Raw genomic sequence first — 56,773 nt, 5'->3', positions numbered from 1 at the left:
CTCCGTTCCGCCGCCAGGATCAGCTCTTCGCGGAGTTTTTCACGTCTTTCCAAGGCTTTAGACATTGTTTCCATTTTTCTTGAGCAATGCTCAAATTTCTCTTGAGCAACGCTCAAGTCCCTGCTATATCCAATCCGTGAGCGATGCTCATAACAGGGAGTTGCAAATGTTCAAAACGGTTTTGACGCTTTTCCGGGGCAGCGTGGCTGTCGCGGGAGAAGAACTGGAGGGCCGCAATGCCCTTCTCATTCTCGACCAGCAGATGCGCGATGCGGCCTCCGCCGTCGACCGCGCCAAGCGGACGCTGGCGCTGGCGATCGCCCAGGACCAGCAGGAGGGCCGGCGGCTCGACGCCACCAATGCCCGGATCGCCGATCTGGAAGTCCGTGCCACCGCGGCGCTCGATGGTGGCCGGGAAGATCTCGCAAGGGAAGCCGCCGAAGCGATTGCCGGCCTCGAGGCCGACCGCGACGCCGCGATGACCGCGCGGGCGCTGTTCGCCTCGGAGATCACGCGGCTGAAGCGCCACGTCGCCAACGCCGAGATGCGCATCACCGAACTCGATCGCGGCCGCCGTATCGCCCGCGCCTCGGAAGCGGTTCGCAATTTGCGCCGCGGCGGCATCGAAGCCGCGCGTCCCTACGAATCCACGCTGCCGGAAGCCGAGCAGACGCTGAAGCGCCTGCGCGAACGTCAGCTGGAAGCAGCCGCCGCCGATCAGGCCCTGATTGAAATCGACGCCGCCAACGGTCCGCTGGCGACCGCCGAAAAACTCGCCGAACAGGGTTTTGGGCCGCGGATGAAATCCACCGCCGATGACGTGCTGGCGCGGCTCCATGCCAAGCGCACGCAATCTGCCTGAACCCTGAGACTCTTCGAACCGAAAACCCGATCAATTTAAAACCCGTATCAACAGGAGATTATCATGAACCAGAATGTCCAGCCCCACAGTTCCGCCTGGGTTACCTTCACCTACGCCTCGTTCTGCGCGTCCTTCTTCATGGTCGCGGTCGGCGTGTTCTTCCTGCCGCTCGATCTGTGGATCAAGGGCTATCTCGCGATGGGCATCGTCATGCTGGTGCAGTCCTGCGTCACCCTGACCAAGACCGTGCGCGACATGCACGAGAGCGGCAAGCTGGTGAACCGCATCGAGGACGCCAAGGCCGAACGCATCCTGATGGATTTCAACAAGGCGGCGTAACGACGCGCGACCGATGCGCGCCCTTCACCCTCCCCTGGAGGGGGAGGGTCGACACGAATGCAATGAGCGGCGGGGTGGGGTGACGGTCTCTCGTTTCCAACAGTGTTCGGGTTGAGAGATCATCCCACCCCGTCCCGCAACCAACTGCCGCCCGTCACCGGCGCAGAACTGCCGCGACGGGTTTCACGCAAGATATGATGAAGGGATGACTTCAATGATGAGAGCGCTCGTGTTCGGCTTGGTGGGCCCCGTCCTCGGAGTCCTCATCGCCTTTTATCTTGTGGGCGAGGGACATCGCGACCCTTACGGTGTCCCGATAGTTCTTTTCTTCAGCCTGTTTGTATGTCCGATCGCCGGAACCGTTGATGGTGTTCTGGCTTATGTTGTGCCTATTTATCTGCGGGTGCCGTTGACCGCTACCGTCGGGGCGGCCAGTGCTGCCGGGCTCAGCGTCTTTCTGTTCGGGGGCAACTTGCTGCACACGCAGTTGCCGGTCGCAATCGTCGGCGCACTTTGCATGGCGATCTGTTCGCTGCTCTCGCATGATTACAACGTTCACCGCAGGACGACGGATCGGACCTGAACGCAGGTCCTGAATCAACACGACACAACGCACGACGCCGATGGAGCCGCAGCCAACAACTGGATCAGGGCAATGAAATCAACTTTCAAGCTATGGGCGATCGTGGGGGTAACCGTAGCTGCCTTGGCCGGCCTCGTTGCCGTTGTCGTGGTCTATCGGATGGAAATTATTCTTGGCGCGGCGTGCATGTTGGGCAACTGCATCTGACATCAATTCCCCTGCAGGGGCCCGTCTCCGGCGAATTTGCACCCGCCAATTCAAACATCCTTTACCCTTCTGCATCTCCGTCTCCCTGCGTCCGAGACTTCTTAAGGTTGTCATGCATAATTCCGCTACCGGGAAGGCGGCATGCGTCTTTTCCGAAGCGGCCAATCGATCCACCGATCGCAACATTCATTGCAGGAGACTCCCATGAACCAGACCGCCCAGCCCCACAGTTCCGCGTGGGTTACCTTCACCTACGCTTCGTTCGCCGGTGCGGCCTTCCTGGTCGCGGTCGGCGTCTATTTCCTGCCGGTCGATCTCTGGATCAAGGGCTATCTCGCGATGGGCATCATCATGCTGGTGCAATCCTGCGTTACCCTGACCAAGACCGTGCGCGACATGCACGAGAGCAGCAAGCTGGTGAACCGCATCGAGGACGCCAAGGCCGAACGCATCCTGATGGATTTCAACAAGGCCGCGTAACGGCACGCGAAGCGAACGCCGCCTTATACCTCCTCGCCGCTGCGCGGGGGGAGGGATAAGACCGCCCCTTCAAACATCCTTTACCCTGCCGCAACCCCGTGTCACCGCGCTCAAACCTCCTTAAGATGCGCCATGCACAACTCTTCCCGGATTACGGGCAGGCAGCATGGCGTCTTGGTGGAGCAACGGGGGACAAGTACGATCGGCGGTCGCGCAGCTGCGCGGCCATGCCGGCTTCTGGTGGCAGGCGCTGTCGCAACCCCAAATCGATATCACCTTGCGCACCCATGCCGGGCTCATCACCCGGATCGTCGAAAGTCCGGGACTGTCGCTCCCGGAAGCCGAACTCGAATCGCTCGTCGCGCAGCTGCGCATCGTCGCCGCCAGGACGCTGCCGGCGGAGAGCCTCACCTACGGCATCTTCTCCGGCGAGCGCGAAAAACTGTCGTGCGCCGTCGTCACCCTGATCTCGGAAGAAGCCACGGGACGCCCGGTCGCATTCAATGCCTTGTCGGTCATGCCCGTCGAACTCGACGGCGAGCCGGCGGAGGTGACCCATCTCGGCCTCGTCATGGTCGATCCCGACCAGCGCGGGCAGGGCCTGTCCTGGGTGCTGTACGGCCTGACCGCACTGGTGCTGTTCGTGCGCGACGGGCTGCGGCCGAAATGGATTTCCAACGTCACCCAGGTGCCCGCGGTGGTCGGCATGGTCTGCGAGACATTTTCGGATGTGTTTCCGTCGCCGCATCCGGGCGCGCGGCAGAGCTTTGCGCATCTGCAGCTGGCGCGCGGCATCATGCGCCGCCACCGCGCCGTGTTCGGCGTCGGCGACGAGGCCGGTTTCGACGAGGCCCGCTTTGTCATTGCCGATGCCTATACGGGCGGATCGGACGCGCTGAAGAAGACTTTCGAAAGCGCGCCCAAACATCGCGACCCGCAATACGAGGCGTTCTGCGCGCGCGAGCTCGATTACCCCAGAGGCGACGACATCCTGCAGATCGGCCGCATCGATCTCGCCGTCGCCCGCCGCTATCTGCTGCGCGAAGTGCCGCCCGGTTCGCTGCCGGCGTTGCTCGCCGCCGGCGCGGTGTTGTCGCTGCAGCGTCTGTTGCTCCCCGTTTTCTACTGGCTCGACGATAGCCGCGCCTTCGGCAGCTTGCGGCCGCGGCTGGGCGAAACCGATGGGCGGCAGCGATGACACCGGGCGTCATCGCCGGCTCCATCGTCAATCTGTGTGGCGCGATCGGTCTCGGCGTCGCCATGATGATGCTGCACCGGCGCGATCCCAGGAGTCCACTGACCAGGCGTCTGCTGGTCGCGCTCGGGTTCATCGCGACGCTGTTCCTGGTGCGTGGGGCGGCGTGGTGGACGGGAAGTGTCTGGCTCGACCGTCTCTCCATGATTCCGGCCGCGCTGGTGCCGCTCGGCGCGTTGCTCGTCACCGAAGGTATTTTGCGGCGGCACGCGCCCCGGCTCCTCAAGATCGCCGCCGTGGCCGGCGGTGTCGGGCTCGGTTTCGCCGGCGTCCTCGGCATGGAAAGTTTTACGGCCTATTACGTGTTGCTGGCGCTGTTCCAGCTGGCCGGCTTCGCCGCCTGCGGCTGGCTGTTGGAATTCAGGGACCGCGGCACGCTGCTGGCGTCGGAGAACCGCAGCATCGGCCGTCTTGCCGTCGGCGCCATTCTCGTCATCCCCTTCATCGTCACCGACTTCCAGGTGTTCGCGCCCGATATTCCCGTCAGACTCGGTGCCCTCGGTGCGCTGCTCGTTGTCACCGCGATCCTGATCGCGGGTGGCGGCGCGGAGACGCGCCGTCAGGCCCTTGCGATGACCGCATTGCGGCTTTCGAGCGCGGCGCTGCTCGGCGCGGCAGCGGCCTTCGTCTCACCCGACGTCGATGCCGCGCAGATCATGCGGTTCGCCACCATCGCGATGTCGGGCGTCCTGACCATCGGCCTGATGGTCGATGCGCTGCGAGCGCATTTCGAATCGCAGGTGCCGGGGGTGCTGAATTCGGTCGCGGCGTCGCCGGCGCGGACACGCGATGCGTTGATAGCGGAACTCGAGCGTCACCCGATCTTCGAGAGCGCAAGGCGCTGTCGCGAAAGCGATCTTGCGGCTTACGATCCGCCTCTGCTGCGCGACTTCCTGTCGACGCAACGGGTGCTGCGCCGCACCGAGGCGCCGTGGGGCCTCGCACCCACCGATCCGGCCGTCGAGCGCGCGGTGTCGCTGATGGCGGCCCATAGCGCTACCCACCTGATCATCCTGAACCACGATCCGGTCGACCTCATCGTGCTCGCGGTTCCCGTGATATCGGCCGATCCGGCCACGGAAACCGCGCTGGCGCTGGTGCGGCGCCTGCTGGCGCTGACGCCGGAAGAGGTTTGAGACCTGCAGAATTTTTCGCGACCACTGTCGAAAATGCCGATGCGGGTGTTATAAGGCCCGCCTCGGCATTCTCACGACAGGTGGAAGCGGATGGATAAGCGGGCGATGCGTGAAGAGGCCGAGCGCCTGATACGCGAAACCATGGAACGCAAGGCGCTGGTCGTGAAGCAGGGCAATACCCGCATCGAGACCACCTGCGGCAAATGTGGCGCGCCGAACCGCATCTCGGCGGAAAAGGGCGCGACCCGTGTCAAGTTCGCCTGCAAGCAATGCGGACACAAGCAAGAGACGCTGTGATCGGGACGCTCCTCCGAGACCCGTAGCCCGGATGGAGCCCTTGCGTAATCCGGGGCCGCCACATCATCCGCCCCCGATTGCGCCATTGGATCGGCGCTTTTATCCCGTCGGGCAAATCACTTCGGTTTATCGGAATCGATGTCAAGCCCTTTCGGCAAAAATATTTCTGTTTTTCGGAATTGAAAATCAGGCTATATGTTTCGCCATCCCGTCCCATTCAGAGGGGCGTTGCGCAAGGTCACCAATGCGGGACGGGGATGCGGTGGACGCGGATGGCGCTCTTGACCCGAGCGCTGGAAGTGGACGGCGAAATCGTATGGTCCTGACACCCCAGATGCTGGTGTCAAGTTCGCAGCTTAAGGCAGCGCGGGCGACGGTGGCAAAAGTGCATGGCTCACCGGGGAGACCACGTATAAGCCGTAAACCATTGCGCAGGGAAAGCCGGATGCCTCCGCTGAACCTGTATGCTCGTGTGCGTTTTTCTCGTGCATTATTGCACACGAGACCGCGGGTGCAGCGTGCACCCGGCTTTCCCTGCGCCCTCTGATTTCGAGGGTGGGGCGATTCGATAGCAAACCTCGGGCGAATCCAGCCGCGAGATCGCGAGGGTGTGTTTGCCGTGGTGTTCGAAAAACCCTCTCGCGTCGTCCCTGCGAACGCAGGGACCCATGACCCCGGTCGTCTGACGCAATGGCGCAGTGGTTCAACAAAGCCCGTTCACACCATACACAATCTCGACGGCACGGCGTATGGGTCCCTGCGTTCGCAGGGACGACGCTGAGAGATGTCACTCCCCCTTCACAAACCGCGCAAACGCCTCGGCGTAGTCCGGATGCCAGCGCGACAGCGCCGGGCGATTTTCGATGATGTCGCCGGCGGCCCACAGCATGCGGCGTTCGTCGAGGCTGCGCGGCACGTCGTTGTCGGGGCAGAGGATGTAGAAATCGCCCGCCGTCACGCGCTCGATCATGAAGTCGACGGTCTGCTCCGGCGTCCAGGCGCCGGCGGGTTTCTCGGTACGGCCGCGGGCGGTGAGGGCGGTGAAGACGTGGCCGGGAATGAAGAGATGCGCGCTGACCTTGCTGCCCGCGGTGTTGCGCAGCTCATGTTGCAGCGCCTCCGTAAAGGCCTTCACGCCGGCCTTGGAGACATTGTAGGCGGGATCGCCGGGCGGCGTGGTGATGCCTTGCTTCGAGCCGGTATTTATGATCAGGCCGGCCCGCCCGCGCTCGATCATGCGGGGCGCAAAGGCCTGCGAGCCATGGATGATGCCCCACAGATTGACGCCGAGAATACGCTGCCAGTTCTCCAGCGGGCCGAACAAGGTGCTGCCGGGCTGAATCCCGGCGTTGTTCATCAGGAGGTCGGCGCAGCCGAACCGCCTGCGCACCGCGTTCTCCAGTTCCGACACCTCTTCCATGCGGCTGACGTCGACCGCCATCGCCATGATATCGGCGGACGCGCCTCGCGCCACGGACGCCAGCTTCGCTTCGGCCTCCTTGAGCCGGTCGCCGCCGAGATCGGCGATGCAGACCTTCATGCCGAGACCGGCAAAGCGCATCGCGGCGGCAAGCCCGATGCCGGAAGCCCCGCCGGTGATGACGGCGACATGGTTGGGGGCGATGGCTGGATGGGACACGCGTTCCTCCCTGGTTCTAGGCACGGCATCGCGGACGATGGCGATGCAGCAGCCCTACCATGCACGAAACCGCATGGGAGGTCTTCATAACAGGCGATCTCGCCCAGCCAGCCTTTTGTGGGCGGCGGGAACCGGCTACACAGCCATTTCAAGAACAATCAACCGGGGCGGACATGAAATTGACGTCGTTGTTTTCACCACTCACCATCGGACCGTATCAGCTCCAGCATCGCGTCGTGATGGCGCCACTGACGCGGATGCGGGCGGAAAAGCCTTCACTCGCGCCCCGGCCGCTCAATGTGGAATATTATGCGCAGCGCGCCACGGCGGGCGGCCTGATCATCGCCGAAGCTTCGCCGGTGTCGGCGACCGCGTTCGGAAGCCCAGGCGTCCCCGGCATCTATACGGACGCGCAGATCAAGGGCTGGCGCGACGTCGTCGATGCCGTTCACGCCAGGGGCGGCGTGATCTTCCTGCAGCTCTGGCATGTCGGCCGCGTCTCGCATTCCTCGTTCCAGCCCGGCGGCGTGCTGCCGGTGGCGCCTTCGGCGGTGCCGATTCCGGCCGAGTTGAAGACGGCAACGGCGGATGGCAAGTCGACGAGTTATGAGACGCCGCGCGCGCTGGAGACTGCAGAGGTCGCCGGCGTCGTCGAGGCCTTCCGGCAGGCCGCCGCCAACGCCAGGGCGGCCGGTTTCGATGGCGTCGAAATCCACGGCGCCAACGGCTATCTCATCGAGCAGTTCCTGCAGTCGCACACCAATTTGCGCACCGACCAGTATGGCGGTTCGATCGAGAACCGCACGCGCTTCCTGATGGAAATCACGCAGGCCGTGATCGGCGTCTGGGGCGCCAACCGCGTCGGCGTGCGGCTGTCGCCCTATGGCGTCGCCAATGGCAGCGGCGAGCCCGATCCGATGCCGCTCTACAGCCACGTCATTGGGGCGCTCGATCCGCTCGGCCTCGCCTATCTGCATTTCGTCGAGCCGCGCTCCAGCGGCTCCGGCCGCGCCGAGGTCAACTGGCAGAACGTGCCATCGGCAATGGTGCTGTTCCGGCCGATGTGGAGCGGGGTGCTGATTTCGGCCGGTGGATTCACAGGCGAGACCGCGGATGCGGCGATCAGGGACGGCTACGCCGACGCCATCGCGTTCGGACGAATTTTCATTTCCAATCCCGATTTGCCACGCCGGCTGCAGCACGGTTTCCCGCTGACGCCGTACAACCGCGCGACCTTCTATGGCGGCGATGTCGCGGGGTATACGGATTACCCTGTTCATGATGAGCTGGTGAAGGCGTGAGAACGCAGCGCGGAAGCTTCGAAGTGTAATTCGGCACCAATGCATCAACGTCATTGCGAGCGCAGCGAAGCAATCCATAGCCCAGCAAAGGAAGAATGGATTGCTTCGTCGCAAGCGCTCCTCGCAATGACGTGGAGGGAGCGAGCAAAATGGCAAAGGCAGCGACAGCGGTTGGAATAGCCAGCGGCCAATGCCTCTGCGGCAAGGTCGCCTTCGAGATCGATACCCCCGCGCGCTGGGCCTGGCACGATCATTCGGCGGCATCGCGGTGCGCCCATGGCGCGGCCTATGCGACCTATGTCGGCAGCTGGCGCAAGCGGTTTCGGGTGACGAAAGGCAAGGCCGCCATCACCCGATTCGAGGACAAGGCGACCAGGACGGTACGCAGCTTCTGTACGCATTGCGGCACGCCGCTGGTCTATGAGCGCCCGCGCTCACCGCACATGGTCAACATCCCGCGTGCGCTGTTTGCGGGCCGCACCGGCCGGCAGCCGCTCTATCACATCGCGATCGAGCAGCTGCAGGAGTGGACCTGGTCCGGCGAGCCGCTGGTGCCGCTGAAAGGTTTTCCCGGCGTGGTGTGGCAGCGCTCGAAAAGGAAGAAGCGCGTCGAGCACGAGGGGATGTTCTGAAACGTGGTGGGCGCGATCAGCCGGGCCGCGGGATCGCGATCAGGCGCAGAAAACTCATCAGGCTGCCGATCGCGGCGACGCCCGCGGCCAGTGCGAGCGCCACCACGGCGCCATCGCGGCCGACGAAGCTGAAACAGGATGCGGCCAGCGCCGCACCGATGGTTTGTCCGGTGAGACGGGCGGTCGCCACGATACTGCTGGCGCTGCCGCTGCGGCCTGCCGGGGCGCTCGACATCAGCGCCTTGAGATTGGGAGCCTGGAAGAAGCCAAATCCGCATCCGCACAGCGCCATGCGCCAGACGATATCGGCGGTCGCGGGCGCCGCCGGCAGTGTGGCCAGCAGTCCCATTCCGAGGCAGAGCAGCGCCAGGCCGATGCCGCCGAGGATCCCGGCCGGATAGCGGTCCGACAGGCGGCCCGCGATCGGCGCCATGATCGCGACCACCAGCGGCCAGGGCGTCATGAACAGGCCGGTCTCGACTGCGGTGCGGTGCAATGTTTCCTGGAAGTAGAAGGGCAGCGCCACGAACGCCAGCCCCTGCACCACGAACGAGCAGACGGCGGTGGCCGCCGACAGCGCGAAGATCGGCAGTCGAAACAGGTCGACGGGAAGCATCGGCGCGGGATGACTGGCGTGCCGGCGGATCAGAAGCCAGCCGAGCGCGATCCCGACTACCAATGCGACCCCGACCAGCCCGACGGCGGCATGATGCGCCGCGCCGCTGATCCCGATGATGATGAGGCCGAGAGCGCCCGCTGCCATCATGGCGCCGACGAAGTCGAACGGGTGAACCGCCCGCGGCGGTCGCGGCAGCGTCTTCAATCCGATCGCGATCGCGATCAGGCCGATGGGAATGTTGACGGCGAACAGCCACGGCCACGGCCCCAGCGCCAAAATGCCGGCCGCGACCGTCGGCCCGAGCGTCGTCGCGGTCGCAACGGTCAGCGCGTTGTAGCCGAACGCGCGGCCGAGCAGGCGGCTCGGATAGACGAAGCGCACCAGCGCGGTGTTCACGCTCATCAGGCCGCTGGCGCCCAGCCCCTGCAGCGTGCGTGCCACCAGCAGGCTCTCCAGCGACCACGCGCAGGCGCTGGCGAGCGACGCCACTGTGAACAGCAGCAATCCGCCCAGATAGATTCGCTCGTGACCGACGATTTCGCCGAGCGCGCCGAGCGGCAGCAAGGTCGCCACCAGCGCGATCTGATAGACGTTGACGACCCAGATGACATCGGCGGGGCTGACATGCAGGTCGGCGGCGATGGCGGGAAGCGCGATGTTGGCGATCGCGGTATCGAGCGATGCCACGGCGACCGCGATGAAGATCGCCGCCACCGCCCAGCGCCGGCGCTCGGCCGGCAGACCATCATGCGGGGATGGTCCCTTCGCCGAACCAGCTGCTTCCGACATCGCGGGGAGTGCTCCAGACCTGATAATACGGCCTTCGGCCATGTGGTTTTCAAAGCCACTATGAATCAACCGACCGCCAATACAATAGCGGAAGCGCGCGTGCCGGCGCAGGGCTGCCATGACCGCGCTTCCTTGCAACGGATGGTGCGGATCAGCCATGATGGCAACACCCGCAGGTCAACGAGCCCCGGGGAGGAGGAGACATTTGATGAATCGTATTACCGGGCGCTCGGCGTTCCTGGCACTGCTCAAGGACGAGGGCATCACCCATCTGTTCGGCAATCCCGGCACCACCGAATTGCCGATCATGCACGCCCTGAAGGAACATCCCGATCTCACCTATGTGATGGCGATGCAGGAGAGCCTGGTGGTCGCCATCGCCGACGGCTACAGCCGCGCCTCGGGCAAGCTCGTCGCCTGCAACGTCCATGTCGCGCCCGGGCTCGGCAATGCGATGGGTTCGCTGTTCAATGCCAGCTTTACCGGTACGCCGATGATCCTCACGGCCGGCCAGCAGGAGCAGGGCCACGGCCTGATGGAGCCGGTGCTGTACGGGCCGCTGGTGCAGATGGCCGAGCCACTGGTGAAATGGGCGGTCGAAGTGACGCGGCTGGAAGACCTGCCGCGGATCGTGCGCCGCGCCGCCAAGATCGCGATGACGCCGCCGACCGGGCCGGTGTTCATCTCGCTGCCCGGCGATATCCTCAATGCCGAGGCCGGCATCGAACTGGGCAGTTCGACCCGCGTCGATACGAGGGTCAGGCCGTCGGACGAGTCGCTGCAGGCGCTGGCGCAGCGGATCCTGAAGGCGCAAAATCCCGTCATCATCACCGGCGACGAAATCGTCAAGAGCGACGCGCTGCGGGAAGCAGCCGATCTGGCGGAAGCGCTGGGCGCGCCCGCCTATCAATGCTCGACGCCCTACGGCGCGCATTTCCTGTCGGAGAGCCCGTGCTTCATGGGCGCGCTGTCGCGGCTGCAGAAGCAGGTGCGCGAGGTGCTGTCGCCCTACGATCTCGTGATCGTGCTCGGCGCCGATCCCCTGCGGATGTCGGTCTACAGCGAAATCGATCCGCTGCCCGAGGGCATGCCGATCGTGCAGATCGGGCTGGTCGACTGGGACCTCGCCAAGAATTACAGCGCCGAGATCGCGCTGAAGGCCGATGTGAAGGAAACCCTGCGCGTGCTGGTCCCGGCGTTGAAAATCGCCGGTGGCGCTGCGCTTGAGACGCGGGCGAAGCAGGGGCTGGCGGCGCTGGCATCGAAGAACTGGACCGCCAAACGCAAGATGCTGGTCGAACAGATTTCAAAGGCAAGAGATCGTTCGCCGATCGATCCGGACTGGCTGGCGCTGCAGGTGGTGGAGGCGATGCCGGAAAATGCCATCCTGGTCGACGAGGGACTGACATCGTCGCGCCAGATTCTGGCGCTGCGTCCGCATCGCGACCGCTACGGCTATCACGCGCTGGCTTCCGGCGGCATCGGCTGGGGACTGCCGGCCTCGGTCGGCGTCAGCCTGGCCAATCCCGACCGTCCCGTGGTGTGTTTCTCCGGCGACGGCAGCGCGATGTATTCGATCCAGGCGCTGTGGACCGCGGCGCATCACAAGCTGCCGCTGACCGTGGTGATCGTCAACAATGGCGGCTACCGCATCATCAAGCAGCGGCTGCTGGCATTTCACGGCGACGATCACTACGTCGGCATGGATTTCGCCGATCCCAAGGTGGATTTCACGGCACTGGCAAAATCACTCGGGCTCGAAGCGATGCAGATCACCGAGGCGAAGGATGTCGCGGCGGCGCTGAAGTCGGCGTTCTCAAGGCCCGGTGCCAAGCTGATCGAGGTGGTGGTGGACGGTACCGTCTAACAACGTCATTGCGAGCGAAGCGAAGCAATCCATCTTTCTTTGTGTGGCGACATGGATTGCTTCGTCGCAAGTGCTCCTCGCAATGACGATGAGAGCTGTTTACTCCGCCGCCTTCGCCCGCACGTTCGGCCGGTGCTGCACCGCCGGATGCGGGGCGCCGAGGCGCGCACGCCCCGCGCCGAACAGTTTTTCGCGCAGCGTGCCTTCGGCGTAGGCCTGCTTGTAACGGCCGCGCCGGGTCAGCTCCGGCACCAGCATGTCGGCAATATCCTCGAAATCGCCCGGCGACACCGCGAACGGCATGTTGAGGCCGTCGACGTCGGTCTGCTCGAACCAGGTTTCGATCGCGTCGGCGACCGTTTCCGGTGTGCCGACCGCGACCGGCCCGGCGCCGCCGATACCGACATGCTGGGCGACCTCGCGCACGGTCCAGACCCGGTCGGGATCGGCGCGGGTGATGTTGTCCATCGCGCTGCGGCCGGCGTCGTTCTCGACATGGCGGACCTGCTGGTCGAGGTCATAGGTCGAGAAGTCGACGCCGGTCCAGCCGGACATCAGCGTGAGCGCGCCCTCGGGATTGATGTGGCTGCGATAATCGGCGTACTTGGCCTTCGCCTCGGCTTCGGTTCGCCCGAGAATGACGGTGAACATGCTGAACATCAGGATCTCGGCCGGGTTGCGCCCGCCCTTCGCCGCGAGTTCGCGAATCGCTGCCACGCGCGGTGCGATGATCTTTGCCGATGGCCCCGACATGAACACGCATTCGGCATGCTCGGCGGCGAACTGTCGCCCGCGCGGCGAGGTGCCGGCCTGGTACAGCACGGGGGTGCGCTGCGGCGAGGGTTCGCAGAGGTGAATGGCATCGACGCGGTAGTTTTTTCCTGCGTGAACGACGCGATGCACCTTGGCGGGATCGGTGAAGATACCGCGAGCTCGGTCGCGCAGCACCGCATCGTCCTCCCAGCTGCCTTCCCAGAGCTTGTAGACCACCTCCATATATTCGTCGGCGACGTCGTAGCGGTCGTCATGCCCGGTCTGCTTGTCCTTGCCGGCGGCCTTGGCTGCGCTGTCGAGATAGCCGGTCACCACGTTCCAGCCGACCCGCCCCTCGGTCAGATGATCGAGCGTCGACATCCGCCGCGCGAACGTGTAGGGCGGCTCGTAGGACAGGTTCGAGGTCACGCCAAAACCGAGGTTCTCGGTGACGGCCGCCATCGCCGGGATCAGCAGCATGGGATCGTTGGCCGGCACCTGCGCGGCGTTGCGCAAGGCAGCGTCCGGGCTGCCGCCGAACACGTCGTAGACGCCGAGCACGTCGGCGAGAAACAGCCCGTCGAACCGCCCGCGCTCCAGCGTTTTCGCCAGATCGATCCAGTACGGCAGCCGGTTATATTCGCTGGTGCGGTCGCGCGGATGGGTCCACAGCCCCGGCGACTGATGCGCGACGCAGTTCATGGCGAAAGCGTTGAGCCGGATCTGCTTTTTCATGATCGACGAACCTCGAGGCGCCCCGCGGGGGTCCACCCTGTCATTCGCCCGATCTGAACGCCGGGCTGCGAACAAAATTGTTGCATTCCGGCTGTGCTTAGCAAAGCAAATTGTCCGCGTCGCGCCCACTTCCGGTCGGCGCCGGTTATCGCTACGTTGAGCCAAGGCCGAAAGGTCATGACCAAAAAATCAGCTGCAAAAGAGAAGACATGACCAGAGCCGATGCCATCGCCGGAGCGCGCCAACAGCTTCATTCCGGCGAATTCCTCGCCGAACTCGACCGCAGGGTCGCTTATCGGACCGAAAGCCAGAAGCCTGGCAGCGGCGATGCCTTGCGCGCCTATCTGGAGCACGGCCTGAAGCCGGCATTTGCGCAGCTCGATTTCTCCTCGCGGTTGATCGAATCGCCGACCGGAAAGGGTCCTTATCTGGTCGCGGCGTATCAGGAGAACGCGTCGGCGCCGACCGTCCTGATGTACGGGCATGGCGATGTCGTCGACGGCATGGAAGGCGAATGGCGCGACAATCTCGATCCGTGGCGGACCACCGTGTCGGGCAATCGGGTTTACGGCCGCGGTACCGCCGACAACAAGGGCCAGCACAGCATCAATATGGCGGCGCTGTCGGCCGTGCGCGCGGCGCGCGGCGGCAAGCTCGGCTTCAATGCCAAATTCATCATCGAGACCGGCGAGGAGATCGGCTCGCCTGACTTGCGCGTTGTATGCGAGGCGTTGCGCGAGGAGTTGAAGGCTGATCTGTTTCTGGCATCCGACGGGCCGCGGCTGTCGGCCGATCGGCCGACCATCTTCCTCGGCTGCCGCGGCGGCTTGCGGATTCATCTCGACGTCAAGCTGCGCGACGGCGCGCATCATTCCGGCAATTGGGGCGGCGTGCTCGCCAATGCCGCGACCATCCTGGCGGGCGCGATCGCCTGCCTGGTCGACCACAAGGGACGCATGCAACTGGATCAGTTGAAGCCGCCGCGCATTTCCAACGCGATTCGCGCGGTGCTGGCCGATGTGAAGGTCGAGCCGACAGCCGATGAACCGGCCCTGTCGGAGAATTGGGGCGAGGAGGGGCTGTCGGCGGCCGAACGGCTTTATGCGTGGAATACGCTGGAAGTGCTGGCAATGTCGTCAGGCAACATTGCAAGCCCCGCCAATGCAATCCCCGGTGAGGCGCATGCGGTGCTGCAGCTGCGCTTCGTCGTCGGCACCCGGATCGACCAGGTCGTCGACGCAGTGCGGGCGCATCTGCACAATAACGGGTTTGCGATGGTCGAGGTGAGCGCGGCCCAGAGCTTTGCCGCGTCACGCACCGATTTCGACAGCCCCTGGGTCGGCTGGGCGGCGGAATCGATCCGACAGACCACCGGAAAGGCGCCGGCGATCCTGCCGAATTTCGGCGGATCGCTGCCCAATGACGTGTTCTCCGAAGGGCTGGGTCTGCCCACGATCTGGGTGCCGCATTCCTATCCCGGCTGCTCGCAGCATGCGCCGGATGAGCACATTCTGCTTAACGTGACCGAAGAGGCGCTGGGCATCATGGCCGGCCTGTTCTGGGATCTGGGCGAGAGGCCACGCGGTCGGCCATGAGTTCCGTTGACTATGCCGGTGCCGCTGAACAACGGTAATGCGATGAACAAGGCATCAGACTCCCAAACACGGCTGAAGGCGACGTTCCGGGTCAAGTTGAACGGCAAGACCGTTGCGATCGAGACCGTCGGCCAGGCTTACGGCTTCATCAGCAGCCTCAACTCGGTCGAGTGGATGGAATTCAAGTCGCTGCACAGCGATGCGAAGGCCGCGCTCGAGGCCGCAGCCGAAGATGGCATGCTGATCGTGCAGGCAACCAACGCGCTGCGCGCCCTGTTCGCGCGCGCCAAACTGCTCTGAAAACTCAAAGGCCGCTCTGAAGCCTGGACTAACCTAGGCGCCTTCCTCCAGCGCCACCAGTTCGCGCTTCTTGCGGAACGAGGGCAGCAGCGGGCCGACCAGCAGCACCACCGCAATCGCCAGGCATACCGCCGAGATCGGACGCTCGACGAAGGTCCAGAGATCGCCCTGCGACAGGATCAGCGATTTGCGCAGGTTGTTTTCCAGCATCGGTCCCAGCACGAAGGCCAGCACCAATGGGGCGGGTTCGTAGCCGATCTTGCGCATGAAATAGCCGATCACGCCGAAGGCGATCATGACATAGACGTCGAACACGTTGTTGCTGGAGCAATAGACGCCGATGATGGTGAACAGGATGATCAGCGGGAACAGGATGTTGTACGGCAGCTTCAGGAGCTGAACCCACATCCCGATCAGCGGCAGATTGAGCACCAGCAGCATGACGTTGCCGATATACATGCTGGCGACGATGCCCCAGAACAGGCCGGGGTTCTGCGTGATCATCAGCGGGCCGGGCTGCACCCCGTGGACGACGAAGGCGCCGAGCAGCAGCGCCATCACCACGTTTGGCGGAATGCCGAGCGTCATCAGCGGAATGAAGGCGCCGCCGGCGGCGGCGTTGTTGGCGGCTTCCGGCCCCGCGACGCCCTCGATCGCGCCGTTGCCGAACCGTTCCGGCGTCTTCGACAGCCGCTTCTCCAGCGCGTAGGACGCAAACGAGGAGATCACCGAGCCGCCGCCCGGCAGAATCCCCAGGAAGAACCCGAGGATGGTGCCACGCCCGATCGGGCCCGCGCTGGCCTTCCAGTCCGCCTTGTTCGGCAGCAGCTGCGTGATTTTGGCGTTGATGACGTCGCGCTTGATCAGTTGCTCGGTATTGATCAATACCTCGGCAATGCCGAACAGGCCCATCACCACGGGCACCAGACCGATGCCGTCGATCAGTTCCAGGCGGCCGAAGGTCAGGCGAGGTTGTGCCGTGATGCTGTCGAGCCCGATCAGGCCGAGCACGATGCCGATGCAGGCCATCAAGAGTGCCTTCGCCATCGAGCCCTGGGTCAGGAAGGTCAGAACCACCAGTCCCAGAACCATCAGGCTGAAATACTCCGCCGGTCCGAATGCAATCGCGACGCTGGCGAGCGACGGCGCCACCAGCATCAGTGCAATCAGCGCGAAAGTGCCGGCGATGAACGAGCCTAGCGCCGAGATGCCGAGCGCCGGCCCGGCGCGGCCCTGCTTGGCCATCTGATGGCCGTCGATGCAGGTCACCACCGAGGCGGCTTCGCCGGGGATGTTGACCAGGATCGAGGTGGTGGAGCCGCCATACATCGAGCCGTAATAGATGCCGGCCATCATGATGATGCCGGACTCCGGCGTTCCCGACAGCGTGATCGGCAACAGCAGCGACATCGCCGAAATCGGACCGATGCCGGGTAGCACGCCCACCAGCGTGCCGACGAACACCCCGATGAAGCAGTAGAGCAGGTTGATCGGTAAAAGCGCGATGCCGAAGCCGTGCCCGACATTGAGAAGAGTTTCCATATTCTCAGTCCAGTCAGCCAATTTCCAGGATGCCCGAAGGCAACTGGATCAGGAGCAGGCGCTTCAGGACCCACCACACCCCGAGCGGCGCGAGCAGGGCGATCGGAATGGCCAGCGACCAGCGCACCGGATCGATCAGGCGCAGCAGCAGCAACATCAGCGGTATCGTGGAGAGCAGGAATCCGAGTGGATTGAGCGCAAAGGAAAACGCGATGAGCGATGCGATGACCAGTAGCGGCTTGGTCCAGCGCGCGTCCTTCCAGCGTGAGCCAAAGGTCGGACCGCCCTCGGTCGCCGCCGCGACGATGATGGTAACGGCGAACACGCACATCAGCAGGCCGGTGTAGAACAGCACGAAGCCGGAGCCGGGATCGTTGATGGTCCCCAGCCTGAGCTTGAGGCCCGACCAGACGACGAAGGCGCCGAGCGCGAGGCCAATCAGCCCGCCCCACAGCTCGGAGTTGTTGAGGCGGAGTTTGACGTTGGTTTGATCGGTCATCGATTTTTTCTCAGGCGTTCCCCGGACGCAGCGCAGCGCCTTCGGTGCGCTGCAGAGCCGGGGTCCATAACGCGGGTGTAGGTCCCGGCTCTGCGGTGCAGCGCCGAAGAAGCGCTGCACCGTGTCCGGGACATGATAGCGGTCAATTCTTCTTCTTCGCCAGGCCAAGCGTCTCGATCACCTTGAGTTCGGAATTGGTGACCTCGGTGACGAACTTCTTGTAGTCCTCGGTATTCTTGTAGTTCGGAACCATGTCGAATTTGGCCAGCGTTGCGATCACGGCGGGATCGTCGAGCGCCTTCTTGAAGGCGTCGTGCAGCTTGGCGACGATCTTGGGATCCATGCCTTTCGGCCCGGCGATACCGAACGGTGAATCATAGACCATGGGATAACCGAGTTCCTTGAGCGTCGGCACGTTGGGGAAATTAGGCGACCGCGCCGAGGTCCACACCATCAGGAGCCGAAGCTTGCCGGCGTCGACCAGCGGACGCCAGCCGGTGGAATCGGCCTGCAACATGGTGTGCTGGCCAAGCACCGCGGCATTGGTTTCCGCGCCGCCCTTGAACGGCACCTGTGTAAGCTTGATTCCCGCCAGCGTGGCGATCTGTTCCATGCCGATGTGCAGCGACGTTCCGGCGCCGGGCGTTGCGTAAGTCACCTTGCCGGGATTGGCCTTGGCAAAATCGACCACGTCCTTCCAGGTCTTGAACTGCGACTCGGCGCTGGTGGTGACGCCGAAGGTGTAGCCGGTAAGATGAACGATGTAGCTGAAGTCCTTGGCCGGATCCCACGATACCTCCTGCATTAGCGGCAGGCGGAAGACGGTAATCGGGATTTGCGCGATGGTGTAGCCATCGGGCTTGCCGGCTGCCACCATGGTCGCCGGACCGACCGTGCCGCTGCCGCCAGCCTTGTTGTCGATCGTGACCGGCTGGCCGAGGATCTTGGATGCGCTCTCGGCGATCGCCCGCATCGAGATGTCGGTCGAGCCGCCCGCGGGCCAGGGCACGATCAGGGTGATCGGCTTGGTGGGATACTCCTGCGCACCGGCGCTGGCGGACATCAGCATGCCGACCGCTGCAAAAGCGATCATCAAACGATTTCGTCGGAACATTCTGCTTCTCCCTGCGGCCCGCTCACGACGAGACCGGCATTGTTCTGTTTATGGTTTCAATCTTCCCCGAAAACGGTTGGGAAGAAAAGCACCTAATCGCTGTGCCAGGGGCATTCCGCCCGGAATCGGGCACATCCGGCGGTTGGCCTGCCGTGCCACGGAAAACGCCGGCCGGCCGGCGCGACCCTGGCGCATCGCGGGAGTCCTCCAAACGGCCCATTGCGATGGCCTTACGTTCGGGTCATAGATATGGGGACCGGAAGCGCCTGTTCCGTTCATATTGCCAATGTCGGCATTGCAGGAAAACGCCTGCTTGAAGCCTATGACGCCATCCCCCGATGCCTCCGACGCCGCCGTGATCAAGGCGTTTGTCGGAATTCCCGGGCTGCTCGAGCAGGCGCCTGCATTGATGGCGCGCGGCCGTGCGCAGGCGTCGGTCCTGATACGGTCCTGGCGTTTCTCCTGTCGCGCGACGTCGGCGGCCTGGTGGGAGCCGCGCCGCAAGGCGAACCGCGGCCGCGATCGGCGGCGCCAGCGTCACCATCATGGAACAACTCGGTCATTTTCCGATGAGCGAGAACCCCGGGCAATTTCGCCGCTATATTGCGCCGGTCCTGAGCGAGATCTTCCAGCAGTCGACGATATCAACCAAGCAAGGAGCACACGTATGAAACGCAATGCTATGATCGGCTACACGCTCGCCGCCGCGCTCTGCGCGGGACCGGCGATGGCGCAGGAACTCACCGGGACGCTGAAAAACATCAAGCAAACCGGCGCCATCACCCTTGGCTTCCGCGACTCGTCGATTCCTTTTTCCTACCTCGACGACAACCAGAAGCCGATCGGCTACGCCATGGACATCTGCTACAAGATCGTCGATGCCGTGAAGAAGGAGCTCAAGCTCGACAAGCTCGAGGTCAAGCTCAATCCGGTGACGTCATCGACGCGGATTCCGCTGCTGGCCAACGGCACGATCGATCTCGAATGCGGTTCGACCACCAACAATGCCGAGCGACAGAAGCAGGTCGCCTACACCAACACCCACTTCCTGACCGCGAGCCGCTACGTCACGAAGAAATCCAGCAAGATCAACTCGATCGACGACCTCAAGGGCAAGCCGGTGGTTTCGACATCGGGCACCACCAACATCAAGCAACTGACCGAGGCCAGCGCCGAACGCAAGCTTGGCATCAACATCATTCCGGCCAAGGATCACGCCGAAGCCTTCCTGATGGTCGAGACCGACCGCGCCGTGGCCTTCGTGATGGATGATATCCTGCTGGCGAGCCTGGTTGCCGGCTCGAAGGCGCCGGGCGATTACGTCATCTCGAAGGACGCGTTCTCCAAGCCGGAGCCTTACGGCATCATGCTGCGCAAGGACGACCCGGCCTTCAAGAAGGTGGTCGATGCGGCAACGGCCGCGCTCTATATGGGCGGCGAGGGCCAGAAGATCTACGATAAATGGTTTACCCAGAAGATTCCGCCCAAGGGCCTGAACCTCAACGTGCCGATCGACGCAAAGCTGAAGAACGAGTTCGCCAAACCGTCGGATTCGGCGGATCCGGATTCCTACAAGTAGGCAAACGGGTGCTTCCGCCCATGCAATGGCCCGGCCATTGCATGGGCGCGTTTCGGTGGCATAACGGACGGTAGGTCCTCGTGAGTTACAACTGGAACTGGAGCATCTTCTTCGAGCCGGCCCCGGGCGGGACCGGCACCTATTTCGATATGCTGCTCAGGGGGCTGTGGCTGACCATCCAGACCGGGGTGTGCGCCTGGATCATCGCGCTGGCGTTCGGCTCCGTGATCGGCGTGCTGCGAACTCTGCCGTCGAAAACCGCCTACTGGATCGGGTTCGCTTACGTCGAATTCTTCCGCAACATGCCGCTGCTGGTGCAGCTGTTCCTCTGGTTCTTCGTGCTGCCGGAATTGCTGCCGCGGAGCTGGGGGCTCTGGCTGAAGCAGATTCCCGATGCGCCGTTCTATACCGCGGCGATCGGGATCGGGCTGTTCATGTCGGCGCGCGTCGCCGTGCAACTGGCTGCCGGCATCGCCTCGCTGCCGCGCGGGCAGAAGCAGGCCGCGACCGCGCTCGGGCTGACCACGTTTCAGGCCTATCGCTACATTCTGTTGCCGATTGCGTTTCGCATCATCATGCCGCCGTTGACCTCCGAGTTCCTCAACACCATCAAGAACACCGCGGTCGCGATCACCATCGGCCTGATCGAACTGACCGGCCAGGCGCGGTCGATGCAGGAATTCTCGTTCCAGGTGTTCGAGGCTTTCACCGCCGCGACCGTGATGTATCTGCTGATCAACATCGTCGTCGTCGTCGGCATGCGCTTCCTCGAACGCAGCCTGGCGATCCCCGGCTACATCACGGGGAAATAGCGCCATGTTCGTCAATTTCGATTTCGACGTCATCCGCCGCTCGCTCGGCTACCTGTTCCTCGACGGCATGACGTTCACGCTGACCCTGACCGCGCTGTCCGCGCTCGGCGGCATCGTCTTCGGCACGCTGATCGCGCTGATGCGACTGTCCGGGTTCAAGCTGCTCGGCCGCATCGCCGGGCTCTATGTCGACTTCATGCGGTCATTGCCGCTGGTGCTGGTGATCTTCTGGTTCTATTTCCTGGTGCCCTATATCGGGCAGTGGGTGACCGGCGCCTCGCGCCCGGTCAACGTCGGCGCCTTTACCTCCGCGCTCGTCACCTTCATCATGTTCGAGGCGGCGTATTTTTCCGAGATCATGCGCGCCGGCATCCAGTCGATCTCGAAGGGGCAGCCGGCCGCCGCCAATGCGCTGGGCCTGACCTACGCCCAGACCATGCGCTACGTCGTGCTGCCGCAGGCGTTCCGCAACATGCTGCCGGTGCTGCTGACGCAAACCATCGTCCTGTTCCAGGACACCTCGCTGGTCTATGTGCTGTCGATGCCGGATTTCCTCGGCGCCGCGAGCAAGGTGGCGCAGCGTGACGGCCGGCTGGTCGAAATGTACCTGTTCGCGGCGGTGGTCTATTTCACGATTTCCTGCGCCGCCTCCTTCGCCGTCCGGCGCCTGCAGGCGCGTATCAGTATCGTCCGTTAGGGAAGCGCGCATGATCGAGATCAGTCACGTCGACAAATGGTACGGGCCTACTTTCCAGGCGCTGAAGGATTGCACCACCAGCGTCGCCAAAGGCGAGGTGGTAGTGGTGTGCGGCCCCTCCGGCTCGGGAAAATCGACGCTGATCAAATGCGTCAATGCGCTGGAGCCGTTCCAGGGCGGCGATATCATTCTCGATGGCATCAAGGTCAACGATCCCAGGACCGACTTGCCGAAACTGCGCGCCCGAGTCGGCATGGTGTTCCAGCATTTCGAACTGTTTCCGCATCTGAAGATCATCGAGAATCTGTGCCTGGCGCAGGAAAAGGTGCTGGGACGGTCGCATGACGAGGCCGTCGCCAAGGCGGAGAAGCTGCTCGATCGGGTCGGGTTGAAGGAGCATGCCCGCAAATATCCCGCCGAATTGTCCGGCGGTCAGCAGCAGCGCGTCGCCATCGCGCGAGCGCTGGCGATGGACCCGATCGCCATGCTGTTCGATGAGCCGACCTCGGCGCTCGATCCCGAAATGATCTCCGAAGTGCTCGACGTCATGGTCGATCTCGCCCGCGAGGGCATGACCATGATGGTGGTCACCCATGAAATGGGCTTTGCCAGGAAAGTCGCGCACCGTGTCATCTTCATGGACCGGGGCGAAATCGTCGAGGATGCCCTGAAGGAGGATTTCTTCGGCAGCCCGCGCAGCGACCGCGCGCAGAAGTTTTTGTCGAAGATTCTGGCGCATTAGTGGGGGCTGGTTCAGGCCTATCCACGTCATTGCGAGCGAAGCGAAGCAATCCAGCTTGATCGCAGCAAGGCTGGATTGCTTCGTCGCGGAGCCTGTCGTCGGGCGCGCGTTCGCGCGACCCGTTGGCTCCTCGCAATGACGAGGATGTTCGGTCTACGCTTGATCACCCAAATTCGTCGTTCAAGCCTTAACATTTTGCGTATATAACGCAGCCAAATCCGCTTCGCCCCCTGCAGGAGAACCCGCTTGGAACAGATCGCTTACGTCAACGGTTCGTTTGTGCCGATGTCAGAGGCCAAGGTCTCGATACTGGACCGCGGCTTTCTGTTTGCCGACGGCATCTACGAAGTCGCCGCCGTGCTCGACGGCAAGCTGATCGACAATGCCTCGCATCTGGCGCGGCTGGAGCGTTCGGTCGGCGAGATCTCGCTGGCATTGCCGGAAACGATCGACCGCATCCAGGAAATCCAGCGGGAGCTGGTCACGCGCAATCATCTCGTCAACGGCATGGTCTATCTGGAGGTGACGCGCGGCGCCGATACCGGGCGCGATTTCGCGTTTCCCAAAGGCGACGTCAAGCCGACGCTGGTGATGTTCACCTCGGTCAAGGACATCGTGAACGCGGAATCGGCCAAAACCGGCATCGGCGTCATCACCGTGCCCGACCTGCGCTGGGTCAGGCGCGATATCAAGAGCGTGGCTTTGTTGGCGCAGGTCCTGGCAAAGCAGGCCGCGGCGGAAGCCGGCGCCGGCGAGGCCTGGATGATCGAGGACGGCAAGGTCACCGAAGGCGGCTCGTCGTCCTGCTTCATCCTGACCCAGGACGACGTGATCGTGACCCGGCACAATTCATCCGCGATCCTGCCGGGATGCACCCGCAAGGCGGTGGTCGCCCTCGCCGCCGAGCGCCAGCTGCGCATCGAGGAGCGGCCGTTCACGATCGAGGAAGCCCTTGCCGCCAAGGAAGCCTTCATCACCAGCGCCACCGTCTTCGTGCAGGCGGTGGTAACGATCGACGGCAAGACCATCGCCAACGGCAAACCGGGGCCGATGACCAACCGCCTGCGCGAGATCTATGTCGATTTCGCCAGGGCTACTGCGGTCTGAGTTCTGCGCCCGGCCGCCGCGACAACGCCGTATCTGGATCGGGCGGCGGCAATGCCATATTCTCGGATCTGGTCGATCGCTTTGCCGTCAGGTCAATGCATGTCTTTGCGCGATTCAAGGTCATCCCGTGCCTCGACTTTCCTGTTGGTCAGGATGGTCGCTGCCATCGCCACGGCCGTGGTCTCGTTGCCGGGCGTCGCGGCTGCGTTCGGGCCCCCGCCGGGGGCCGAACTGTCGGTCGAGAAGCTCCAGCGGATCGACGATTTCTTCAATGGCGAAATCGCCGCCGGCAAAATTCCCGGCGCCATCGTTCTGATCCAGCGCCGCGGCCAGCCGGTGTATTTCAAGAGCTTCGGCAAGCGCAATGTCGACACCGGCGTGCCGATGACGACGGACAGCATCTTCCCGATTCATTCCGTCACCAAGACCATCACCAGCGTGGCGGCCATGATGCTGGTCGACCGCGGCAAGATCGCGCTTGCCGATCCCGTCAGCAAATACATTCCCTCCTTCGCCGCGATGAAGGTCGCCGTCGAGCGGAAGGATGAAAGAGGCAAGCCGGTGCTCGATCTGGTGCCGCCGGGCCGGCCGGTCACGATCGAGGACTTGCTGCTGCAAACCTCCGGCATCACTTATGGCTTCTATGGCGAAGGCCTGGCCAAATCGGCCTATGAGGGCATCTATCTCGGCGATTTCGACAATGCCGAATTCGCCGAACGGATCGCGAAGGTGCCGCTGACCGGGCAGCCGCGCACGCTTTGGGATTATGGGCATTCGACCGACGTGCTCGGCCGCGTGATCGAGGTCGCCTCCGGCCAGTCGCTCTATCAGTTCGAGAAGACGCAGCTGCTCGATCCGCTCGGCATGACCTCGACGAAATTCTTCCTGACCGATCCGGCGGAGCGGGCGCGTTACGCCTGGCCGCTGCCGAAGGACCGCCATGTCGAGCGCAACTCGCTCGATGTCACGCGGTGGGAATCCGGCGGCGGCGGCATGGTCTCGACCATCACGGATTTCGCCCGCTACGCGCAGATGCTGCTGAATGGCGGGACGCTGGAGGGCAAGACCTATCTCAGCCCGGCGACATTTGCTGCGATGACAACAGACCATATCGGGCCGGGGTCCGGGGTCGAGCGCAACTATTTCTATTTTCCCGGCGACGGGTTCGGCTTTGGCTACGGGTTCGGCATCCGCACCGATCCCGGCAACGCCGTGCCGCCGCCACCCGGCTCGCCCGGGGAGATCAAGTGGGATGGCGCGACCGGCGTGTATCTGGTGATTGACCGCGCGCAGGACATGTTTTTCGTGCTGATGGAGAACACCCCGTCCGAGCGCGTCCGGATACAGGCCAGGCTGAAAAAGATCATTTACGACGCGTTCTCGAAGTGATTTGAACGGGGCAAACGGACCGGCCCGGTGTGGAATGGACCAGAATGCTGAAAAGAGCCGACGGAAGCGATCAGGCGACGACCGTGCCGCAGCGCGTCGCGCCGCTCGACCGCGCGCGAACGCTGATCACGCTGTTGGTGCTGCTGCACCATTCCGTCGTCAACTACACCCATTTCGGCAGCGGCGACAAAATGCGCTGGCTCGGCTTCGACCTGGTCGTGCTGTTCAACGACAGCTTCTTCATGGCCTTCATGTTCTTCATTTCCGGACTGTTCGTTCGGGATAGCCTGGCGCGAAAGGGATCGGCGCAGTTCCTGCGCGACCGCGCCTGGCGGCTCGGGGTGCCGTTCCTGCTGTCGATCTTCGTGCTGATGCCGGTCGCCTATTATCCGACCTTCCTGCGCTATCATCTGCCCGGCACCACCGATTTCAATTTTCTGCATTTCTGGTGGCACACGATCACTATCGGGCCCTGGCCTTCGGGGCCGGCCTGGTTTTTGTGGGTGCTGCTGGCGCTGGACGCCATGGCCGCCGCGGTCTGGCTCGCGATGCCGCGCGCCATCGCGACGCTGGGCCAACTCGTGTTTGCCATGCGCAATCGGCCGGTGGCGGCCTTCGTGGCGTTTCTGGTCTTTTCGATCGCGGTCTACCTGCCGTTGCGCCTGATGTTCGGCGACGGCAGCTGGCTCGAGCCGTGGGGCTACCCGCTCCCGATCCAGACCAGCCGCATTCTGCTCTACACCGGATATTTCTTCGCCGGCATCGGCGTCGGCGCGGTTGGCCTGCGGGCCGGCCTGCTCGCGGAAGACGGCGAACTGGCGAAACGCTGGTCACTCTGGCTCGGCTGGGCGCTGCTGTTCTATGCCGCGATTCTGTTTCTGGTCTATGTCAAGCATCACTGGATCGATCTCGACAGACCGCCGCCGGTGTTTCAAATCAGCTACGGCCTCGCCTTTGCGCTGTTCAGCGCCGCGATGGTGTTCGCCGTGCCGGCGATCCTTCTGCGCTTCGCCAAATCCGGCTGGGGCCTGCTCGATGCGCTGCGGCCGTCGGCCTATGGCATCTTCCTCCTGCATTATATCTTCACGATCTGGCTGCAATACGTCGTCTACGATCATTCCTGGCCGGCCCTCGTCAAGTCTGCGATCGTGTTCACCGGCACGCTGTCGCTGAGCTGGGCGCTGACGGTGGCGTTGCGAAAGATTCCCGTCGTGGCGAGAATGATCTGAGCTATCGTCGTGCCTCCAGGATACCAACGGGCTCTATGCACCGGCCAGGACACCGCCCGAGATCATTGACCGCCTCAACATATCCGCGGCGAAAGCGCTGCAGTCCGACATCTTCCGGCGATTGAGCGTGAACGAGGGCCTCGTCATGGTCGGCGGCCCGCCGCAGCAGCTCGACCGCTATTTCCGCGCCGAGCAGGAGCGCTGGCGCAAGGTGATCGAGGCTGTGGGGATCAGGATCGAATAGGCATTCCAATACGTCTCTGGTCCATTAATAGTACACAAAGGCTCGTTGTGTTCTGTTTATAGCGCGTCGCTTGACTTTCTCGATTTTTGGTTCATAAACAGAGCGCGAAGACCTGATATGCTCGATTTATAGATCAAAGAGCCTAAGATGGCCAAACGAACGCGTCCATATTCCCGATACAGTCGCGATGCCGCGGTGTTGTTGGGACAACTGATCCGGCTGGCGCGAATCGATCGCAAGTTGACCCACGAACAACTCGCCGAGCGAGCCCACGTGTCGCGCGGACTTGTACATCGCATCGAGAATGGCGATCCGGGTTGCGCGATCGGCGCCGTGTTCGAAGTCGCCGCCATCGTTGGCGTGCGCTTGTTCGATGCCGGTCAATCTACCCTTGCGACGGGCATCGCCGCCAACACGGCAACGCTGGCGCTGCTGCCGCAGGCCATTCGCACATCGACCAAGCCGGTCAACGATGACTTCTGAATCGCGCTATCAGGACGCCTATGTCTGGATATGGCTGCCGAGAGAACTCGTGCCGGTGGTCGCGGGCGTCCTGACCAGGGCCGATGGTCTACTCGTCTTCAACTATGGGCGCAGTTATCTCGCCCGCTCGAATGCCATCCCGATTTACGAACCGGAGCTGCCGCTCAAGGCGGGTGCTTTGCCGCTACTGGCGGGCCTGTCGATGCCGAACTGCATCCGTGATGCGGCACCCGACGCCTGGGGACGGCGCGTCATCATCAATCGCAAGCTCGGTCGCGGAGGCCGGCAGGTCGACACCGCCGAACTCGACGAGTTGACCTATCTGCTGGAATCCGGCTCTGACCGCAGCGGCGCGCTCGACTTCCAGCTTTCGCCCTCCATTTATCTGCCGCGCCTCCCGACGGCGGCATCGCTCGAAGACCTTCTGCAAGCAGTTTACAAGGTCGAGCAGGGCGCGCCGCTCGATCCGGACCTCGATCAGGCGCTGCTTCACGGAAGCTCGATTGGCGGCGCCCGACCCAAGGCTTTGATCACCGCGGACGATCGGAAATACATCGCGAAATTCTCGTCACGCAACGATGTCTACAGCGTGGTCAAGGCGGAATTCATCGCGATGCGGCTGGCGGCATTGGTGGGAATTGCGGCTGCCGCTGTCCGGTTGGTGCGCGCGCTCGACAAGGATGTGTTGCTGATCGAGCGCTTCGACCGGGACAGGACGGAAGCCGGTTGGCGCCGTATTCCCATGGTTTCGGCGCTCACGCTGTTCGGCCTGGACGAGTTGATGGCCCGCTACGCCAGTTACGAAGATCTCGCTGCGATCGTGCGTCATCGCTTCGATGAGCCCACGAAAACGCTGCATGAGTTGTTCGCGCGGCTCGTATTCAACGTACTGTGCGGCAACACCGACGATCACGCACGCAATCATGCTGCGTTTTGGGACGGGCGCAGCCTGCGCCTGACGCCCGCCTATGATGTCTGTCCACAGCAGCGGGCCGGTAACGAGGCGACGCAGGCCATGCTCGTGGTCGGCGACAATCGCTTCAGCAAGATTTCCGTTTGTCTTGATGCCGCGCCCGCGTTTTTGTTGTCACCCGATGCGGCGGTCGCCATCGTGGTGCATCAGGTCGGCGTCATCCGCGATCTGTGGGAGAAAGTCTGTGACGAGGCTTCATTAAGCGTGATTGATCGACGGTTGTTCTGGCGGCGTCAGTTTCTTAACCCATTTGCATTCGAAGGCGCGCCACCAGCTATTTCGTCGCTGCTCGGCTGACAAGCCGTTCGAGCATAAGCGGGCTGTGGCTTACGCCAAAAGGCCTTCCCGCGCTTCCGCGACGAATTTGTTGCGCAGCGTGCCGATGCCGGTGAGTTCGATCTCGACGACGTCGCCGGCTTTCAGGTCGGGCGAGGCGCCGTCGGTGCCCATCCAGATCACATCGCCCGGCCACAGCGTAAAATACCTAGTCAGCTCGACGATGAACGGCACGATGCCAAAGATCATGTCGTTGGTGCGGAAGCGGCCGGTTTCCCTGCCGTTGACCTTGATGATGGTTTCCATCCTGTCGAGGTCGACATCGGTTTCGATCCACGGCCCCATCGGCTTGAAGGTGTCCGCATTCTTCGACCGCCACAGCCCGCGATCGGCCTTCTGCCAGCTGCGCTCGCTGACGTCGTTGCCGATGGTATAGCCGAACACGCAGGACATCGCGTCCGTTTCGGAGAGATGCTTTGCCTTCTTGCCGATCACCACGACCAGTTCGCCCTCATAGTGAATTTTCTCGGTGGCGGTCGCCGGGATTACCACGTCTTCGTCATGCGCGATCAGCGCGTTCTGGGCGCGATAGCCGATCTCGGGCCTGTCAGGGACGTTCGGAACCGTGCCGGCCTTGTCGGCGGCTTCCTTGAGATGCTTGAGGTAATTGAGGCCGACACAATAGAAGGTGCGCGGCATCAGCGGCAGTTCGATCTTGACGTCCTTCAGCGCGTGCGATTGCGTCGTCTTCTGCCACTCGCCAAAGGGATCGCCGGCAACCGTCAAGACCTTGTCGCCCTCGACCACGCCCCAGGAGGTTTTCCCTGCGGCGGTGAATTTCAGCCAGCGCATCGCTTGATTCCTCTTGTTTACTCTGCCGCGACGCGCGGCTGGGTCTTCCATGCGCCGGCGGCCGGGCGCTTCAAGCCGAGATTTTCGCGCAACGTCTTGCCGGCATAATCCTTGTGGAACAGGCCGCGGCGTTGCAGTTCCGGCACGACGTGTTTGACGACGTCGGCGTAGGAGCCCGGCACGATGGTTGCCGCAATGACAAACCCGTCGCAGCCTCGCTCGACGAACATTTCTTCCAGCCTGTCGGCGACCTCCTTCGGCCCGCCGACGATGGCATCGTGGACCTGGCCGCGCCCGGAAAAGGTGACGAAGTCGCGCGCGCTCGGATTGCTCTTGCCCGACGTCTTCAGCACGCCGTCGCGGATGCCGAGGATACCCTGCATGCCCTGCAGTTCTTGCGTAGTCAGGGGCTCGTCGAGCGGCTTGGAAGCAAAGTCGTGGTTCAGCGCCTCCGCCAGCAGCGACAGCGCGTCGATCTCCAGCGGCAGCTTGTTGATCAAGGCCATCTTGTCCTCGGCCTCCGCTTTGGTGGCGCCGCAGACGGGCGTGGTGAGATTACAGAGAAACATCTGGTCGGGATCGCGCCCCGCCTTGGCGGCCTCGTTCTTGACGGCGGCGTAACCTTCCCTGGCCGCGGTGACGTTGCGCGCGGCGGTAAAGATCACCTCGCCCCATCGTCCGGCAAAGCGCTGGCCGCGTCCGGAGGCGCCGGCCTGAATGACGACCGGATGGCCTTGGGCCGAGCGCGGCACGGTGAAGGGCCCGCGCGACTTGAAGAATTCTCCCTTGTGGTCGAGCCGTTTCACCTTGGCCGGGTCGGCAAAGCGGCCGCTCTTCTTGTCCATGATGAGCGAGCCGTCTTCCCAGGCGTCCCAGTGACCGAGCACCACTTCCATGAATTCGTCCGCCCGGTCGTAGCGGTAATCGTGTTCGAGATGGGCGTCCTTGCCCATGTTCTGCGCCTCGCCGTCGTTCAGCGAGGTGACGACGTTCCAGGCCGCCCGCCCGCCCGACATCAGGTCGAGGGTCGCAAAACGCCGCGCGACGTCGAACGGCTCGAAATAGGTGGTCGAAGCGGTCGCGCCGAGCCCGAGCCTTTCGGTGGCCATGCCCATGCAGGTCAGCACGACCAGCGGATCCATCTTCACGCAGCGGATGCCGTATTCGACGGTGTGGGCGTGATCGTTGCCGTAGCGGTCCGGCATCGCCAGCCGGTCGTCGAAAAACGCCATATGAAATCTGCCGGATTCCAGGATCCGGCCAATCTCCTGGTAATAATCCGCCGACATCGAATCGTCGCGCGATTCCGGGTGGCGCCACGAGCTCGGCAGGTTGGTGCAGTTCTGCGCCTGCAGGAATCCGACCATTACCATCTGCCGTGTCATGCTGCTCTCCAAGGGCTTGATCTACAAGTGCCGGCCAAATTGAAAATCATGCCAGATCGAGCTCGGCGGCCAGTCTGTAGTCGCCCGCCAGCGCGCGCAATTTTTCCCAGGTTGCGTCCTCGATTTCGATGCCGGCGGCCTTGCGCTGCTGCTCCCGGATATACTCGACCTCGCCGGGATAGAATACGCCGGTGGAGCCTTCGGACGGCGGCGTCGCCTTGAGATAGCGCGCGAACTCGCCGACCTCCTTCTTGAAGTCCTTCAGGGGACGGAACGCCGCGACGTTGAACACCGCCATGAAGCATCCGTCATTATGCCGCCCGGTGGGCTCGACCCCGAAGCCGAGGCCGGTGAGCAGGCCGCACAGCACCTCGATCATCGCCGCGAGGCCGGAGCCCTTGTAGCCCTCGCTGCCGCCGAGCGGCAGCAAAGCGCCGCCCTTGCGATATTGTGTGGGATCGGTGGTATGGCGGCCCTCGCTGTCGACGATCCAGCCGGTCGGGATTTCCTCGCCGCGGGAAACCGCCAGCGCAATCTTTCCGGCCGCGACCGCCGAGGTCGCCATATCCAGATAGAATGGCGCCTCGAGATCCGAGGGTACCGCGATCGAGATGGGATTGGTGCCGAGCCGCGCCTCACGGCCGCCGAACGGCGCCACGATTTTCGGCGACCTGCCGGAATCGGCGGTGGCGATGCCGATCATGCCTTCGCGCATCGCCATCATGGGATAGGCCGCGAGCCGGCCGACATGGCTCTGGCGGAACACGGTGCAGGCGGCGACGTTGGCGGTTTTCGCCTTTTCGATGGTCAGGGCCATCGCCTTGGCGTTGACGTGAAATCCGAACCCCCAATGGCCGTCGATCACGGTCGTGGTCGGCGATTCCTGCACGATGGTCCACTCCGCGCCAGGCACGATATGCCCGGCCTTGATGCGGTCGATATAAGTCGGGATCGCGATGATCCCATGCGAATCGTGGCCGGCGAGGTTGGCATTGACGCAGCCGACCGCCACCGCGTCCGCTTCTTCGTCCGACGCGCCGGCGGCCTTGAGCAACGCGGCACCGATGCGCGTGAGACGGTCGGCCTGGACGATCGGCATTGGGGGGCCTCTTTGGAGCCCGCGCGGAAGGCGGATCTTGCTTGTTGTCGCAAGCCGCATGGTTTCAAAGCGATCGCGTGATGGCAATGGCCCGGACCACATTCTTGCGAAGACCAATTCCGGGCAGCGAAAATTGGGTGCCAGGATTTAGGTCCCAGGATTGTTGGGTGCAGTGCAGCGCAAATGCTATGGCGCTGCTCGACGGTCTGTGTGCTCCCGCAGGCCGGCTCACGCCCCTGCGGAACAGTAGTTCTTCCGAGTTTTCCCCTTATTGTTGGTTCGGCGTTTACCCTGAATCGGAACTTATCGCGTTTCATAACGGCCACTTAGCGCTCGCGCCGCATAACTCCCAAGGTGGGCCGAATGTAGCTCCCGGGGAGTGGATCTTGGAGACGAGTATCGCGCGTACCTTTGCGGCGTTGAGTGCAACCAACGAAGCAATTCTATATGCAAAATCACCCGAGGAACTCTACCGCCAGGTCTGCGAAGCCGCCTTTTCCAGCGGGGACTTCCTCGCGACGGCAGTTTTCTTGCTGGAGCCGGGGACCAATATGCTGCGGTTCGCCGCAGGCTTTGGCGACGACGTCAAGCGGCTGTGCGCGATCGATATTTCGATCGCTGCCGATATCCCCGAGGGCCTCGGGGTCTGCGGACAGGCCTTCCGCGAGCGGAAGATCAGCATTTGCAATGACTACCTGAACGACGCGCGTTCGCTGGCGTGGCGTGCAGGGGCGACCGAGGCGCATATTGGAGCGGTGGCGGCGCTGCCGCTGAACCGCAGCGGCCGCAGCGTCGGCGTGCTGCTCGTTACCTTGCGCGAAGTGGGATCGCTCAACGAGCCGATCATCTCGCTGCTCGATCGGATGTCCGCGAACATCTCCTATGCGCTGGACAATTTCGATCATGAGGCCGCGCGCAAGGACAGCGAGCGCGCCATGCGACGGCTCAACCGGATGTTCGGCGCCATCAGCGCGACCAACGAGGCCATTCTTCGCGCCAGGGACGAGCAGGAACTCTATCGGCTGGTCTGCGATGCCGCGGTTTATGGCGGAAAGTCTACCGCCGCGGCAGTGCTGCTGGCGGAGCCGGATTCGATCTGGCTGAAGCCAGTCGCGGGGACCGGCGAGGTCGTCGACCAGATCACGCGAACGCGCTTTTCGATCGATCCGGATAATGTTTACGGCAAAGGCATTTGCGGTAACGCGTTTCGAACGCAGAAGGCTTGCATCAACCCCGACATCCTCAACTCGGCGCAGGCGCAGCCGTGGCACGAATTGGGACGCGAAGTCGGCGTCATGGCGGGGGTTGCGCTGCCGATCGTCAAGGCCGGCAGGAGCGTCGGTGTATTGCTGTTCTTCATCAGCAAAACCTGGGCCGAGGACGAGGAAATCATCGCGCTGATGGCGCGCATTGCGGAGAACGTTTCGGTCGCCATCGATAATCTCGATCGCGCATCCGAGAAGGCCAGGACCGAGGCCCAAAGGGGGCGCCTGGCGCGGATGCTCGCGGCGCTGAGCGCGACCAACGAAGCGATTATGCGGGCGAAATCGCGCGGCGAACTGTTCGATCTGGTCTGCGAGGCGTCGGTGCGTGGCGCAAAATTCAGTTCCACCGCCATTGCGCTTGCCGAACCCGGCTCCGAATTCCTTCGCATCGTCGCCGCCAGGGGACCGAATGCCCACGAGATGAAGGACCTGCAAATCGCGGTCACGGACAACCTGCCGCAGGGCCGCGGCCTGGTCGGGTCCGCCATCCGGACCCGGCAACCCTGCATCAGCAACGACTTTCAGGCCGATGAACGAACGGCATTGTGGCACGACAAGGCGCGCCGCAGCGGCATGCGATCGTCGGCGGCGCTGCCGCTGCTCGATGGCGACCGCGTCACCGGCGTGCTGATGTTCAATTCCCTGGAGCTCGAGACGTTCACGCCGGAGTTCGTCGACCTGCTGCAGCGGCTGGCGGAGAACGTCGCTTTCGCGCTGGTCAACTTCGATCATGCCGACGAGACGGCGAAAGCGCAGAAGCAGAAAGAGCGCCTGACCGGGATGTTCGAGGCGCTCAGCGCCACCAACGAAGCGATCATGCGGGTCAAGACGCGGGCGGAGCTGTTCGATCTGGTGTGCAACGCCGCGGTTCTCGGTGGAATGTTCACCTCCGCAACCATTGCTCTTGCGGATCCCGGCGACGAATTCCTGAGAGTTGCCGCCACCAAAGGTGTGGACTACGAGCGTATGCAAGCCAAGAGTCTCGCGGTATCGGCAGATCGACCCGAAGGTCGAGGGTTGACCGGAACGTCATTCCGTACCCGGCGACCTTGCATCATCAACGATTTTCTCGCCGATGAGCGGACGGCGCACTTCCATCAACAGGCCAGGGAAGATGGGACACAGTCCGGGGCGAGCTTTCCCTTGCTGCAGGAGGGGGGCCGGGCGGTCGGCGTATTGCTGTTCATTTCCCGGGACCGGGACGCATTCACGGCAGATCTGGTGGAATTGCTGGCGAGACTCGCCGAAAACGTTTCGTTTGCGCTCGACAATTTCGATCGGGCGGAAGAAAAGGCGAGGGCGGAGGAACAAAAGGAACGGCTGACGCGGATGTTCGCCGCGCTCAGCGAGACCAACGAAGCGATCATGCGGGCCAAGACCCGCGAAGAAATGTTCGAGCTGGTCTGCGCGGCCGCTGTGCTCGGGGGCAAATTCACCTCGACGACGATCGTGCTGGCGGAGCCGGGCGATGAATTCCTGCGGATTGCCGCCTCGAAGGGACAGAACCATGAACGTGTCAGGAGCACTCGCTTCGCCACCTCTGCCGGGCATCCGGAAGGTCGCGGACTGACCGGAACGGCGTTCCGGACGAAAGCGCCCTGCATCATGAATGATTTTCTGACCAATGAGCGGACCGCGCATTGGCATGCCCTCGCGAAGGGGGGCGGAACGCGGTCGGGCGCCGGTTTTCCCCTGCTGAAGAAGGACGGCGTCGCCGCTGGCGTGTTGCTGTTTCTCGCCGGCGAGGAAGATGTGTTCACCGATGATCTGGTGGAACTGCTCGCGAGGCTGGCCGAGAATATTTCCTTCGCCATCGATAACTTCGACCGGGCCGACGAGAAAACCAGGGCAGACGAACGGATCGAATATCTCGCATCGCACGACAGCCTGACCAGGCTGCCCAATCGGGAGATGTTCAACGAGCTGCTTCGTCACGCGATCGAGGCCGCGTGCCGTTACGATCGCCGATTTGCCGTGTTGTTCATCGATCTCGACAGGTTCAAGCTGATTAACGATTCGCTGGGCCACGACGCCGGCGATATGCTGCTGGTGGAAATCGCCAACCGGCTGCGTGGCGCCTTGCGTTCGAGCGACGTCGTGGCGCGGCTCGGTGGCGATGAATTTGTCGTCATCCTGGAGGAAACGGCTGAACGCGCTGACGTCGAGCGCATCGCCGGCGACCTGCTCACCGTGCTCAGCCAGCCCCTGCAATTGAGCGGTCACGAGTGCCACGCCACGGCCAGTATCGGCATCGCCATTTACCCTTCGGACGGCGGCGACGTGCAGACGCTGACCAAGAATGCCGACATGGCGATGTACCTCGCCAAGGACGACGGCAAGAACGGCTTCCGCTTCTTCACCAGCGAGATCAAGACCCAGTCGATCGAGCGCCTGACGCTGGAAACCGCGTTGCGCCGCGCTCTCGAACGCGATCAGTTCGCGCTGCATTACCAGCCGAAGGTGGACATGGGGACCGGCCAGATCACCGGGGTCGAGGCGCTGCTGCGCTGGACCCATCCGGAACTCGGCGTGCTGTCACCGCTGCAATTCATTCCGCTGGCCGAGGAAACCGGGCTGATCGTTCCGATCGGCCGCTGGGTGCTGAGGGAAGCCTGCGCGCAGAACATGGCCTGGCAGCGCCGCGGATTGCGGCCGGTTTCGATGGCGGTCAATCTCTCGCCGCGGCAATTCGTTGACGAGCATCTGTTGCAGGATATCGACGAGGCGCTGGCGTCAAGCGGCATGTCTCCGGTGCTGCTGCAACTCGAGGTCACCGAAAGCATGGTGATGCGGAACGTGGCGCGAGCAGTCAAGGTGCTGGACGCGATCCAGAGCCGCGGCATTCGGCTGGCGATCGACGATTTCGGGACCGGCTATTCGTCAATGTCGCTGATGAAGCAGTTTCCGATCGACACCATCAAGATAGATCGCTCCTTTGTTCGCGATCTGCCGAACGATTCGGAGGATCAGGCCATCGCCCAGGCGATCATCAGCATGGGCAAGGCGCTGGGGATGACCGTCATTGCCGAGGGCGTGGAGACGGTCGAACAGCAGGCGTTCCTGCGCAGTCACGCCTGCGATGAAATGCAGGGCTATCTGTTCAGTAAACCGCTGCCGCCGGCGCAGCTGGCCAGCCTGCTGCGGTCCGCCCCAATGCTGGTCTCGCCGCCGCTGCAGCCCGCGGCCGGCGACCTTACGGCGAGACCCGGTCGGCGGTCGAAGCCGGGAAGGAACTCGGCGCGGTTGTCGCGCTGACAGGGCTCTCGCTGCGATTGGAATCTGCGGGCCTGCGCGGAAAATTGCCGGGCCACGGCAGCGAGCTCTGGCCGGCGAGGGATTTGAGAAAAACTCCCGCGCCCTCGGCGTAAGTGGCACCCTCAGCCAATTCCAGCTTGGCGCACCATTCGACGGGCAGCGGGGCCTGCCAGCCCAGCACCTCGAAGGCCGGCCCCCACCACCACGCCGGCGCCGGCGACCGCTCGTGTTCGGGGACCTCGCGCCACCGCACGAATTCATCCACGATGCGTTCGAATGACAGGTTGGCGGCGCGATGCACGGTTCCTCCGATCACTGTTGCCCGTGTTGCCAATGCGCGGTCACGTCGGCGCCGGACTTGTTCAGATGAACGTGCTGGTCGATATGATCGACCCACGAGACCGGAATGAAATGATGGTGCTGTCCATCAGGCGAGCTCTGCCTGGTCAGCTTGATCTTGTCGGAGCCTTCGAGATGGTCGACCTTGCCGACCGTCTTCCTGTCCGACGAAATGACGTCCATGTGCTCTCTGATCTGCGAAGTGTCGGCCATGCCCCGTCTCCTGCCATGAATGAAGAGTCGAAACGCGCCACCTTGCGAAAAGTTGCTTCGGCTGGTCCCGGGCGTCCGCTGCCTGCGCTGACTAGTCGGTCTTGACGGCGAAGCCGGTGCATTCCGGAACCGGCGGGCCGTTGATGCCGACGCTGATGCAGCCGTCTTTCATCTCCGCAATGCTGGTGGCGAGAGGGACGAACCTTTTGTTGCCGTGGTCCTGAAGTGCCTTGATGCCTTTTTTCAGCCCTTCATCCAGTGCTCCTGCCGGGCGATCGACGGAATGCATGCGTATGGAAACCGGATTTCTGGCCCCCAGTGCTTCCAGATAGATCGAAAACGCAAAGACCGGCTCATAGGCCCAGGACCAGGGTTCGTAGCTTTCGAGGATCACCGGTCGCCCCGGCGAGTTCCTGGCCGCCGTGACGACGGACTGCAACTCGCGAAAGAACGTGTCGGTTCTCTGAATATTGCGAAACGTCGCTCTCGGCAGGCTCCATGGCCGAAACTGGCCGGCCGCCTTCGGTATCAGGAGATAACCCGACAGGATCACGGCGCCGACCACAGCCCAGGTGGACCAGGGCGGAAAATGCGGCCGCGTCATGTAGGCGACGTAGCACGACAGCAGGCAGTAGTTGACCGGCACAAACAACGCACCCGGAAAATCATATCGCATGTTGAGGGGAAGTTCGCTGCGATAGGCGACGCATTGGGAGACATACATGGCGACAAGGAAGACAAACACGGCGGCCGCCACCAAAGACGCCGTCGTCCAGCGCCGAAGGGTTTGCCCCCTGGAACGTTCGAGCAAGGCGAGCGCCAATCCCGCCGCCAGATACACCGGTCCCCAATACGATATCGCGTGCAACAGGCTCGATCTTGCGATCGTGATCAGTGACGAAAGCTCGATCGGCTTGGCATAATAGTCAACGCCGCCGGAGACCTTCTGTTGCACCATGAACATGATAGCCCCGGTAACGCCGCAGACGATTGCGACCAGCAAGCCGGCGAGCGGCAGCGACAGCCGCCACCACGCGCAGGCGATCGCCAGCAGCGCGACGCTCAATCCCGCAAACGGCGCAAAGGTTTCCTTGACGCCCACCAGAATGACCGTCGCGACGGTGATGGCAATGGCGCCGATGCCCCGAACCCGCGCGCTCTGGCCCGCGAAGACGCCATAGGCTCCCAGCAGCAGAATTCCGAGCGCACCGCTGCCATAGGCTTCCGATGGGCCGAGTCTGGCCCATACGTCGGCCCAGAACGGCATGGACAGCATCGGAACCAGCAGGATTGCGGCGGGCCAGACTCCGACAAACCGGCTGGTGATCCACCAGATCGATGCAATGAATACCGTGAATTCGAGGGTGCGGAAAAAATACCAGAGGTGGACGTTGGTGCCCCAGGTCGCCATCTCGAGCGCCTTGAGGAAATAATAGGCGGGACGATACCGTCCCCCGGGCACTCCCACTTCGGTCTTGGTGAGAAGGGTGTTCCAGATTTCACTGAACGGGAGATCCTTCCCCGCCCGGAGCCATTCGAATGGCTCCCAGTCGTCCACCAATCCCCAGTTCGCGTAGAAGATCTGGTTTCCCGTCAGCGCAAACGCAATCAGGAAGGACAGGCCGAGGATAATGCCAAACACCGCCCATTTGTTCGTCGGCAGACCATGGCGGCCGGACTCGTGAAATCTTCCCGCGAGGTCAACCACGGGCTGCGCCTTTTCGGCTCCAGCCGGGCAGCGCCGATCGACTGTTCCCGGCGCGGCACGCTTTCATTGCCCGGAACTGCGTTCGACGGAGTCGATGATGAACAGCGGTCGGTTCTTGGTGCTCAGATAGATGCGCCCGACATACTCACCGATCACGCTGAGCGTTACCAACTGGAAGAAAGAGACCACGATTACCGAAATCATGATGCTGGTCCATCCCGGCACCACTTCCAGATAGAGCCACGCATAGATCGAATACACCGCGACGCCGATCAGCGCCAGCAACAGGACGAGGGCGGCAATGGAAGACAGCCGAAGCAGCACCATGGAGTAGCCGAGAAACGCGTCGGTCGCGAAGTGAATCATCTTGGCCAGCGGATATTTGGTCGATCCGGCAAAGCGTCGCTGCCGGTCGTAGGGAAACGCGACCTGCTTGAAACCGACCGAGGCGACCATTCCCCGGATGAAGCGGTCGCGCTCGGGCATCTGCGCGATGATATCGGCGATCCGTCTCGACATCAGCCTGAAATCCCCGGCATCGACCGGAATCGACACGTCCGTCGATCGCTCGAGAATTCGGTAGAACAGTTTGGCTGCGAATGTCTTGAACCAGGTTTCCCCGGCGCGCGTCCGTCGTTGCCCGTAGACGACGTCGGCCCCGCTTTCCTTCATCTTCCCGAGCATATCGTTCAGCAGTTCCGGCGGATCCTGCAAATCGGCATCGATGACAAAAACGACTTTGCCTCGAACAGCAGACAGCCCTGCCGTCAACGCGATCTGATGCCCGTAATTTCGGGAGAGCTTGATGGCGACGATATTGCGATGGCCGGCAATCTGGGATGTAATCACGTCCCAGGTGCGGTCGCTCGAACCGTCGTCGACCAGGATCAATTCAAAGCTGTCGCCGACCGCCGATGACGCGCTTTCGCAGCAGCGTCGAACCAGTTCGGCCAGGCCGGGTTCCTCATTGAAGCAGGGAACGACGATGGACAGCCCCAACATGTCTGTTTGCTGCTGCGGCGTACCGTCTCGCATGGCGGGTCTGAATACCGGCTGGTGTGAAATCTCGGGTGGATCTTGTAACACCCGCACCCAACTTCGGCAAAATCAAAATTCAACTGCATGTCGACCAAATCCTGGCAGTTGCGTTTCCGAAACACAATGGCGTTTGCAATCTGATGTCACGTGGACCTGTCCGCGATGTCCTGGCATGTGATAGAAGCTTGGAATAGCCGCCAGGATAGTGGACAGAGCATGACTGTTTTGAAGGACCCGGCTGTTGCTGCGGGGACGGAATTCACCACCGAGGAGTACGACGAAACCTATCCGCCGGGATATGAGCTGCACTATTGGCATCGTGCCCGCAGCAGCGTGTTGATGGATCGTGTCCGGACCGCTTGCAAGACGGGGGACACGGTTCTGGAAATTGGCGCGGGACGCGGCCATTACGTCCGTGTCCTGCGAGCCGCCGGGTTCGACGCCTATGGCTGCGATCTCGGCCGACCCCGCGTCCACGAGGATGTGCGTGCCTTCTTTTTTGCGGGCACGGACTTCGCGGATCTGGACCCGGATCTGCGGCGGCGGGTGACCGCGGTTCTCCTGCTCGACGTGTTGGAGCATATCGAGCGTCCGGCGGAATTCATTGCGTCGGTATTTCAGGCGCTACCGGCGCTTGCCGTGCTGATCATTGCGGTGCCGGCGCGGCAGGAAATCTGGTCGAACTATGATGAACATTTTCGCCACTTCCTTCGCTATGATATTCAAAAGTTTCGCGAGCTGGCGCGGTCGTCCCACCTGTCGATCGAATCGTGGAGTTACTTCTTTCATGCGCTCTACGTTCCGGCGTGGATCCTGAAGCAGCTGGGGTTGAAACGCAGGACGACGTTCGTGGCGCCGGCTACGCCATGGCTGCACCGGTTTCTCGGCTGGGCGTTCTGGCTGGAAAGCCGCCTGTTGCCGAAAGGTATCTACGGGACGTCGCTGCTGTGCGTGTGCCGGCCGGAATCCCGCAAGCTTAGCTAGCCTGTAAAGCTCACGCGCGGGATTGAACCGTCTTCAGCGGATGGGCCTTGCGGTGCCACGCCCATGCGGTCCGGATGATGGTGGCCAGATCCGAATGCGCGGTACGGAATTTCAGGGTTTCGCGCGCCGCGGTGGGGTCGGCGACCAGATAGGTCGGATCGCCTGCCCGTCGCGGTTTTACCAGGTGGGGCACGGCGCGACCAGTTTCGGCCTCGATGGCGCGGAGGATCTCACGCACTGAAAAGCCGGTGCCGGTGCCGAGATTGAAGGCGCCGCCGCGATGCCCCTGCAGCAGCAGCTGCAGCGCCAGCACATGGGCGGCGGCCAGATCGGTGACGTGGATATAGTCGCGGATCGCGGTGCCGTCGGGGGTGTCGTAATCGTCGCCGAACACGGCGAAATCGGGCACGTGGCCCTGCAGCGCCATCATGGCGCGCGGAATGAGATGGGTTTCATTGTCGCGCAACTCGCCGATATCGCCTGTTGCGTCGGCGCCGCTGGCGTTGAAATAGCGCAACGCGAACGAACCAAATCCATAGGCATCGCGATAGTCCGACAGCACGCGCTCGATCATCCATTTCGAGGCCCCGTAGGGATTGATCGGCGCGCAGGCGTAACTCTCGGGCAGGGCCTTGCTGTCGGCGTTGCCGTAGACCGCGCCGGTCGAGGAGAATACCAGGCGATGGCAGCCGGCCTCGCGCATCGCTTCCAGCAGCGACAGCGTGCCGGCAAGGTTGTTGACGTAGTATTTCTGCGGATCGACGACGGACTCGCCGACCAGGCTGGATGCCGCGAAGTGCATCACCGCGACGATCTCGTGCTCCGCGAATGCGCGCGCCAGCGCGGTCTTGTCGGCGAGATCGCCGGTCACCAGCGGTCCGGTGACGAAACGACGGTGGCCGGTGGAGAAATTGTCGAAAACCACGGGCTGATAGCCGGCCGCCGTCAGGGCCCTGCAGCAATGCGAGCCGATGTAGCCGGCGCCGCCGGTCACCAGGACGGCCGGAGCGTCGCTCATCTTCAGTTCTCCGGCGTCCGGCTCTTGTTGAACAGCAGGTAGAGCGCACGCGGATTGGTGGTGAGATAGCGCCAGAACAGCCGGCGCGGCTCCAGCCAGATCCGCCAGGCCCATTCGAGGCCCATGTTCTGCATCCATTGCGGCGCGCGGGCGCGGCTGCCGGACAGGAAGTTGAACAATCCGCCGGAGGTCTTGATGACGCCGACATTGGACAGGCGCGAAGTGAATTCCTCGACAAAGGCCTGTTCATAGGGGACGCCGAGCGCCACCCACAGATAGTCCGGCGCCAGGGCGTTGATCTCGTCGACCTTGGCCCGCAGCGCGTCGCCTTTCAGGTAGCCGTGGGAATTTCCGACGATCTTCAGGTCCGGGTACATTCTCCGGACGTTGGCGACGGCGGCGGCGTTTTCGGCCTCATCGGCGCCGAACATATAGAAGGTCAGCCCTGCCGCGGCGGCCTTGCGCGCCACGGTGTGAAACAGATCGGTGGTCGCGACCCGCTCGGGCAGCGGCGTCGACGATTTGAAACGCGACACCGTGACCAGCGGCTGGCCGTCGGCGTTGATCAGGTCGGCGGCACGAAACAGCCGGTCGGTCATCGGCTCGGTCGAACAGCGCGCCAGCACCTCGCCATTGGCCGAGGTCAGATACAGCGGACGGTCGATCCGGCGTTGCGGGAACACCATCTCGATCATGAAATTCGCGGTCTGCTCGATATCGAGCACGGCGAGCCGCAGCCCGCCCAGCGAGATCCGGGGCACGCTCGCGGTAGCGGCCCGCCCGATGGGATTTGCACGACGTTCAAGCATATTTCTGGTCTCGCTGACGGTTGACGGTCGTGGGTTGAAGTTCGCTCAGGACGACGCCGACCAGCTGGCGCTCGGCGTCGCCGAGAGCCGTGATGATGTCTTCCATGGCGTCGTTGATGTCGAGGCTGACCGGCAGGATGGCGACGAGGCTGTCGGCGGAGTCGAGCAACTTGTGGTCGGCGGCGCTCCAGGGCATCGCCGGTCCGTCGAGGATCACAAGGTCGTAGCCGCCGGTGGCGCGCGCTTGGGCGATCGCCTTGCGGATGGCGTCGGCGGCCTTGACTTCGGAACCTTTGGCGTCGCTGCCCTTGACGACGGGCAGGATCGAGATTCCGTTCGCGGTCTTGATCGCGCGGGAAGCCTTGGTGCCGATGCTGAGCCAGTCAAGACGGCTGGGTTCACGCTTGCCGAGGCCGGTCACCTTGTTCGAGATGGCGTGCGTGGCGTGGTCGGCATCGATCAACAGCACGCTGACGCCGTCGCGCGCGGCGGTCAGCGCGATGTTCAGCGCAGCGATGCTGCGATCGTCGCCGTCGCCGGCGCCGATCACGGCGACCACCGGCATTGCGGCGGCGGGCGAACGGCGCACTGCGGTCGTGAGAATATCGCGCATGGCGTTGAGGAACGTCGTCTGGGGCATGCCGGCGCGCAGGGTCGGCCAGCCCATCCGCGCCACGTCGGGAACGCCGCCGATGGCGAGAATGCCTCCGAGCGTCCGCACCACATCGGATTCCTGCAGGCGCGCGATCAGAGGCTTCTCGACCGCGGCGAAGGCCGCCGGTTCATGCCGCTGTCGGGGCGGCTCGGCTGCCACCGGCTTGGAAGGCGGCGCGGGCGGCCCGGGCTCGGAACGTACCGGTTGCGGTTCGCTGGTATCGGGCGACAGCCGGTTGGCTGCGATGGTCAGGGCCGAAGCAGCGAACGCACCGAGCATGAAGCCGAGGATCGCGATCATGCTCATGGCCGGCGGGAAGGTGCGCCGCTGTGGCACGGTGGCTTCGCCGATGATGCGGGCGCTGGACGTGTTGAGGCTTTCCTGCTCCTCGGTTTCGCGCGAGCGCTTGAGGAAGGACTGATAGACGTCGCGGCTGGCTTCTACCTCGCGCTCGAGTTCGCGCAGCCGCACCGAAGCCTGGCTGAGCTGCACGCTCTGGCGCTTCTGGGTTTCCAACGCCTTGTTCAGTGACGATTCGTAATCGCGGGCGCGGGTCAGGTCGTTCCTGGCCGACTGCGCGAAGCGGTCGATTTCCTCGCCGATATTGCGCTTGAGATCATTGACCTGCTGCTCGACCTGGCGAAGCGCCGGATGCCGCGGCCCCAACTCGCTGGTCAGTTCGGCCTGCTTCTTGCGGGCCTCGGCATATTGCGCGCGCAGATTGGCGATGGTCGGAGACTGCAGCGCCTCGGGAATCGCGCCGGCGTCGGTGGAGCCGCGGCGGCTGGCTTCGATCTGGTCGTATTTGGCCTGCGCGTCGAGCGTCAGCGCCCGCGCCGCGGCGAGCCGCTGGTTGCTGGCGGAAAGCTGCTGATCGGAGATCAGCGTGTCCTGGGTGCCGACGAAATTGTTTTGCGCCTTGTAGGTCGCGAGCGCATTTTCGGCATTGCGCAGCCGTTCCTGCAATTCCTTGAGCCGGCCGGACAGGTCGCTGGTCGCGCGCCGCGCGGCCGACGCCTGCGACTTCTTGGATTCCGCGAGATAGGCGCGGGAGATCGCGTTGGCGAGCATCGCTGCCTTGACGGGGTCATATGACCAGACGTCGATATCGACGATGAAGGTGCGGTCGGTCTTCTTGACGTTGATGTGCCGGATCAGGGTTTCCAGCGCCGCCATCTGGCTGAGCTTGGCGTCGCCGGCAGATCTGAGATCGATCCCGAACAGGCCGAGCAGCGAGGCGAGAGCGCCCTTGGCATTGCCGCCGCCGAACTCCGGGTCCTTGTCGAGCCCGGTGTCCTGGATCACCTGCAGCAGCACGCTGTTCGAGGTGATCAGCCGGGCCTGGCTTTCGACCACCATGGCGAGGCCGGAGACGTCCTGGGCGCGCGGCGTCAGTTCGCGGTCGACCAGCTGCAATTCCCTGGGATCGACGTAGAGCTGGGCGGTCGCCGAATATTTCGGGGTAAGGCTCTTGCCGATCATGACGGCGAGGCAGGCGCAGATCAGGCCCGCGCTCGCGATCGCAACCTTGCGCTGCCACAGCAGGCGGGCGAGCTCCAGCACGTTGACGCCGGCCAGCGTTCGCGGCGGCGTCTGTCCGGCGGGTTCAGCCTGATTTATCGGTCGGTCATAGACAAGCATGGTCCCCAGCTTTCATTCGATCTGCCGCACGCATCGGCTGAGGGGTTACTCTTCGCGTCACGCAACGCGCGCGGGGATCAAGCGCGGAACAAACGCAACAGGAAAAATTAACCATACTCAGTGAGGGACTATTCACTGAAATGGCAAAAAAAGCGTTTAAACGCCCGCGCATAGCAGAGCCTCCGCCATGTTCAGGACCGGGATTCTCCGGTGGCTTGCCGCCTCCAGGGCGTGGTTCATCAGATCAGGCGAGCAGCCGTACTCACTGGGCCGGCCGGCGACGTCGTGAGTGTAGAAGATTAACCATCCGTTATAGGTTTGCGCCTGGTCGAAGGCGCGCTCGATCTCGTCGCGGCCGATGCGGTGATCGATCAGCGGCATCGCGCGCAGGAACTGCAGGTCCACCGTGTCGCTGTTGATGCCCGGTACGATGCTGCGGCAGGACTGGAACGCCTGCTTGAGCTGGCCCTTGCGCCCGAACGACCCGTAACCGAAGGGATAGGCGAAGTTCCCGACCTTGATCGAGGGGTCGAGCGCGCGCAGGTAGCGGCGGTTCTGGGCAATTTCAGCGGCCAGCGCTTCCGCGCCGAGGTCGCAAGTCCGCTTGTGCGAAAAGGTGTGACAGCCGATCTCATGGCCATGGCGATGCAGATCGACAATGTCCTGGCCATCGACGGCCGTCCAGTCGGACGTTTCAGTGCCGACCAGCCCGCCCGAGACGTAGAACGTTCCGCGCGCGTCGTGGTCCTCGAGCAGCTTTGCGCCGGTCGTGGCGGCGCTCTTCGGAATGTCGTCGAAGGTGAAACTGACCATCGGGGTTTCGTTGAGCAACCGGAAGGGTTCGACGCTCAAATGCGTCGCCAGCCGGTGGCTGACTCTCGCTTTGGCTTCGGACCACATCGCGTTCATGGTTCAGATCTTTCTCAGGATCACGTGATAATCGCCGTGCCGCACGTCGAATTTGCCGGGAAGCAGAAAGTTCATCACCGAGGCTGCGGCATCGATCAGGGCGGCGAGGGCCGGCTTGCGTGCCCGCATCTCCGGATAGCGCGGGCTCTCATATTCCCTGCGGTAGATCATTTGCAGGCCGTGGGCCGCGGCGAAGGCTTCGAGCCGCGAGAGCGTGACCAGCGGGTGGAAGAAGGTCGGGAACGGCGCCTGGCCGGGCAGGCCGGCCTTCTTGTCGCCGCGCACATGGCGGTAGAACCAGACGTGGAACCAGTGCGGCGAATATTTGGTGACGACGCCGGACAGCGATTTCGGGTTCGGCGCGCCGATCAGGATCAATCCACCTTGCTTCAGCGACTCGCAGAACCGCAGCAGCGCCGCCTCGACGTCGGGAAGATGTTCGATCACGTTGTAGCAGATCACGAGGTCGAAGCTGCCGGGGGCGAAGCGGTGGGTCTGGACGTCGCCGAGGATGGTTTCCTGCGCGTAGTCGTTGTTGCGGATCTGATCCTCGTCGATGTCGACTACGGTGACGTGGGCGCGGCGCAGTACCTCGAGCGGCAGAAAGCTGGTCGAGCCGCCGCCGGCCTCATAGATCGCAAGCGGGGTCGGCGGCAGGCTGGCGCCGAGAAGGCTGTGAACGGCGAGCAGGCTTTCGCGGGCTTCGCCGGCCGGAAGGTCGAGCAGCGACTGCGGATGTGCGGAAGCTGCCGCCGGCGTGTAGGCATCGGCGAGAGCGGCTTGAGCGAAGTCGATGGTGACGGTCTTGTTCACTGTTTTTTATCCGATCGTGATGCTTGCGAATTTGGTTCTGAACAAAGCCAGCGCGCGCTTCAGACGGCTGCGGGCGCGTGAGATGTCGAGCACCCAGCACAGCGCCGCATAGCTGGCGATTCCGACGCCTGACAGGATGAAGCACGCGGTCAGATCGGAAACCTGCAGACGTTGGTCGACGGCAGCTACCAGCAGCGCCATGATCAATGCGGCGATGACGGAAGGTGCGATCCGTCGCAGCGGAAACGGGATCGGAAAGGCCCGGCGGCTGAGGACCAGGGCACAGACGAAGCCGAACAGATCGGCGCCAAGCCGTGCCCACGCCGCCCCGATCGTGCCATAGGCGCTGATCAGGGCGTATGACAGGGCCACGTTGACAACGATGATCGACGCGGTGTTGATCAGATAGAAGGAACTGCGGCCCGACAGCAGGAAGCTCGTGTGCAGATATTGCTGCGTCAGGATCTGGAAAATCACGGCGCCGGCCACGATCGGCATCGTCTCCGCGGCGATCACGCGGAAATCGGCGCCGAGCACCACGTTGGCGATGTGGGAAGAGATGACCGCGAAGCCAAGGCATGCCGGCAGTGTCACGCACAGCAGCAATTCGACGCATTCGCCGAGATGCGATTGCACCGCGGCGGTTCCCTGATTGGCGTTGATCCGGATCGCCAGCGGAACGAACGCGGCGGCGATGCTGAACGCCGGCATCATCACGGCCTGCCGGACCAGATCGAGACCGGCGACGTATTGTGCCGCGTCGGCGGTGCTGGTCAGATTGGCGATGATGAAACGGTCGGCAACGCTGGAGATCGCCAGCAAGGTCAGCGACAACGTCAGCGGCAGGCCCTGCTTCGCCGCGTTCAGAAGGCCGGCGCCGTCGAATTTGAGAACGGTACCGCGCCAGGCCGAGCGCTGGACCAGGACGGCGAGCAGATAGGCCAGCGTCGATGACACCAGCAGGAGGATTCCGGTCTTGCCGAGCAAGGCCGCGGCAACACCCAGACAGAGGGCTGCGACCGCGCGGACCAGCGTGGCCTTCATGGCGGTGACAACCATCAGCTTGGCGCGAACCAGCTCCTGCGTCAGCTCAAACACCCCGATCGCGACCGCCAGCCCGACCGCGGCCAGGGCTTCCATGGCGTCGAGACCGACCAGCCGACCCAGCCCATAGGCTGCCGGCGCGGCGAGACAGCCGACGAGATAGCCGCTGACCACGAGGCCGCGAACGTCGGTGCCGTCATCCCGGGCGTGCCGGCTCATGATGAGATTTCGAAACCATCCCGCCAGGAAGACGCTGACGACGGCCGCGAACGCCATTCCAAGCAGATAGACGCCGTAGTCGTGCGGCGAGAACAACCGCGTAAAAATGAACACGCTCAACAGCCCCAGCAGCGCCGAGAGCACGTTGGCGGACAGATTGATGCTGGCTTGCCCGATCAGCATAGCGCGGCAAGCCCCGCAGCCTGCTGGGCGAGCACAGGCGCGCTAGTGGCGGTATTCTCTTCCACCGCGGCGCGGATGGTCTCCACCGGCGTGCCGGAGAAGGATGCGACCGAGAACGCGACGTCATCCTTGTCGGCGCGGCGAAGCAGCTGGTTCAACTCGCCGCGGTCGAGTTTCGGCTTGTCCCAATAGCTTACGCACTGGGTGCGCGATGCGCGCGTGTGCCGGGCCGAGAAGCCCGCGTCGTTCTCGACGAAATAGCCGTACAGCATATATTCCGAAAAATCGCGGGTCCTGCAAAGCGCCTCGATCCAGTCCAGGCCCGTGACCGCTTCGATCTTCGCGGCCATCGCCTGCGTCGTCTGCTGATCCCAGAAGATGATATGGCCGATGAAATCCGATGCCGGAAGCGATGGCGCGGACAAGCCAAGCAGTTCATGGCTGGTCTCGACCCAGCGCGCATGGTGGAACTGGTCCTGGGTGACCTCGTCACGCATGTTCAGGAGCGGAATTGTGTTTGGATATCTGAAGCGCGACAGATCGAAGTCGCGAAAGAACACGATGTCGGAATCGAGGATGCAGTATCGCTGGTGCGGCAGGGACATCGCGGCCGCAATCTTGATGAGCTGCTGCACATGCCAGCCGCTCACCGGCTTGGCGCGAAACGACCACCAGAACTGGCGGCGCTTGCGCTGAATGATGCGCGGCAGCGGCCGCAGCCATGCGGGCAGGAATTGCGAAGCGGGAAGCACCACCCTGTGCTGGCTGTCGAAGTGGGAGAACAATGACAGGTCGCAGTCGGGAACCAGCAGATAATGTTTCGAGAACGACTTGACGTGACGGTCGACACTCTCGCAGAGCAGGGTGCACAGTTCCAGATCGCGCCCGTATGTTGGAGTTAACAGCGCTACAGGGTTCATCGCGTAAGTCTCTCTGGCCGTGGCATTCGTGGCTCTTGGCATGGCGTGCCGGTATCCTTGGCAGTGTCCTTGGCAGTGTCCTTGGGAAGCGTATGAGCAAGATCGGTGCCGGACAGTCCAGCGGGTTCCGGCGGCGTTTCGGAACTGGTTAAGAGCGGGTTAATTCATGCGCGGTAACCATCGTCGATGCATCCATCGCCGCATCGCAGGATGTGGACCGGATGTTGCAGTGACGGTCGCGCAAGGTTGAAACCGCAAGCAAAGCGCCGGAATACATGACCAAACAGGGAAATTCTCGAATTGGCGCGGCCGATGCCGCGCAGCGTGGCTGTCCCGGTACAGCCCCGCTGTCCGCAGTGTCCGCAATTGCGACGCTTCTTCACCCGGTTGCGGCAGCCACCGGCGGACAGCCGGGGCGGCCGTTGCACCATCGTCGCACCTGCGCGGCCGGTCAAAATGAGACGCTTGTGCCGCAATGTGCCGGCGGGTTCCCGTCCCGGGACATCGTTAACGAGCCGTCCAACCAAAGCCAGGCAGGCGTCATGGCCCGGACTTTCAGGCCGCAGGATACCGGCCGATGGGAGCCTCTGAGATGAAGCCCTCCGCCCCCCGTGCGCTGGCGGCGGTGTCGCCCGCGCTCGACCCTTCAGTCGGGATCGTGGTCTGCATCCCCAGCTTCCGCCGCCCGCAGCATCTGCGGCTGACGCTGGAATCGCTCGTCGCCCAGCGCACAGATCGCCGCTTCGCGGTCGTCATCGTCGAAAACGATGCCGCCGGTTGCGGCAGCGTGCCCGTGGCCGCCGAATTTCTCCGCGCGGGCAGATTTCCCGGGCTGTGCGTGATCGAGCCGAAGCAAGGTAATTGCCACGCGATCAATGCCGCGTTCGAGACCGCCATGGCGACGTTTCCCGCCGCCGATCATTTTCTGATGATCGACGACGATGAGATTGCCTCACCGGGCTGGCTCGAGCTGATGGTGCGCAGCGCGGAAGCCTCCGGCGCCGACCTGGTCGGCGGGCCGGTACAGCCCAATTTCGACGACCCCGGCAAGCGCGGACTTCGCCGCCACCCGGCATTTCGTCCCGCCTACGACCACAGCGGCATGGTGCCGATCATCTATGGCTGCGGCAACTGCCTGATCATGCGCGCGGTATTCGAGCGGCTCGGCGATCCTGCTTTCGATGTAAGGTTCAATTTTCTCGGCGGCGGCGATACCGACTATTTCGTGCGCTGCCGTCAGGCCGGAATGAAATTCTACTGGGCGGCAGATGCTTTGATCACCGAGACCGTGCCGCAGAACCGGACCAGCCCCTCCTGGCTGGCGCTGCGTGGCCTGCGCATCGGCGCGATCAACTATCACATCGAGGTCAAGGCGGCGCGGACGCCGTGGGCGCGCGCGATAGTCGTGGCCAAGATGCTGGCGATGCTGCCGTTGTCGCTGTTCCGCGCCGGGCGGTTGGCAGTCACCGAGCAAAAGATACTGATCGCGCTGCATCCGATGACGGTGGCCGTCGGCAGCGTGCTGGCGGCGGTGGGCATCGAACCTCATCAGTACAAGGCTTCGAAGATCGCAAGTTAGCGGCCGCGAAGAGGTCTCGTGTCCCGGACGCGGTGCAGCGTTCTTACGCTGCTCCGCAGAGCCGGGACCCAGCACGCCGTATAGTTGATGGACCCCGGATCTGCAGCGCACCACCATAGCGCGTCGAAGACGCGCGTGAACGCGCTTATCGTGCTGCGCAGCGTCCGGGGAACGGCCTTCACAATTGCGCGCGCACGGCCTGCGCCACGTCCTGCCACCAGCCGTCGAAGTCGAACCGGGCCTGCACCGTGGGCCATTTCAGTGCCGAGGCGATCCGGTCGGCATAGACTTCGTCCTCCGATCCTCGCGCCACCAGCACGATGGCGCCGCGGCTGATCAATTCCCGGAAACGCGGGTGATGGTCGAATTCATCTTCCAGGGTCGGCCCAGTGACGATCAGCGGCCGGCCGGACTGCACGCAGGTGAGAATGCTGGAGCGCCGCGCGGTGAGGCCTTCGTCGAGTGAATAGCAGAAGGCGTGGACTTCGCTGAACAGTCCGAACACTTCGTGGTCGGATTCGACGTAGCCGCTCACCACGACATCGTCGATCACGCCGAGTTCGGCGGCGCGGGCGTAGAAACTCTCTTCGACCGTGTCGACGCCACGGATGAACGACCCGACATAGACGAGCAGCGGGTTCAGTCCGCGTTCCTTCAGGAGCGCGCCGATCCTGAGCAGCGCATTGGGCTGCTTGCCCGGATAGATCGATCCGAAATGGCCGATCACCAGCCGTCCCTGTTCCCGCGCGGCGGCGAGCCGCTGCCGCAGCCTGGAATCGGCGATCCCGGCGGGGGCTTCGATATTCGGCGGCAGCGGCGCCAGCACGCATTTGCTTTTGGTCCAGCCGACCAGCGGATCGTCGGCGAGTTCCTGGCGCACCAGCGGCGAGAACATCACGATAGTATTGGCGAACAGCAGCGCGGGAATGTAGGTGATGCGGCGCAGCCAGTGCAGTCCACCCCATTCGTGCTGAATCAGGACCACGCGCCGCCGCCGCAGCCGCGCGATGGCCAGCGCCAGCAGCGGCCGCACGATCACGCGCTTCCAGGCCACGATCGGGAAGTTGCACACCACGCTCCGCGCCGAGCCGACCGCGCCCCAGATGGCAGCGGGCGACCCTTCCGAGCGCGTCAGGGTTAACGATGTGCAACTGCCAGGTTCGAGTTTCTCGACCGTGTCCTGCAGCAGCCGGGTGAAATGGCCGACGCCGCATTGCATGTGCGGTCCCGCGCCGAGAAAGAGCGCCTGATAGGCTGGTTCGGAGGTCATCGTGCAGCGCCGGCGCCTTTTCTGAACATCGACGTCAGCGATACAGCGCAGACATTATCGTAACGTAAGCAGTCGCGGCGCGGAGCGGAACCCCATCCTGCCGGTTGCGCGGCAGCGTTAACATCTCCGTAACAGTTGGGCCTACGTTCGCTGCATCGGGCACGATCCTTGCTAATTGCAGGATGCAGCCAGTCGGGCCGGTCCAAAGCGGGACACGGGTCGGGCAGCTGCTTCATGTCGGCACACAGGTTGCCGAGGGCTACCAAGGAATTGCCGAGACTGGCGCGGGAGACTACGAATGAGCAAGGATGCCGTACTGACACATTGGGACGAAACCCATTCGTCGCTCTGGGGGCATAAGCCGATCAGGATCGCCCATAATCTTCACAAGTCGCCGCTGTTCTCGATGGACACGCTGGCGCGACTGATCGAGCGGTATCCGCGCGAGCATTACAATCTGGTACAGACCGGCGCGCGCGAAAGCCGGCGGGTCTGGCGCGAGGGCGATATCGGCAATCTCTCCGGCAAGCAGGTGATCGACGCCATCGCGGCGGGCACGCTCTGGCTCAATCTGCGCAACGTGACGGATGTCGATCACAGCTATCGCGGGGTGGTGACGAAGCTGTTCGAGGAGGTCGCCGCCCGGGTCCCCGGCTTCGAGATGCCCGACCACAAGGCCGGCATTCTGATCTCGTCGCCGAAGGCGCAAGTCTATTATCATTCCGATCTTCCCGGTCAGGGCCTCATTCAACTGGTCGGGCGCAAGCGGGTCTTTGTCTATCCGTCGACGCCGCCGTTCGTCACGCCGGAATGCCTCGAAGACATCGCGCTGTTCGGCGTCGAGGTCGATATGCCCTACGCGGAGTGGTACGATGACCATGTGACCATCTACGATCTGGAGCCTGGGCAGATGCTGCACTGGCCGCTGAACGCGCCGCACCGCGTGGAGAATCTCGATACCGTCAACATCTCGATGACGATTTCCTATACCGACGAGCAGATCCGGCGTCTCCAGATGGTGAACTTCACCAACGGTCTGATCCGGCACCAGTTCGGCTACCGCCCCAGGAGCCGGGCCATCACAGGTCCTTCGTTCCTGGCGAAGCGCATCCTTCAGAAATTGCTCCGCAACAGCGCCTGGATCAAGCGCGAGCGCAAGGCGCGGCAGTCGGTGGATTTCAGGCTCGACGATCACAGGCCGGGCGACATCGTCGATCTGCCGCGGGCCGCTTGAACATGACCACTCTCGCCGTCGAGAGATCGATCCCGCAGGTCCGGACCGCTGGCCCGGGTTTTCGGGTTGAATTGATCCACGACTGGGACGAGGCCGCGGCGAAGCTGGAAGGCGCCTTGGCGCAGGGCCGGACCACGCCGTTTCAGAACCGGCACTGGCTGGGCGCGTGGTACCGCTGGTTTGCTTCGAACGAAGGCGCAAGGCCGCTGATCGTCGTCGTCAGCGATGCGCGCACCCGGGATGTCATTGCCATTCTGCCGCTGTCCATTCAAACGCAGCGGGGCCTGCGAATTGCCGAATTCGCGGGGTCCGCCGACTATAATGCGCCGATCCTCGGCCCGGCGGCGACCGGGAGCCCGACGGAGACCGCCGCGTGGTGGCGCCATCTGTGCCGCGAACTGGCGCGCCTGCCCGGGGGTTGCGATCTGGTTCGCTTCCGCAAGATGCCGGCGGCGATGGCGGGCTGGGTCAATCCGCTGGCCGCGCTTGCGGGCGTGCAGCCGAGCGCATTGACCGGACACCTCGTGCATACAGGCGATGATTATGACGCCTGGCGTTACTCCCTGGAGAAGACCGTACGGAAAGAACTCGAGCGAAGCTGGCGCGTCTTCGCCAAGCACGAAGGCGCTGAGTTCAAACAGGTTCACGATCCCGACGAAGCATTGCGTACATTCGCCGCCCTGGAAGCCCAGCAAAGCGCGCGAATGCACGATCTCGGGCAATCCTATTCCCTCGATGACGAGAGCAGCGCGGCCTTCCATCGCGAATTGATCGTCCGTGGATTGGCTGACGGCTATGTCGTCCTGACCGCATTGACATCAGGCGAGGAGATTGTCGCCAGCTTGCTGGGAATCAGAACGGGATCGCATTACGTGATGGTGCGGATCGGTAATGCCGGCAAGGCGTGGTCGAACTGTTCGCCCGGCCGGCTGGTCATCGAGCGGACCATGGCGCTGCTTCACGCCGACGGCGTCAGGACGTTCGATTTCAGCGTCGGAAGCTACGATTACAAGCGTCGGTTCGGGGTCAGCGACGTTGCCCTGGTCGATCTCACCGCGGCGCTGAGCTGGCGCGGCTGGCCTGTCATCATCAGGGACAGGCTGCTGCGATGGTTCCGGCGTTCCTGATCGCGGCGCCGCTCATGGCGCTTCCTGCAGGTGAATGACTTCGATCTTGCCATCCTCGATCAGGATTTCGGTCGGCAATGGATGGCTGAGAAAGCCGACAGGGCTCGCCGTCCGGCCGTAGGCGCCCGACTGCAGCACGGCGATCAGGTCGCCTGCACTCAAGTCCGGCATCTCGACCTTTCGGGCCAGCGTATCGAGCGGCGTGCACAACGGGCCGACGATCGTCGCCGATGATGCTTCCGCGGCATTCATGTGTGCGGGCGCCACAATCGGATAATCCCGCTTGATGATCTGCCCGAGGTTTCCCGAGGCCGCGAGGTGGTGATGCATGCCGCCGTCGGTGATCAGGAAGCGGGTGCCGCGCGAGATTTTCGCGGCGTTGATCGCGGCGACATAGATCCCGCCAGGCCCCGCGAGAAAGCGGCCGGGCTCCACCACGAGGCGGGCGTCGGCGAGCAGCGGATCGGATTTCAAATGCCGGCGAAGCGCGGGCAATCCCGCGGACAGCTTTGCCAGATCGAGCTGGCCGTCTCCTGAGAAATAAGGAATGCCCAGCCCGCCGCCGAGATCGATGGTGTCAAGCGGTCGGCCGGCAATCGCCGCCACCCGCCCGGCGACGTCGATGCCGTGCCGCCATTGCGCCAGCAGCACGGCCTCGTCGAGAATCTGCGTACCGGCGAAAAGATGCACGCCACGCAGATCGAGTTGGGGGGCGGACTGCACTCTGCCGACGACGTCGCCGATGGCTTCCTCGTCGAATCCGAACGGAGCAGGCTTGCCGCCCATGCGCATGGCGCCGCCTTGCGCCGCGGCCACCGGATTGACGCGGATCGAAACCGGGACCGTGATGTCGAGGCGCACCGCGATCGCCGTCAGTCTCGCGATTTCCTCAAAACTCTCGAGGTGAATCTCGCCGATGCCGCCGGCGACGACGATCTCGAGTTCTCTCGCGCCCTTGGCCGGTCCGGCGAACAAAATGTCGCCGGGGTTGACGCCCGCCGCTTGTGCTGCGCGGTACTCGCCGAGCGACGCGATCTCGACGCCCGCGCCCTCATCGCAAAACAGGCGGATGACGGCGGGGGCCGGGTTCGCCTTGACCGAATAGTGAATGCTGGCGAAGCCCGCCAGCGCTCCGGCGAGCGCTCGGTAACTGCGGCGCATGACGCCGCCGTCATAGATGAACAAAGGCGTGCCGTAGCGCGCGGCCAGCTCGCGCACCGGAATGCCGCTGATCTTGAGCTCCGTGCCCGCGATTTCGAAATGGCTGGCGGCGAGATCCCTGGCGAATGCGGATGACTTCGGCTCAGGCGGCGGCATGCTGGCTCCGCTGCCGCGCCAGAAGCGGATAGTCGAGCTTGCCGTTCGGCGTCGTCGGCAGCGCGTCGACCAGTTCGATCATGCGCGGCACCATGAAGGCCGGCAACTGACCGGAGACGGTTTTCAGGATGTCGTGAACTGCAGGGGTGGCGCCATTCAGGGGCACGGCGACGGCGTGAACCTTCTGTCCGGCCAGGGGATCGGGCAATCCGATCACCGCGACCTGCCGGAACGCGCCGGTCGCCATCAGGACCTCCTCGACCTCGGTCGGGCTGATGCGATAGCCCGACGATTTGATCATGGCGTCGGCGCGGCCGACGAAGCTGAAGAAGCCGTCCTCGTCTTCCACCACGAGGTCGCCGGAGTAACAAACGATCTCGCCGCCCAGCGTCGCGGGCCTGAAAGGATTTTGACGCAGAACCGCGGCGGTATCCTCGGGCCGGTTCCAGTATCCCAATGAGACCGTCGGTCCACGATGAACCAGGATGCCGGGCTCTCCCGGTTTGGCGCGCTGGCCATCCGGCTTGACGGCGAACACCTCGCATTCGGGAATGGCCTTGCCGATCGAGGTCGGCCGCTTGTCGATTTCCTCGGGCGGCAGAAAGGTGGAGCGGAACGCTTCGGTCAGGCCGTACATCAGGAAGATGCGGGTGTCGCTCAGCATCTCGCGCAGCCGCCGTACTGTCTCGGACGGCACCGCGCCGCCGGAATTGGTGATGTAGCGCAGCGTCGGAAGTTTTGTCTTGCGCAGCAAGGGCGACGTTTTGGTCAGGATCGCCCAGATGGTGGGGACGCCCGCGAGCCCGGTAATGGCGTGATCGCGAATGGCGCGGACGATTTCGTCGCCGAGCTGAAAAGTGAACAGCACCGTCAGGGCGCGCTGCTGAATCGCCGTCAGCAATTGATTGAGGCCGTAGTCGAAGCTGAACGGCAGGATCGACAGGATCCGGTCGCGTTCCGTGATCTCGAGATATTTGATGACGATCCGCGAGCCCGCCAGCAGATTGCGGTGGCTCAGCATTACGCCCTTCGGCTTCCCGGTGGAGCCGGACGTGTAGAGAATGGCGGCGAGGTCTTCGCCGATTGCCTGATCGTATTTGGCGGAAACCGCTGCGGTGTCCGTGCTGCCGTCAGCGATTTCCTCGGCGCACAGGATCGTCAGTCGATCGAGGCCCGCCAGGGCCGCCGACGTCGTTTCGAACAGCGCGCGCGAACAGATCACGATCTGCGCGCCGGAATCTTCCACGATGTGACGGATCTGCTGGGCGCGCAGGACGCTGTTGACCGGCACGAAAACGCCCGACGCCTGGCTGGTGCCGAGAATGGCCCAGCACTCCTCGATGCATTTCGGCAGCACGATGGCCACCCGATCGCCGCGCGACAAGCCGTTCGCGCGCAGCGCTGCGGCGCATCGCGCGACCAGCTGCGAGAAGGCCTGGTAGCTGACCGAGCGCTCGCCATCAACAAGCGCGATCCTGTCGGCATCGCCCTCGCGGGGGTCGAGCAGGTGATGAACGAGGTAGGGCGTCGTGGTCACAGCTTGCGCTCGACGAAATCAGCCAGCTTGCCGGCCGTTTCCAGGTTGGAAGCGTCGAAATCCTCGTCTACCAGCTCGATGCCGAACTCGTCGCTGAGGAAAGTCATCAGTTCCAGGAATCCGAGGGAATCGATCGCGCCGCTTTGCAGCAGGGGAGTCGTCGCGTCGACATCCGCAAGCGCCGGGAACCTGTCGCGCAGGTAGTCGCGGATGGTGCGCAGTATGTCGGTCTTCTCCAGGATCACAGCATTGTTCACGTCAGACTCCATTGGATCAGGGGCTGGA

At 63.4% G+C, this 56,773-nt stretch carries 52 protein-coding genes and 1 pseudogene (1 of these 53 cut by a window edge); 28 read left to right on the top strand and 25 right to left on the bottom strand.

Annotated features, from left to right (window positions below; translation table 11 throughout):
* On the bottom strand, positions 1-65 hold the start of the coding sequence (locus tag Q7U29_RS21075) for a TetR/AcrR family transcriptional regulator (protein WP_304744470.1). 550 nt of this gene lie to the left of the window's left edge; 65 of the gene's 615 nt are visible here — the first part of the coding sequence; it begins with the start codon at positions 63-65; its stop codon lies off the left edge, out of view.
* Positions 66-166: 101 nt separating this feature from the next.
* On the opposite strand from Q7U29_RS21075, the gene Q7U29_RS21070 reads away from it, so the two are divergent.
* The 8 genes from Q7U29_RS21070 to Q7U29_RS21035 all read left to right on the top strand — a co-directional run bounded on the left by Q7U29_RS21070 (position 167) and on the right by Q7U29_RS21035 (position 5,159).
* Positions 167-862, top strand: a complete 696-nt coding sequence (locus Q7U29_RS21070; RefSeq protein WP_304744469.1) for a PspA/IM30 family protein — start codon at positions 167-169, stop codon at positions 860-862.
* A gap of 63 nt (positions 863-925) precedes the next feature.
* Positions 926-1,201 carry a YiaA/YiaB family inner membrane protein gene (locus Q7U29_RS21065; RefSeq protein ID WP_304744468.1) on the top strand — a complete coding sequence of 92 codons (276 nt, stop codon included), beginning with the start codon at positions 926-928 and terminating at the stop codon, positions 1,199-1,201.
* Positions 1,202-1,415: 214 nt separating this feature from the next.
* On the top strand, positions 1,416-1,784 hold the full coding sequence (locus Q7U29_RS21060) for a hypothetical protein (RefSeq protein WP_304744467.1): 369 nt from the start codon (positions 1,416-1,418) through the stop codon (positions 1,782-1,784).
* Positions 1,785-1,856: 72 nt separating this feature from the next.
* Positions 1,857-1,991: a hypothetical protein gene (locus Q7U29_RS21055; protein ID WP_304744466.1), complete on the top strand. Its 135-nt coding sequence runs from the start codon at positions 1,857-1,859 to the stop codon at positions 1,989-1,991.
* A 204-nt stretch (positions 1,992-2,195) separates the two neighbouring features.
* Complete coding sequence (locus Q7U29_RS21050; RefSeq protein WP_304744465.1) at positions 2,196-2,471, top strand: YiaA/YiaB family inner membrane protein; 276 nt, start codon at positions 2,196-2,198, stop codon at positions 2,469-2,471.
* 166 nt (positions 2,472-2,637) lie between these two features.
* The gene (locus Q7U29_RS21045) at positions 2,638-3,669 is read left to right on the top strand and encodes a hypothetical protein (protein ID WP_304744464.1); all 1,032 of its coding nucleotides are present in this window, start codon (positions 2,638-2,640) and stop codon (positions 3,667-3,669) included.
* The gene (locus Q7U29_RS21040) at positions 3,666-4,862 is read left to right on the top strand and encodes a hypothetical protein (protein WP_304744463.1); all 1,197 of its coding nucleotides are present in this window, start codon (positions 3,666-3,668) and stop codon (positions 4,860-4,862) included. The genes Q7U29_RS21045 and Q7U29_RS21040 overlap by 4 nt, the downstream gene beginning before the upstream one ends.
* A gap of 90 nt (positions 4,863-4,952) precedes the next feature.
* Positions 4,953-5,159, top strand: a complete 207-nt coding sequence (locus tag Q7U29_RS21035; protein ID WP_304744462.1) for a hypothetical protein — start codon at positions 4,953-4,955, stop codon at positions 5,157-5,159.
* 787 nt (positions 5,160-5,946) lie between these two features.
* Here the strand turns inward: Q7U29_RS21035 and Q7U29_RS21030 are convergent.
* Positions 5,947-6,798 carry an SDR family NAD(P)-dependent oxidoreductase gene (locus Q7U29_RS21030; RefSeq protein ID WP_304744461.1) on the bottom strand — a complete coding sequence of 284 codons (852 nt, stop codon included), beginning with the start codon at positions 6,796-6,798 and terminating at the stop codon, positions 5,947-5,949.
* A gap of 173 nt (positions 6,799-6,971) precedes the next feature.
* Between Q7U29_RS21030 and Q7U29_RS21025 the strand changes: the two genes are divergently transcribed.
* Together Q7U29_RS21025 and Q7U29_RS21020 are read left to right on the top strand one after the other, a co-directional pair.
* A complete protein-coding gene (locus Q7U29_RS21025) occupies positions 6,972-8,099 on the top strand; it encodes an alkene reductase (RefSeq protein WP_304744460.1) in 1,128 nt (375 codons plus the stop codon).
* Between the two features lie 149 nt (positions 8,100-8,248).
* Complete coding sequence (locus tag Q7U29_RS21020; RefSeq protein ID WP_304744459.1) at positions 8,249-8,731, top strand: GFA family protein; 483 nt, start codon at positions 8,249-8,251, stop codon at positions 8,729-8,731.
* A 16-nt stretch (positions 8,732-8,747) separates the two neighbouring features.
* Here Q7U29_RS21020 and Q7U29_RS21015 read toward each other — a convergent pair whose 3' ends face one another.
* On the bottom strand, positions 8,748-10,139 hold the full coding sequence (locus tag Q7U29_RS21015; protein WP_304744458.1) for an MFS transporter: 1,392 nt from the start codon (positions 10,137-10,139) through the stop codon (positions 8,748-8,750).
* Between the two features lie 205 nt (positions 10,140-10,344).
* On the opposite strand from Q7U29_RS21015, the gene Q7U29_RS21010 reads away from it, so the two are divergent.
* A complete protein-coding gene (locus Q7U29_RS21010) occupies positions 10,345-12,006 on the top strand; it encodes a thiamine pyrophosphate-binding protein (protein ID WP_370691805.1) in 1,662 nt (553 codons plus the stop codon).
* 99 nt (positions 12,007-12,105) lie between these two features.
* Here Q7U29_RS21010 and Q7U29_RS21005 read toward each other — a convergent pair whose 3' ends face one another.
* Positions 12,106-13,494 (bottom strand): LLM class flavin-dependent oxidoreductase, encoded by a 1,389-nt coding sequence (locus Q7U29_RS21005; protein ID WP_304744456.1) that lies wholly within the window; start codon positions 13,492-13,494, stop codon positions 12,106-12,108.
* 209 nt (positions 13,495-13,703) lie between these two features.
* On the opposite strand from Q7U29_RS21005, the gene Q7U29_RS21000 reads away from it, so the two are divergent.
* Complete coding sequence (locus Q7U29_RS21000) at positions 13,704-15,089, top strand: M20 family metallopeptidase (protein WP_304744455.1); 1,386 nt, start codon at positions 13,704-13,706, stop codon at positions 15,087-15,089.
* Between the two features lie 42 nt (positions 15,090-15,131).
* Entirely contained in the window at positions 15,132-15,389 is a 258-nt protein-coding gene (locus Q7U29_RS20995) for a hypothetical protein (RefSeq protein WP_304744454.1), read from the top strand.
* Positions 15,390-15,422: 33 nt separating this feature from the next.
* Here the strand turns inward: Q7U29_RS20995 and Q7U29_RS20990 are convergent, their stop codons facing one another.
* The 3 genes from Q7U29_RS20990 to Q7U29_RS20980 form a co-directional block, all read right to left on the bottom strand.
* The gene (locus Q7U29_RS20990; RefSeq protein ID WP_304744453.1) at positions 15,423-16,931 is read right to left on the bottom strand and encodes a tripartite tricarboxylate transporter permease; all 1,509 of its coding nucleotides are present in this window, start codon (positions 16,929-16,931) and stop codon (positions 15,423-15,425) included.
* Positions 16,932-16,944: 13 nt separating this feature from the next.
* Positions 16,945-17,430, bottom strand: coding sequence for a tripartite tricarboxylate transporter TctB family protein (locus Q7U29_RS20985; RefSeq protein ID WP_304744452.1), 486 nt, complete (start codon positions 17,428-17,430; stop codon positions 16,945-16,947).
* Positions 17,431-17,572: 142 nt separating this feature from the next.
* The gene (locus Q7U29_RS20980; protein ID WP_370691804.1) at positions 17,573-18,544 is read right to left on the bottom strand and encodes a tripartite tricarboxylate transporter substrate binding protein; all 972 of its coding nucleotides are present in this window, start codon (positions 18,542-18,544) and stop codon (positions 17,573-17,575) included.
* Positions 18,545-19,211: 667 nt separating this feature from the next.
* On the opposite strand from Q7U29_RS20980, the gene Q7U29_RS20975 reads away from it, so the two are divergent.
* The 10 genes and pseudogenes from Q7U29_RS20975 (at position 19,212) to Q7U29_RS20930 (ending at position 28,096) form a co-directional block, all read left to right on the top strand.
* On the top strand, positions 19,212-20,123 hold the full coding sequence (locus Q7U29_RS20975) for an amino acid ABC transporter substrate-binding protein (RefSeq protein ID WP_370691803.1): 912 nt from the start codon (positions 19,212-19,214) through the stop codon (positions 20,121-20,123).
* Between the two features lie 80 nt (positions 20,124-20,203).
* Positions 20,204-20,935, top strand: coding sequence for an amino acid ABC transporter permease (locus Q7U29_RS20970; RefSeq protein ID WP_304744450.1), 732 nt, complete (start codon positions 20,204-20,206; stop codon positions 20,933-20,935).
* A 4-nt stretch (positions 20,936-20,939) separates the two neighbouring features.
* The gene (locus Q7U29_RS20965; RefSeq protein ID WP_304744449.1) at positions 20,940-21,632 is read left to right on the top strand and encodes an amino acid ABC transporter permease; all 693 of its coding nucleotides are present in this window, start codon (positions 20,940-20,942) and stop codon (positions 21,630-21,632) included.
* A 10-nt stretch (positions 21,633-21,642) separates the two neighbouring features.
* Positions 21,643-22,374, top strand: coding sequence for an amino acid ABC transporter ATP-binding protein (locus Q7U29_RS20960; RefSeq protein WP_304744448.1), 732 nt, complete (start codon positions 21,643-21,645; stop codon positions 22,372-22,374).
* A gap of 246 nt (positions 22,375-22,620) precedes the next feature.
* Positions 22,621-23,481 (top strand): D-amino-acid transaminase, encoded by an 861-nt coding sequence (locus tag Q7U29_RS20955; protein WP_304744447.1) that lies wholly within the window; start codon positions 22,621-22,623, stop codon positions 23,479-23,481.
* A 153-nt stretch (positions 23,482-23,634) separates the two neighbouring features.
* A complete protein-coding gene (locus tag Q7U29_RS20950; RefSeq protein ID WP_304744446.1) occupies positions 23,635-24,870 on the top strand; it encodes a serine hydrolase in 1,236 nt (411 codons plus the stop codon).
* Between the two features lie 44 nt (positions 24,871-24,914).
* On the top strand, positions 24,915-26,099 hold the full coding sequence (locus Q7U29_RS20945) for an acyltransferase (protein ID WP_304744445.1): 1,185 nt from the start codon (positions 24,915-24,917) through the stop codon (positions 26,097-26,099).
* A gap of 37 nt (positions 26,100-26,136) precedes the next feature.
* Positions 26,137-26,343, top strand: a pseudogene (locus tag Q7U29_RS20940) (tripartite tricarboxylate transporter substrate-binding protein); the annotation flags it as partial.
* Between the two features lie 147 nt (positions 26,344-26,490).
* Entirely contained in the window at positions 26,491-26,826 is a 336-nt protein-coding gene (locus Q7U29_RS20935) for a helix-turn-helix transcriptional regulator (protein WP_304744444.1), read from the top strand.
* Entirely contained in the window at positions 26,816-28,096 is a 1,281-nt protein-coding gene (locus Q7U29_RS20930) for a type II toxin-antitoxin system HipA family toxin (RefSeq protein ID WP_304744443.1), read from the top strand. Before Q7U29_RS20935 ends, Q7U29_RS20930 begins: the two co-directional genes overlap by 11 nt.
* Before the next feature lie 30 nt (positions 28,097-28,126).
* On the opposite strand, the gene Q7U29_RS20925 is transcribed toward Q7U29_RS20930, so the two are convergent.
* From Q7U29_RS20925 to Q7U29_RS20915, 3 genes are read right to left on the bottom strand one after another with little or no spacing between them, the layout of a single operon-like run.
* On the bottom strand, positions 28,127-28,927 hold the full coding sequence (locus tag Q7U29_RS20925) for a fumarylacetoacetate hydrolase family protein (RefSeq protein WP_304744442.1): 801 nt from the start codon (positions 28,925-28,927) through the stop codon (positions 28,127-28,129).
* Positions 28,928-28,944: 17 nt separating this feature from the next.
* Complete coding sequence (locus Q7U29_RS20920; RefSeq protein ID WP_304744441.1) at positions 28,945-30,312, bottom strand: LLM class flavin-dependent oxidoreductase; 1,368 nt, start codon at positions 30,310-30,312, stop codon at positions 28,945-28,947.
* 46 nt (positions 30,313-30,358) lie between these two features.
* Complete coding sequence (locus Q7U29_RS20915) at positions 30,359-31,411, bottom strand: Ldh family oxidoreductase (protein WP_304744440.1); 1,053 nt, start codon at positions 31,409-31,411, stop codon at positions 30,359-30,361.
* A 386-nt stretch (positions 31,412-31,797) separates the two neighbouring features.
* Here Q7U29_RS20915 and Q7U29_RS20910 point away from each other — a divergent pair, with 386 nt between their 5' ends.
* Positions 31,798-35,931 (top strand): GAF domain-containing protein, encoded by a 4,134-nt coding sequence (locus tag Q7U29_RS20910; RefSeq protein WP_304744439.1) that lies wholly within the window; start codon positions 31,798-31,800, stop codon positions 35,929-35,931.
* Here the strand turns inward: Q7U29_RS20910 and Q7U29_RS20905 are convergent.
* The 4 genes from Q7U29_RS20905 to Q7U29_RS20890 form a co-directional block, all read right to left on the bottom strand.
* A complete protein-coding gene (locus tag Q7U29_RS20905; RefSeq protein WP_304744438.1) occupies positions 35,870-36,232 on the bottom strand; it encodes a hypothetical protein in 363 nt (120 codons plus the stop codon). The two genes, Q7U29_RS20910 and Q7U29_RS20905, sit on opposite strands and share 62 nt — an antisense overlap.
* Positions 36,233-36,243: 11 nt before the next feature.
* Positions 36,244-36,483, bottom strand: a complete 240-nt coding sequence (locus tag Q7U29_RS20900; protein ID WP_304744437.1) for a DUF2171 domain-containing protein — start codon at positions 36,481-36,483, stop codon at positions 36,244-36,246.
* A 91-nt stretch (positions 36,484-36,574) separates the two neighbouring features.
* Positions 36,575-38,191, bottom strand: coding sequence for a hypothetical protein (locus Q7U29_RS20895; protein ID WP_304744436.1), 1,617 nt, complete (start codon positions 38,189-38,191; stop codon positions 36,575-36,577).
* 63 nt (positions 38,192-38,254) lie between these two features.
* The gene (locus Q7U29_RS20890) at positions 38,255-39,193 is read right to left on the bottom strand and encodes a glycosyltransferase family 2 protein (protein ID WP_304744435.1); all 939 of its coding nucleotides are present in this window, start codon (positions 39,191-39,193) and stop codon (positions 38,255-38,257) included.
* 252 nt (positions 39,194-39,445) lie between these two features.
* Here Q7U29_RS20890 and Q7U29_RS20885 point away from each other — a divergent pair, with 252 nt between their 5' ends.
* A complete protein-coding gene (locus tag Q7U29_RS20885) occupies positions 39,446-40,213 on the top strand; it encodes a bifunctional 2-polyprenyl-6-hydroxyphenol methylase/3-demethylubiquinol 3-O-methyltransferase UbiG (protein ID WP_304744434.1) in 768 nt (255 codons plus the stop codon).
* Between the two features lie 10 nt (positions 40,214-40,223).
* Here the strand turns inward: Q7U29_RS20885 and galE are convergent, their stop codons facing one another.
* The 7 genes from galE to Q7U29_RS20850 form a co-directional block, all read right to left on the bottom strand.
* Positions 40,224-41,231, bottom strand: coding sequence for a UDP-glucose 4-epimerase GalE (gene galE, locus Q7U29_RS20880; RefSeq protein WP_304744433.1), 1,008 nt, complete (start codon positions 41,229-41,231; stop codon positions 40,224-40,226).
* Positions 41,232-41,233: 2 nt separating this feature from the next.
* Entirely contained in the window at positions 41,234-42,040 is an 807-nt protein-coding gene (locus tag Q7U29_RS20875) for a WecB/TagA/CpsF family glycosyltransferase (protein ID WP_304744432.1), read from the bottom strand.
* On the bottom strand, positions 42,033-44,336 hold the full coding sequence (locus Q7U29_RS20870; RefSeq protein WP_304744431.1) for an exopolysaccharide transport family protein: 2,304 nt from the start codon (positions 44,334-44,336) through the stop codon (positions 42,033-42,035). The genes Q7U29_RS20875 and Q7U29_RS20870 overlap by 8 nt, the downstream gene beginning before the upstream one ends.
* Before the next feature lie 156 nt (positions 44,337-44,492).
* Complete coding sequence (locus Q7U29_RS20865; RefSeq protein WP_304744430.1) at positions 44,493-45,149, bottom strand: polysaccharide deacetylase family protein; 657 nt, start codon at positions 45,147-45,149, stop codon at positions 44,493-44,495.
* Between the two features lie 99 nt (positions 45,150-45,248).
* Entirely contained in the window at positions 45,249-46,058 is an 810-nt protein-coding gene (locus tag Q7U29_RS20860; protein WP_304744429.1) for a bifunctional 2-polyprenyl-6-hydroxyphenol methylase/3-demethylubiquinol 3-O-methyltransferase UbiG, read from the bottom strand.
* Positions 46,059-46,064: 6 nt separating this feature from the next.
* On the bottom strand, positions 46,065-47,504 hold the full coding sequence (locus Q7U29_RS20855) for a lipopolysaccharide biosynthesis protein (RefSeq protein ID WP_304744428.1): 1,440 nt from the start codon (positions 47,502-47,504) through the stop codon (positions 46,065-46,067).
* Complete coding sequence (locus Q7U29_RS20850) at positions 47,498-48,424, bottom strand: DUF6492 family protein (RefSeq protein WP_304744427.1); 927 nt, start codon at positions 48,422-48,424, stop codon at positions 47,498-47,500. Before Q7U29_RS20850 ends, Q7U29_RS20855 begins: the two co-directional genes overlap by 7 nt.
* Before the next feature lie 592 nt (positions 48,425-49,016).
* On the opposite strand from Q7U29_RS20850, the gene Q7U29_RS20845 reads away from it, so the two are divergent.
* A complete protein-coding gene (locus tag Q7U29_RS20845; RefSeq protein ID WP_304744426.1) occupies positions 49,017-50,003 on the top strand; it encodes a glycosyltransferase family 2 protein in 987 nt (328 codons plus the stop codon).
* A 178-nt stretch (positions 50,004-50,181) separates the two neighbouring features.
* Here Q7U29_RS20845 and Q7U29_RS20840 read toward each other — a convergent pair whose 3' ends face one another.
* Positions 50,182-51,273: a glycosyltransferase gene (locus Q7U29_RS20840; RefSeq protein ID WP_304744425.1), complete on the bottom strand. Its 1,092-nt coding sequence runs from the start codon at positions 51,271-51,273 to the stop codon at positions 50,182-50,184.
* A 298-nt stretch (positions 51,274-51,571) separates the two neighbouring features.
* Between Q7U29_RS20840 and Q7U29_RS20835 the strand changes: the two genes are divergently transcribed.
* Entirely contained in the window at positions 51,572-52,507 is a 936-nt protein-coding gene (locus tag Q7U29_RS20835; RefSeq protein ID WP_304744424.1) for a hypothetical protein, read from the top strand.
* Positions 52,508-52,509: 2 nt separating this feature from the next.
* Positions 52,510-53,634, top strand: coding sequence for a GNAT family N-acetyltransferase (locus Q7U29_RS20830; RefSeq protein WP_304744423.1), 1,125 nt, complete (start codon positions 52,510-52,512; stop codon positions 53,632-53,634).
* Between the two features lie 12 nt (positions 53,635-53,646).
* Here Q7U29_RS20830 and Q7U29_RS20825 read toward each other — a convergent pair whose 3' ends face one another.
* The 3 genes from Q7U29_RS20825 to Q7U29_RS20815 all read right to left on the bottom strand — a co-directional run.
* A complete protein-coding gene (locus Q7U29_RS20825; protein WP_304744422.1) occupies positions 53,647-54,951 on the bottom strand; it encodes a type III PLP-dependent enzyme in 1,305 nt (434 codons plus the stop codon).
* Positions 54,938-56,488: an AMP-binding protein gene (locus Q7U29_RS20820; RefSeq protein WP_304744421.1), complete on the bottom strand. Its 1,551-nt coding sequence runs from the start codon at positions 56,486-56,488 to the stop codon at positions 54,938-54,940. Before Q7U29_RS20820 ends, Q7U29_RS20825 begins: the two co-directional genes overlap by 14 nt.
* Positions 56,485-56,773, bottom strand: a 289-nt coding sequence (locus Q7U29_RS20815; protein WP_304744420.1) for an acyl carrier protein, incomplete at its 5' end; no start/stop codon positions are given. The genes Q7U29_RS20820 and Q7U29_RS20815, both read right to left, overlap by 4 nt.

The sequence above is a fragment of the Bradyrhizobium sp. genome (genome assembly GCF_030654605.1).
Classification (GTDB): domain Bacteria; phylum Pseudomonadota; class Alphaproteobacteria; order Rhizobiales; family Xanthobacteraceae; genus Bradyrhizobium.
The sequence above is the reverse complement of the archived record's forward strand: the minus strand, read 5'-3'. Positions and strand labels throughout refer to the sequence as shown.

What these genes read in the sequence shown, in the direction of transcription:
- Q7U29_RS21045 (WP_304744464.1), top strand. Translation starts at nt 2,638, where the DNA reads ATGGCGTCTTGGTGGAGCAACGGGGGACAAGTACGATCGGCGGTCGCG.
- Q7U29_RS21015 (WP_304744458.1), bottom strand. Translation starts at nt 10,139, where the DNA reads ATGTCGGAAGCAGCTGGTTCGGCGAAGGGACCATCCCCGCATGATGGT.
- Q7U29_RS20845 (WP_304744426.1), top strand. Translation starts at nt 49,017, where the DNA reads ATGAAGCCCTCCGCCCCCCGTGCGCTGGCGGCGGTGTCGCCCGCGCTC.
- Q7U29_RS20865 (WP_304744430.1), bottom strand. Translation starts at nt 45,149, where the DNA reads ATGGTCAGTTTCACCTTCGACGACATTCCGAAGAGCGCCGCCACGACC.
- Q7U29_RS20850 (WP_304744427.1), bottom strand. Translation starts at nt 48,424, where the DNA reads ATGAACCCTGTAGCGCTGTTAACTCCAACATACGGGCGCGATCTGGAA.
- Q7U29_RS20950 (WP_304744446.1), top strand. Translation starts at nt 23,635, where the DNA reads ATGGTCGCTGCCATCGCCACGGCCGTGGTCTCGTTGCCGGGCGTCGCG.
- Q7U29_RS20840 (WP_304744425.1), bottom strand. Translation starts at nt 51,273, where the DNA reads ATGACCTCCGAACCAGCCTATCAGGCGCTCTTTCTCGGCGCGGGACCG.
- Q7U29_RS20990 (WP_304744453.1), bottom strand. Translation starts at nt 16,931, where the DNA reads ATGGAAACTCTTCTCAATGTCGGGCACGGCTTCGGCATCGCGCTTTTA.
- Q7U29_RS21060 (WP_304744467.1), top strand. Translation starts at nt 1,416, where the DNA reads ATGATGAGAGCGCTCGTGTTCGGCTTGGTGGGCCCCGTCCTCGGAGTC.
- Q7U29_RS21050 (WP_304744465.1), top strand. Translation starts at nt 2,196, where the DNA reads ATGAACCAGACCGCCCAGCCCCACAGTTCCGCGTGGGTTACCTTCACC.
- Q7U29_RS20995 (WP_304744454.1), top strand. Translation starts at nt 15,132, where the DNA reads ATGAACAAGGCATCAGACTCCCAAACACGGCTGAAGGCGACGTTCCGG.
- Q7U29_RS21040 (WP_304744463.1), top strand. Translation starts at nt 3,666, where the DNA reads ATGACACCGGGCGTCATCGCCGGCTCCATCGTCAATCTGTGTGGCGCG.
- Q7U29_RS20935 (WP_304744444.1), top strand. Translation starts at nt 26,491, where the DNA reads ATGGCCAAACGAACGCGTCCATATTCCCGATACAGTCGCGATGCCGCG.
- Q7U29_RS20900 (WP_304744437.1), bottom strand. Translation starts at nt 36,483, where the DNA reads ATGGCCGACACTTCGCAGATCAGAGAGCACATGGACGTCATTTCGTCG.
- Q7U29_RS21020 (WP_304744459.1), top strand. Translation starts at nt 8,249, where the DNA reads ATGGCAAAGGCAGCGACAGCGGTTGGAATAGCCAGCGGCCAATGCCTC.
- Q7U29_RS20975 (WP_370691803.1), top strand. Translation starts at nt 19,212, where the DNA reads ATGAAACGCAATGCTATGATCGGCTACACGCTCGCCGCCGCGCTCTGC.
- Q7U29_RS20855 (WP_304744428.1), bottom strand. Translation starts at nt 47,504, where the DNA reads ATGCTGATCGGGCAAGCCAGCATCAATCTGTCCGCCAACGTGCTCTCG.
- Q7U29_RS20825 (WP_304744422.1), bottom strand. Translation starts at nt 54,951, where the DNA reads ATGCCGCCGCCTGAGCCGAAGTCATCCGCATTCGCCAGGGATCTCGCC.
- Q7U29_RS20920 (WP_304744441.1), bottom strand. Translation starts at nt 30,312, where the DNA reads ATGACACGGCAGATGGTAATGGTCGGATTCCTGCAGGCGCAGAACTGC.
- Q7U29_RS20830 (WP_304744423.1), top strand. Translation starts at nt 52,510, where the DNA reads ATGACCACTCTCGCCGTCGAGAGATCGATCCCGCAGGTCCGGACCGCT.
- Q7U29_RS20885 (WP_304744434.1), top strand. Translation starts at nt 39,446, where the DNA reads ATGACTGTTTTGAAGGACCCGGCTGTTGCTGCGGGGACGGAATTCACC.
- Q7U29_RS20890 (WP_304744435.1), bottom strand. Translation starts at nt 39,193, where the DNA reads ATGTTGGGGCTGTCCATCGTCGTTCCCTGCTTCAATGAGGAACCCGGC.
- Q7U29_RS20960 (WP_304744448.1), top strand. Translation starts at nt 21,643, where the DNA reads ATGATCGAGATCAGTCACGTCGACAAATGGTACGGGCCTACTTTCCAG.
- Q7U29_RS20925 (WP_304744442.1), bottom strand. Translation starts at nt 28,927, where the DNA reads ATGCGCTGGCTGAAATTCACCGCCGCAGGGAAAACCTCCTGGGGCGTG.
- Q7U29_RS20930 (WP_304744443.1), top strand. Translation starts at nt 26,816, where the DNA reads ATGACTTCTGAATCGCGCTATCAGGACGCCTATGTCTGGATATGGCTG.
- Q7U29_RS21005 (WP_304744456.1), bottom strand. Translation starts at nt 13,494, where the DNA reads ATGAAAAAGCAGATCCGGCTCAACGCTTTCGCCATGAACTGCGTCGCG.
- Q7U29_RS21055 (WP_304744466.1), top strand. Translation starts at nt 1,857, where the DNA reads ATGAAATCAACTTTCAAGCTATGGGCGATCGTGGGGGTAACCGTAGCT.
- Q7U29_RS21035 (WP_304744462.1), top strand. Translation starts at nt 4,953, where the DNA reads ATGGATAAGCGGGCGATGCGTGAAGAGGCCGAGCGCCTGATACGCGAA.
- galE (WP_304744433.1), bottom strand. Translation starts at nt 41,231, where the DNA reads ATGAGCGACGCTCCGGCCGTCCTGGTGACCGGCGGCGCCGGCTACATC.
- Q7U29_RS20985 (WP_304744452.1), bottom strand. Translation starts at nt 17,430, where the DNA reads ATGACCGATCAAACCAACGTCAAACTCCGCCTCAACAACTCCGAGCTG.
- Q7U29_RS20945 (WP_304744445.1), top strand. Translation starts at nt 24,915, where the DNA reads ATGCTGAAAAGAGCCGACGGAAGCGATCAGGCGACGACCGTGCCGCAG.
- Q7U29_RS20965 (WP_304744449.1), top strand. Translation starts at nt 20,940, where the DNA reads ATGTTCGTCAATTTCGATTTCGACGTCATCCGCCGCTCGCTCGGCTAC.
- Q7U29_RS21025 (WP_304744460.1), top strand. Translation starts at nt 6,972, where the DNA reads ATGAAATTGACGTCGTTGTTTTCACCACTCACCATCGGACCGTATCAG.
- Q7U29_RS20980 (WP_370691804.1), bottom strand. Translation starts at nt 18,544, where the DNA reads ATGTTCCGACGAAATCGTTTGATGATCGCTTTTGCAGCGGTCGGCATG.
- Q7U29_RS20915 (WP_304744440.1), bottom strand. Translation starts at nt 31,411, where the DNA reads ATGCCGATCGTCCAGGCCGACCGTCTCACGCGCATCGGTGCCGCGTTG.
- Q7U29_RS20875 (WP_304744432.1), bottom strand. Translation starts at nt 42,040, where the DNA reads ATGCTTGAACGTCGTGCAAATCCCATCGGGCGGGCCGCTACCGCGAGC.
- Q7U29_RS20870 (WP_304744431.1), bottom strand. Translation starts at nt 44,336, where the DNA reads ATGCTTGTCTATGACCGACCGATAAATCAGGCTGAACCCGCCGGACAG.
- Q7U29_RS21000 (WP_304744455.1), top strand. Translation starts at nt 13,704, where the DNA reads ATGACCAGAGCCGATGCCATCGCCGGAGCGCGCCAACAGCTTCATTCC.
- Q7U29_RS20835 (WP_304744424.1), top strand. Translation starts at nt 51,572, where the DNA reads ATGAGCAAGGATGCCGTACTGACACATTGGGACGAAACCCATTCGTCG.
- Q7U29_RS21070 (WP_304744469.1), top strand. Translation starts at nt 167, where the DNA reads ATGTTCAAAACGGTTTTGACGCTTTTCCGGGGCAGCGTGGCTGTCGCG.
- Q7U29_RS21065 (WP_304744468.1), top strand. Translation starts at nt 926, where the DNA reads ATGAACCAGAATGTCCAGCCCCACAGTTCCGCCTGGGTTACCTTCACC.